Source organism: Exiguobacterium sp., from assembly GCF_020832205.1.
In the GTDB taxonomy this organism is placed as follows: Bacteria; Bacillota; Bacilli; order Exiguobacteriales; family Exiguobacteriaceae; genus Exiguobacterium.
The window spans coordinates 1-57,671 of sequence record NZ_JAFIFD010000048.1; the positions used below are offsets into that span (position 1 = coordinate 1).

Genomic DNA, 57,671 nt, shown 5'->3' on the forward strand with positions numbered 1-57,671 from the left:
GCCCGAGACGACGGGCACATTACCGGAGGCGTCATTATGCTCGATATCGATTACTTCAAACTCGTCAACGACACGTTCGGTCATCCGACGGGCGATCTCGTCCTTCGGGCCATCGCCCAGCTTCTCCGACGCAACATTCGAAAGACTGACGCGATCGGTCGCTGGGGAGGGGAAGAATTTTTAATCGTTGCCCCGCACTCGACGTTGTCAGAAGGCATCCGTCTTGCAGATAAGCTTCGTCAAAAAGTGAACGCCGAGCCGTTTGGCCCGGTGCCGCACGTGACGTGCTCGTTTGGTGTCAGTTCATTCGACGGAAGGAAGTCGGTCGAACAAGTGCTGAAAGACGCGGATGAGGCCCTGTATGTGGCAAAAAATCTTGGACGGAATCAAGTATCAAGCAAACTTTGAACTACCTCCACCTACGCTTCGCTAAGAGGTGGAGGATTCCTGGGTCATCCGGTCTAACGACCGGAACCTGGCCAGGCTACCCCCGTCGTCCCGGCGGTTGAAGAAGCGGTCATATGCCTCGGCCAGATGTTTGACGCTGTTTTGCACAGACGTGCTATCGACTTCCTTCAACCAGTCAAGCTCTTGCTTGAGTACAGAGATTTCTTTTGAACAAGAGCTGTAGGACAGTCCTTTTCCGATCGTCTTGGCGATCAGGATCTCCTGCTCCGTTGTCGGATAGATCCGGAATTTATACGCTTTATGCTTCAACATGGTATTCACCTTTTTTAGGTATTTATACCCAAAGGAGAGGTCAGTGATTCATCGCCCACTTTCACAAGGGCTTCGCCCGCCACGTTTAGAAGTGGGCGTATTCTCGCCTAATTTTGATAAAAAGCGTCACCTCCTCCATGGCTGAGGGGGTGACGCTTTTGCCTTATACGTTGAAGCGTGAGACGAGTTCTTGAAGCTCTTCTGCCATGTCGGCGAGCGCTTTTGCCGCTTGGGATACTTCCTCCATCGAGCCAAGCTGATGTTCAGTCGTCGCCGCCACTTGTTTTGAAGCGAGCGAGTTCTCGTCGGCGATGTGCGCGATTTGGGTCGCGGCAGCCGATACCTCCTCGACGTTCGCCGCAATCTCTTCGACGGTCGCCGTCACATCCTCGATGCGCGGAGTCATCTCTTGCGTGCGGACCATGATTTTATGGAACCGGGCCGCCGTGTTCTCTGTCGTCTCTAGCCCTGCTTTCGTATGCAGCGAGACTTCTCTCATTAAGTCCACCGAGTGTTGCGTCTCTTGTTTGATGTTATCGATCAAGTCAGAGATCTGTTTCGTCGACTGTTGCGACTGTTCCGCCAGCTTTCGAACTTCGCTCGCGACGACCGCGAACCCTTTCCCGTTCTCCCCTGCCCGTGCCGCTTCGATTGCGGCGTTCAAAGCGAGGAGGTTCGTTTGCGTCGCAATCCCGTTGATGACGTCGACGATGTTCCCGATCTCGTTTGAGCGCTGTGAGAGCGACGTGATGACTTCACGGAACGATTCGACAGACGTATCGATCGCTCGCATTTGCTCCACATTCTCAGTGACGGCCGACGTCCCGTCTTCCGCTTCGATGGCGGTCTGTCGAGACAACTCCGAGACGTCCGTCGAACTTTCGGCGATACGCATGATTCCTGCGGTGATGGCCTGCAAAGAAACGGCATTATCGTCAAGTTGACGTTTTGAGTCGTCCGCTCCAGCCGCCATCTGTTGGACCGCCCCGGCAATCTGTTCAGAGGAAGCTGTATTTTGAGCCGAGTTCGCCATCAACTCTTGTGATGAGGCAGCGACTTGTCCGATTGATTGATCGAGGTTTTGGATGATTGTACGGAGCGAACGCGTCATCTCATTGAAACTTGTCGCGACGCGTCCAATTTCGTCATTCGATTCGACGGCAATCTCTTCAGTCAAATCACCAGCTTGAATCCGTTCCGCGCCGATCGTCAAGCGGTTAAGCGGCCGGATAATTGAACGGATCACGAAGTATAACAAAATCGTCGAAGCGACGATCATTCCGGCAATGACGCCGATCGTCGTCCATAAAATCCCGACCGTTTCTTCTCGAATTTCACTTTCGTAAAGGGTGCCAGCGACTTTCCATCCGGTCACTTCGTTTGTCGTGAAGTCCATTTGTTTGGCCTCACCTTCGAACGTATAGGCGAAACTACTTTCATCCGACCCATAGAGCGGTTCCACCCAATCACCTGTCGCTTCTTCCCCGGCAACAAGTGTCGGATGGGTGATGAAACGTCCATTGCGGTCGAGGATGGTGACGTAGCCTTCTTTCCCGATTGGAATGCCCGCTGCGACACTGGCGATATCATCGACATCGACGTCGACCGCGATGACCCCACGCCCGTCGTTACTCGTTTGCGATAAGGTAACCATCATCTTTTGAGAAGCGGCATCCACGTAAGGATCGGTGATCACGACTTGTCCGCCGGCCGCCTCTGCCGCCTCGAACCATGGCCGAGTCCGCGGGTCGTAGTCGTCTGGTAACGTCTGCTCCGGGTAAATCGTCATCGCCCCTTCTGTCGAGGCATAATAAATGTTTGTCACGTTCGGATGCGTCGCCAAATACTCGACCAACTTTTCCTCTAACGCTGCGTTGTCACTTCCCGATTCATAGAGAGTGGCATCGATGCGCTCAGCGAAAAAATCGACATCGCCTTTAATTGGACCGATTAGATTATTGATCTCAGCGTCCATCCGCTCCACTCCCGCGTGGGCAGATTGCAAGATTTGATCTTTAATCTTTTGCTTCGCCTGACCATAGGCGACGATCCCAATCAATAAAGAAGGGATGAGTAAAACGAGTGCGGACATAATGATCAATTTTTGTTTGATACTGATCGTACGGGTTGACTTCCGGTTCATACAACAACTCCTATCTCGAGCGATATACTCGTCACGTTACTGACAATATCGGTCGAAATCCGGATTTTTTCATAACCCGCATTAAAATTCTGCCCGCTATTTAGAATGTTCATAATTGAAAACCTTTTCATTCCAGTTATGCTTATGATTTCTCGTTACAAAAAAAGACTGTCCTTCATCTCCTGAAAAGTCGTCCCGTTACACATTTCGTCAATGACGACCTGGCTGATCCAAAGTGTCTCTCTACCGTGCCGCTACGCTATCCTCCTCGTTCGTACTTTCCTACTTCTATGTGACGAAGTGCCAACCTAATGTCAGTCCTCGAGATACATTTCCAACTGCAACAGCTCATCTCGAAGTGACGAGAGATCGACAACCGAATGAACACCCATCATATAGTCATATCCGATGAAGACTTTGAATCCATATTCTTCGTCCGATTCATCCGTCTTAAGCTCTAACTGAGCGTATAGCCCATTCCTTAACATGAGCCGTAGCATGTTCGGGATATGACGCTGCGTCAGTACCTTGCCTGTCTTCATTTTTTTGCGCATATCTCTCATCCGGATCGGATAGAGCGCATCAAACGCACGTCTTGAAGAGGGACGGTACGCATAGTTATGGTAACGTCGTTCAAGATATGAGACGGTTAATGTCTTCACGCCTAAATAGTCCATAATCCGCTCAATCGCTTCAACGTAATTGGCTTCAACGCGAAGATATTCTTCAAGCGTGAAGACACTCCCATCATACGTATCACCGATGCATGACATATCGATCCATTCGTCAACTTTCCCTCTCGTTTCAGGATCGTATTTAGTCACGTTATATACGTACATGCAGTCATCTTCTCCTTCTGATTTGGAAGTCGTCAAAAAGGACGCGACAACGATGTCACGTCCATTCAAGCTCCGATGATGGCGTCATGGTTCGCCTTTGTCCACCCGTAGGCGACTTCGCGAAGAGCGAGCTCCCCGATGGTCCGCTCTTTCTCGTCAATCACTTCGCCTTGTTTTCGTTCGTAAAATGAGCGGTATGGGTTCAACTCGAGCGCCCAAATGATCATCCCTGAGCTACACATCGCCCCAACCGCCTTCTCGAGAAGTCTCGACCCGAGTCCGTTCCGTTGATGCTCCTCGAGCACATAAATCGCATACACTTCGTTCGGATGATCAGGATAACCCCCGGTCCGTTCCGCCCCGTACAAGATGAACCCGACAATCTCTTCTTCAACGACGGCGACGAATCCGTCCACTTCCCGTTTCGAGAGGGCGTCCCGAACCTTTTCGGCCCATTCGATCGCATTCGATGACAGCTTCAACAGGAAATCAGTCGGGACGATTCCTCGATACGTCGTCCGCCAGCCATTCACCCGGACGCGTGCAATCCCGTACGCATCTTTCGGCTCGGCTACCCGTATAACCATCTTGACCCCCTCCTAGCGCAAGTTTTATAAGTATTTTACCACAAATCGCCATCCTGCAATCCATTAGTGAGTCAAATCCAAAGACAATTTAGCGACAAAAAACGACCGTGGCATGCCACGGTCGTTCAGATTATGCAACGTCTTGTTTTGGTGTTGCTGTCGCAGTTGTAAGCGGTTTTTTCAAGAATGAGAGGAGCAGTGCTCCAATCAAAGCACCGGCGAGAATCGCAAGGGCGTAAAGGCCCATACTCATGACGACGTTTCCAGCTCCTTCAAGAAGTGGGAAGACGAAGATTCCGCCGTGCGGTGCAGGTAATTGGATAGCGAAGAACGCTGACAATCCACCGGCGATAGCCGAGCCGAGAATGGCTGACGGCAAGACGCGAATCGGGTCAGCCGCTGCGAACGGGATGGCTGCTTCCGTGATGAACGAGGCACCCATGACGTACGCTGTCTTTCCTGCTTCACGTTCTTGTTTCGAGAACTTCTGACGTGCAAACACAGTCGATGCGAGCGCAACGAGAAGCGGTGGTACCATCCCACCGGCCATGACGGCCGCCATGACTTCTTGGTTGCCGGCTGTGAGCGCCGCAGTACCAAAGACGTAGGCAGTCTTGTTGATCGGACCACCCATATCGACGGCCATCATCCCACCGACGATAACGCCGAGTAAGACAGCGTTCGCTCCGCTCATGCCGTTGAGCACTTCCATGAGCCACGTCATGAACGCAGCAATCGGTTCGTTGACGACGAGCAACATGATCATCCCTGAGATGAATGAACCGAGGAGCGGGAACAAGAGCACCGGCTTGATGCCTTCAAGTGACGCAGGCAAGTTCGCGAGCGCGCGCTTTAAGAACACGACGACGTAACCGGCGAGGAAACCGGCGATGAGACCACCGAGGAACCCTGCCCCGCCTTCACTTGCGAGGAAACCAGCGACGAGACCTGGTGCGAGACCCGGACGGTCGGCGATGGACATCGCGATGAAACCGGCAAGGACTGGAACGAGGAACCCGAACGCGGCGCCTCCGATCGTCATGAGCTGAGCGGCGAACTCATTGTATGACGGATCATCTGGATTGGCCGAGTTGATGCCCCAGAAGAAGCTGAGTGCAATCAAGAGACCACCTGCCACGACGAGTGGAAGCATCGCCGACACACCGCTCATCAAGTGCTTGTAAACACCTGTCCGCTGTTCTTTTTTCTCACCACCCGATTTACCGGACGCTTGATAGACCGGTGCGTCTTGCTTCACGGCGCGGTTGATCAACTCTTCCGGCTTCCGGATGCCTTGAGCGACCGGGACTTCGATGACGTGTTTGCCAGCAAAACGATCCATCTCGACCGCCTTGTCGGCAGCGACGATGATGGCTGTCGCACGTGCGATGTCCGCTGACGTCAATTCATTCTTCACGCCAGTCGACCCGTTCGTCTCGACTTTTATGTCGACTCCCATCGCTTCCGCTTTTTGCTTCAAGCTATCGGCGGCCATGTACGTATGGGCGATGCCGGTCGGGCAAGCTGTGACAGCGAGGATGTACGGCGCGTCTTGTTTCACTGGTTTCGCTTCGACCGGAGCCGCTTCCGCCGCTTCTTTCTCTTCGATCGCGCGAATGACATCATCAGCCGAAGTGGCTGCGTAGAGACGTTCTTGGAAGTTCGGGTCCATAAGGAAGACAGATAATTTCGATAACGTTTCCAAGTGTTCGTTGTTCGCATGCTCTCCTGCTGCAATCATGAAGAACAAGCGGCTGTCTTGCCCGTCAAGTGCCTCGTAGTCGATACCTTCCGAGCGTCCGAAGGCGATAGCCGGTTCTTTGACCGCTTTCGTCTTCGCGTGCGGGATGGCGATTCCTTCTCCTAGACCGGTCGTACTTTGTGCTTCACGCGCGAGAATGGCGTCGCGATAACCGTTTCGGTCAGACAGTTTGCCGGCCCGGTCGAGCACGTCGACGAGTTCTTCGATGACGTCCGCTTTCGAACGGCTGCTTAGATTCAACTGAATCGTGTCTTTTTTGAGCAGATCCGTGATGTTCATGTTGTTTCCTCCAATCGAGATAGTGGGGTGACGTCGACTTCGCTGACCAAGCGGTCCACGTCTTGTTTCGTACAGAGGCCGAACGTATAAGCAGACGCGCTGCCGGTCGTGACCGCATAGCGGAACGCCTCCGACGCGTCGTGGTCTAGAATGTTGGCGACGAAGCCGGCGACGAGTGAGTCTCCAGCCCCGACCGAGTTGACGAGCTTGCCGTTCGGTGTGTTCGCCGTATAAGCACCGTTCGCATTGACGAGCATCGCGCCGTCTCCTGCGAACGAGACGATGACGTTCTTCGCGCCACGCTCGACAAGTTGTTCGGCGTACGGCAACGCCTGTTCAAACGTCTTCACGTCTGTATCGAACAGCTCACCGAGTTCGTGGTGGTTCGGTTTGATCATGAGCGGTTCAAGTGATAATACTTCGAGCATCGCTTCTTTCGTCGTATCGACGACGAATTCGGCTCCGTTCGCCCGGATCTTCTCAGCGAGCACCCGGTACAATGAACTTGGTAAATTGCCAGGGATGCTACCCGCCAGGACGACGATGTCGCCTTCTTGAATCTGCTCGAACTGTTCAGTCAACTGTTCAAGTTCAGCATCCCGGATAACCGGGCCGCTGGCGTTTAATTCCGTTTCTTCTTTTGCTCGGATTTTGACGTTGATGCGTGTTTCTCCATCGACCTCGACAAAATCTGTTCGGACGCCTTTATCTTTGAGCGCCTTTTTAATGAATTCACCGGTCGTTCCACCGATGAATCCGAGCGCGACCGTCTCGACGTCATATTCACGTAAGACGAACGCGACGTTGATTCCTTTTCCGCCGGCCCGTTGTGATGTTTCTTGGATCCGGTTCACTTCACCTAACACGACTTCTGGTAACGTGACGTAATAATCGATCGAAGGGTTGAGCGTTAACGTATAAATCATTGGGCGTTCACCACCTTTGTAATTGATTCGACTGAACGGACGTAAGGCGCATCGGACATCGTGATGAGCGTTGCCGCCTCGAGCGGCGCCACTCGGCTGAACGATCGTTTCCCGAATTTCGAGTCGTCCGCTAAAATGAAGGCGCCGCGTGCCAGTTCAATCGCAGTCTTTTTGACGAGGGCTTCTTCTGGGTCTGGTGTCGTATAACCGGCCTCGAGATCGACGCCGTTTATACCGAGGAATGCGAGGTCGACCCGATAGTTCATCATACTCTCACGGGCGTTGTAGCCGACGAGTGCTTGCGTCGAACGTTTCAATTCACCGCCGATGACAAACGTCTTAATGTCGAGATCGAACAAGTCGTTCGCGATCGGCAAGCTGTTCGTCACGACGATGACATGCTTCCCGGTGAGGAACGGGACCATCGCTTGTGTCGTCGTCCCTGCATCGAGATATACCGACATGCCGTCTTCGATGAACGTCGCGGCCTTCCGTGCGATCGCGACTTTCTCATCGACGAATCGATCTCGTTTCTCTTCGAACGTCGGCTCTTCTTCCGGATGAACGACGAGCGTCGCTCCCCCATGAACCCGTTCTAAATATCCTTCAGCCTCAAGGTCTGTCAAATCACGACGGATGGTCGATTCCGACGCTTCGGTCAAGTCGACCAACTCTTTCAACTTGACGATTCGTTGTTCCGACAACCGTTGCAAAATCAGTTGATGTCGTTGTTTCGTTAACATCATATTCCCTCCGTAGTTATAATATAAAGCGTTTACATTAAAAAAACAATCAAAATCATTCATTATCGTTCACTTTTTTTGAATTCGTCACAATTATAACATAAAAAACGGTCACTATGTGACCGTTTTTGACTGTTCATTACTGTTTATTGACCCACTGTTCAAGACGTTGTAACAGTTCCGGGTGGAGCGGTGCCTCGATGGCCTCGCGATACTCCTTATGCAACGACAACAACGTATGCGGGGTCGTGCGTTCGACGAGAAGATGATTCATGTCGTGAATGATGAATCGCTCAACGTCCCCTTTCGTCTGAATCGTCTGGACGTGCTCAGGCGGCACTTGGACGTCACGGTCGCCGGTCATGGCGAGCAACGGGACCCGGACGTGATCAAGCCGCTCCCTCACGTCGTAAGAAGCGTGTTCACGAATCCACTTCGCGTTGACGATCTGTCCCCGATATTTGAATGAGGCGACGTTCGTCCGGAGTGACCGCTCGAGCAAATCGTCCTGACGTTGCCGTACTTTTTTCGGCACACCGGTGAGACGATAAAACAGTCCTTTCAGCCCCTTCACGCGAGCGATTTCGCGAGCAAGGGCATCTGCTTGATACAGAAACATCTGTTTTGAGGAGTCATTGAAGCCTGACAACAAGATCAACCCGTCCGCTTTCGTCTCGAGCTGAACCGCCGGCGCAATGACGGCCCCTTCACTATGGCCGAGGACGATGACGCTCGCCACTTCAGGCATCCGTTTCACATTGTTCACGACTTCGATCGCATCTTCAATCAGGTCATGCAACCCGACTTTGTTAAAGTCGCCATCGGACTCGCCGATGCCTTGTTTGTCATATCGAAAGACGTTGACGCCCATGCCATAAAGGGCGTCAGCTAATTTTTTATACGTGTTGAACTCGACCGGCCCGACGTTCCCGTTCCGGTCGCTCGGACCGCTCCCGCTCAAGATGACGATCGTCTTACGCGGCGTCTCATGAAATAATAACGTGCCAGCCAGTTCTCCATAATGCCTTGTCATATTCACATTTCGTTCCATTGTATCGCCTCCTCTTTTATCATACCGAACATCGCGACGCGTATCGAGTAAAACTGATAGGCTAACACACTAGTCATCTCAACATATTTTGATGAATCGCCTACACTAAAAGGATAATCCTTCCATTTGTCGAAAAGTAACATATCAGCTGTATTGGCTTGCCGTACATCGGGTCCATCTGATTGATACTTTGATTTGAATGAGAGGAATAAGAGGATGCTTGAGAAAATCGTAAGGCACGGTTGGAACGTCCTATCAGGTTTGTTCGTATTGGCTTGCTCACTTTGGTTGAGCGGTCCAGGCATAGCAGAGACGGATACCCCAGACTATCGATGGTACTTCATGTTGTGGTTCGTACTATGGACGGTTGGTTTCCTTTTGCAGTTCAGGCAACGACCGAAATGGATTGGTTTATTGATTACAATTATCCCAACTGTTTATTATCTGTTTCTTGTACTGCGCGCGATGGAACTTTTCTAGTACGTTCCGTCCATTCAGAAGTCATTCATCGGGCTTTAACCATTATGAAAGGACATCCGCATATCCGGATGTCCTTTCATCAGTTCAGTGGAGATAAATGGATTAGGTCAATGCTTGTAGTGCAGAGGAAATCTGAAGTAATGCATTAATCAGCTCATCGATGTGCCAAGCGATATAGCCGGCACTGATTGCGATAATCGTCAGCATCGTCAGCTTGAACATTTGAATGTTATCCTTCATCAGTCTCATCCTTTTGTCAGTTTGATTTGAAACTTAACCACTAGGAATTAGCGTACCACGTTTCCATTATTATGTAATTAATGTACAGCGAAAGCTCTGCTCAGTTGATTATACATCCCTTCATCTCGCAAGAGTATTTCGAAACATTGAAAGTCGAATGCTCTGATTTCAATCATCGATCGATTCAATTGAAACCCGAATTCGGCCTCAGTATGTGGTTCAAGTTTACGATCGATTACCAACTGTTCATCTAGGGAAGCAATGAACACCCCACTCTCGAACTGAACAACTTGTTTGACCCGCTCCGCCAACTCACCTGTATTTGAGATCTTGATGAGTCCGACGCTGTCCGATGGAAAAAGATCCAACAGCGACATGTCAGTTCCACCGTAAACATCAAATAGATACCAGGTCAGTTCAGTTGATTGCACTCGATTGATTGATTGCAAAATTCGTTCCAACTGTCTCCCCATACAAGAAACCTCTTCATCAAAACATGCCCCATTTATTGCTAAGCTAAATAACACGAATCATTCACCTCCACCCATAGGTAGTATCGTCTAGCAGTTCGAGTACTTCCAAAATAACTCGGGGTGCCATTACGCACAACTCATATAGAAAAGGTTGCCGACCATGTATCATCTGCAGTCTTTGATTCATTCATTGCGTCGTCAACCACTCGACCAACCAATCCACATGCTCGAGCATCGCTTCGTCAGAGAGCCGATCAATCGTATCGTCCTCGGTGAAGACGTCTTGGTTCGCCGTGAGGGAATCGTTCAACGAGACGACGTCGATACCGGCTTGCCGATATTCGTCTAAAATCGACACCCCTAAACTTCTCACTTCGACATCTTCAAACGATGAAGTGTCCATGAACGGGTAAGACTTCATGCCGTGCGTTTTGACGAATCGGTCCGTATCTCCCGTCCCGATCAAGTCAAGCAACATGACGGTTCTCGGCGTCATGCCGCGCTCCTCTAACATTCCAAGGTAATGTGTGCTCGCCTCATACCCTTCTCCGTACCCGTTCAAAAAAACGTAGCGAATCGTCGCATCCGTCTCAACGTCATCCATCGCTTGAATGACCTGATATAGAATCGAGGCACCGCCGAGGCCGATCAAGGCGTGGTCACCGTATCCGCTGCTATCGAGGCGTGCCATCACAATCACTTCCTCATCGGTCGTCCCCGTCTGAACGAATTCCGTATAGGGCATCTCCGTTTCATACGGTTCGATTGTTACAAGTTGGCCGTCCGTGAGCGCTTCGGCCGCATCGATCCCAATGCCAGTTCCGTCAAAACGAAGCCAGGCCGATACATAGACGAATCCGAACTCGTCCGACGCTTCTTCATGAGGAGAGATGAGGTACCCAGCCGCTCCCGCCTCTTTCAATTTCGTCAAGTAGCGATTCGCCGCCTCATCATTGAGCACCTCGCCATAATGGTCAAGGTGATACGCATCGTCCCGCGCCTCTAATGACACGTCGGTCATCGGCAAAACGACGATTTTATCTGTCACGTCAGGAATCGGTGCGTTCCACTCTACGTGGATGACGTCGCCTTGAATCGGTTCTTCCACCATCATCGACGAGTACCCGTCGAACAGCTCATCTTCTATTGTGACGTCCGTATAAAACGTTTGGAGCGGTGCATAATGAATAATGCGCTCCATGTTCAAATCGAGATCGACACCGAGCGACTCAAACAGCTCCGTGTTCTCCCAACTATCGACTTGACGGTCGTATGAGGCAAAATATTCGGCCGTCTCATACGGGGCATCGAGCGAAAAGGGGTTCACATATAAAAATGTGACGTAAAGGGCGTAAATAAAACTAAAAACGATGTTCATAGTGCGTATCTCCAATACATATAAATAATTTCGTCCAAGAATTTGTAAAGAATGGTTAACTTGGCATATATTATTATAGATACATTCAGAAAATAAATGAATTTAAATTTTAACGAAATTCAATATATTTTTTTCCGTTCGCACCCTGCTCCCTGCGCTTCACGGCTCTATTTGTGCAGGTCACTTTCTACATGCGATTCCTCACTCGATTAATTGAGAATAATTCAAAGACAGTTGGTGCCCTATGAATCCGATTTATCCGAATCAACAACGAAAGAAAAAACGCTACCTATACGCTTTCCTCCTCCTGGCTCTGCTCAATACGGTGCAACATGTATACGATATGAGTTCAGACATGACCTCCGTGTATCGATTGGTCGGCGGTCTCATTTTTTATGCGTTCCTAATTTATTTCGGCTTACGGGGAAAAAAGTGGGCCGAGATTGCCATCGCAATCGTCGTTTGGATCAACGTCATCGCTTTATCCGTTATTCTCCTGTTCATGGGACTCTCCCTGATTGCATAAAAAAGGCGGCCACTCGTTTGAGTGGTCGCCTTTCGTTCTTTATACGCCTTCGTAAGCAGCGTACATGATCTCTTTCAATTCTTCGACGAGCGGCATTTTCGGGTTCGCCGTCGTACATTGGTCTTCGAACGCGTCGACTGCCATCTTGTCGACTTTCGCGTCGAGGTCCGCTTTCTTGATGCCTTGTGCTTTGAACGAGAGCTTAATGTTCAAGCGCTGGCCGAGCTCGATGACCGCTTGGATGAGCGACTCGACACCTTCTTCCGTCGTGCTCGCTGGAAGTCCGAGGTAACGCGCGATTTCTGCGTAACGCTCGTCAGCGATGAATGACTCATATTTCGGGAACGCCGCGAGTTTCGATGGGCGTGTCGCGTTATAGCGGATGACGTGCGGCATGAGGATCGCGTTCGTCCGTCCGTGTGGGACGTGGAACTCGCCACCGATTTTGTGTGCGATCGAGTGGTTGATGCCGAGGAACGCGTTTGCGAACGCCATACCAGCCATCGTCGATGCGTTGTGAACTTTTTGACGAGCTTCGGCGTCACTGCCATTCTCATACGCTTTCGGGAGGTAGTCGAAGATCATCTTCATCGAACGGAGGGCAAGTCCGTCCGTATAGTCGTTTGCCATAACCGATACGTACGCTTCAATCGCGTGCGTCAACACGTCCATTCCTGTATCAGCCGTGATGGAAGCCGGTACTGTCATGACGAACTCAGGGTCGACGATGGCGACGTCCGGTGTGATCGCGTAGTCGGCAATCGGATACTTCACGTTTTTCTTCTTATCTGTGATGACCGTGAACGGTGTCACTTCAGAACCCGTACCTGACGTCGTCGGAATCGCGACGAACATCGATTTGTTGCCTAGCGTCGGGAACTTGTACGTCCGTTTGCGGATATCCATGAATTTTTGGCGAAGGTTTGAGAATTTCTCTTCTGGGCGTTCGTAGAAGAGCCACATTCCTTTCGCGGCATCCATCGGAGACCCACCGCCAAGCGCGATGATCATGTCCGGTTGGAATTGGCGCATCGCTTCGGCACCTGCCATGACCGTCTCAACCGATGGATCTGGTTCGACTTGGTCGAAGATGCGGTAGTCGACTCCGGCTGGCAAGTTTTTAATGACTTTATCGGCAAATCCGAGTTTGACCATCATTTCATCCGTGACGATCATCGCCCGTTTTTTCGATGTGAGCGATTGAAGGTATTGGACCGAGTTTTTCTCGAAGTAAATCTTTTCAGGGACTTTAAACCATTGCATGTTCACGCGACGTCTCGCCACCTTTTTCACGTTGAGTAGATGTTTCGCCGTCACGTTCTCAGAGACGGAGTTTTTACCGTACGACCCACAACCGAGCGTGAGTGATGGTGTCATTTCATTATAGAGGTCACCGATACCGCCGTGTGCCGTTGGCGAGTTGACGATGATGCGGCAAGCTTTCATGCGAAGACCGAACGCGAGGATCGCTTCGTCGTCTGTCGAGTGGATGGCAGCCGTATGACCGAGACCGCCGATTTCAAGCATTTTCTCAGCGATGGCAAATCCTTCTTCACGCGATTGGACTTTATACGCACCGAGCACTGGGCTGAGCTTCTCGTGTGAGAGAAGTTCTGTCGCGCCGACCGTCTCGAGTTCAGCGATCAAGATCTTCGTGTCGGCCGGGACTGTGAGTCCAGCTTTCTCAGCGATCCATGCTGCCGGTTTCCCGACGATTTCAGGGTTGACCGCACACGTGTCCGTTTTAATGACGAGTGTCTCGAGTTTCGCTTTTTCTTCTGGTGAACAGAAGTAACAACCGAGGGCTGTCATTTCCGCTTTCACTTCTTCGTATACTTCTTGGTCGACGATGATCGCTTGTTCTGACGCACAGATCATGCCGTTATCGAATGTTTTCGACAAGATGACGTCCGAGATGGCACGTTTCACTTTTGCTGTCTTGTCGATGTAGGCTGGAACGTTACCAGGACCGACGCCGAGGGCTGGTTTCCCAGTCGAGTACGCCGATTTGACCATCGCCGCTCCACCTGTCGCGAGTACCATGGCAACACCTGGGTGGTTCATGAGCGCTTTCGTTGCGTCGAGTGACGGTTTTTCGACCCATTGGATCAAGTGTTCCGGCGCACCGGCTTCGATGGCTGCGTCACGAAGGATGCGAGCCGCTTCACTTGAACATTGCTGTGCCGAAGGGTGGAAACCAAAGATGATTGGGTTACGTGTTTTAATGGCGATGATCGCTTTGAACATCGTCGTTGACGTCGGGTTTGTGACCGGTGTGACCCCGGCGACGACACCGACCGGCTCCGCGATGTATGTGATGCCGTTTTGCTCGTCGTCTTCGATGACGCCGACCGTCTTCTCGCCACGGAGTGAGTTGTAAATATATTCTGTCGCGAAGATGTTTTTGATCATTTTGTCTTCAAATACACCGCGACCTGTTTCTTCATATGCATGCTTTGCGAGTGCGACGTGTTGTTCGAGCCCGGCTAACGCCATTGCTTGAACGATGCTGTCGATTTTTTCTTGGTCGAACGTCATTAACGTGTCGAGCGCTTTGTGCGCTTGCGTGACGAGCGTGTCGACCATCTGTTCTGCTGATGTTTCTACTACTGCTTTCTCTTTAACTGCCATGTTGGTTTCCTCCTCATGAATGAGAGCTTGAACTTTTGACTTGATGGAGAGCACGGATTCACATGTTGCTTAAAGAGTTTGTGCTTTCCTTCACATTCATAGAATACACCGTTTTCGAAAGTTTGTGCGTGACAACATTGTGAACTCTTTCACAATATTTTTCAGCAGAATGAGGATAGGTCTTGCATTTTCACCCGTACCTTCGTAAAATCGAATGCGTTTTCATGAAAATATTGCCTAATCGAAATGTAAACGCTTACATCATTTATGGCACACTGATGACGGAATGAGTGTGTATTTCCTCACAACGCATGGATTGGTCGTCCAAGCCCCCTCCACTCGTGTATAATGTAAGATAGAACCTAATTAGGAAGTGAATAGACTTATGCCTAGACAAGATGCAGCCGATCAGTTCGTCAAACTGATCCCATTGATTCGTAGAAAATTGCTACGTCGATCTGACCTCCCGCAAATCCCGAACTTAAACTTCTCCCACTTTCATCTATTGATGTTAATCGAGGACGAAGGCGCAGTGACGAACGGGCACATTAGCGAGACGTTGTCGATCGCTCCGCCGAACGTGACGCCGCTCATCACGAAACTCGTCGATGAAGGGTACATCACACGTGTGCCGGATGAACGCGACCGCCGTGTCATCTGGAATCAATTGACCGAGAAAGGAGAACAGGTACTCCGGGAACGACGCGATTCGTTCCGCCGCCTGTTCGAAGATCGCCTCGCCTTTTTAGACGAGGATGAGACCGAACGATTGATTGACAGCTTGAAGACACTGACGGAGATCGTCGAGAAGATGGACAAGAGCGAAGGATGATTTTTGCTCGTCAACGTTCCTTTCTTCTTATATAATCGACAGTGAATCTACCGAACTATGGAAAGAGAGATGACATGGAATGGGTCGTAAATGGAACAACATCAAAGAAAAGAAGGCGTCAAAAGACGCCAACACGAGTCGCGTTTATGCGAAGTTCGGACGCGAGATCTACATCGTCGCCCGTCAAGGGGAGCCGGATCCCGAACTGAACCAAGCGCTCAAATTCGTCGTCGAACGGGCGAAGACGTATAACGTACCAAAGGCGATCATCGACCGGGCCATCGACAAGGCGAAAGGCGGCGACGAAGAAAACTTTGACGAGTTACGTTATGAAGGGTTCGGACCGAGCGGATCGATGCTGATCGTCGACACGCTCACGAACAACGTCAACCGCACCGCATCTGAAGTTCGTGCCGCATTCGGTAAAAATGGCGGCAACATGGGTGTGAGCGGCTCTGTCGCTTACATGTTCGATGCGACGGCCGTCATCGGTGTCGCCGGGATGAGTGCGGACGAAGTGCTCGAGCTCATGATGGAGCACGACCTCGACGTCCGTGACGTCCTCGAAGAAGATGAGACGGTCATCGTCTATGCGGAGCCGGAGGAGTTCCATGCCGTCCAGACCGCATTCAAATCAGCCGGGATCGAATCGTTCGAAGTGGCCGAGTTGACGATGTTGCCACAAAATGAAGTCGCGCTCGACGATGAGTCGAAAGAGCAGTTCGAGAAATTGCTCGACGTCCTCGAAGACTTAGAAGACGTGCGCCAGGTATACCATAACGTCGAACTATGACGAAAAGGCGATAACAAATCTGTTATCGCCTTTTTCATTTGACAAGCTCAAAAACGTATGTTAAATTTCAAAAGTCTTTATCATATTAAAGTGATAACAAGAGAAAGAGTTTTGAAGAAAGGTGTTGGATTATTATGAACGCTGTCTTACTAGCCGTTATTGTCTTATTCGCTCTCGCCATCAGTCGAGTGCATATCGTCTTGTCGCTCATCCTCGCCGCCATCGTCGGAGGACTCGTCGGTGGACTCGGGTTTAACGACACGCTCGCCGCATTCAGCGACGGCCTCGGCGGAGGTGCTTCGATCGCCCTCAGCTACGCGCTCCTCGGCGCGTTTGCTGTCGGTTTGTCGAAAACGGGACTCCCGGACGTCCTCGCTGAAAAGTTGATTAGCATGTCAGGTCGTGACGTAACCGGGAAAAACGTCCGATTCGTCAAAGCGATGCTGTTGTCATTATTGCTCCTACTCGCAATCAGCTCGCAAAACGCATTGCCGATTCACATCGCCTTCATCCCGATCGTCGTACCGCCGCTCCTCGTTTTGTTCAACGAGTTAAAGCTTGATCGACGTCTCGTGGCGACGATCCTCACGTTCGGTCTCGTCACCCCGTACATGCTCCTCCCGGTCGGGTTCGGCGGCATCTACTTGAACGAGATTTTACTTCCGAACGTCGAGACAAACGGCATGGCCGTCGGCGATGTGAATATCGTCAGCATCATGGCCATTCCTGCTCTCGGGATGCTCGTCGGGCTCATCGCCGCGTTCATCCACTATCGGAAACCGCGGACGTATGAGACGATCGCCCTCGGCCCTAAAGACTACGAACTTCGTCAGTTGAGCCCGTTGAAGATCGGCTTGACGCTTGCTGTCGTCATCGTCGTCCTCATCGTTCAGTTGCAGACCGATTCGATGATCGCCTCGGCTGTCACCGGATTGATTTTATTGACCGTGCTTCGACTCATCCCATGGTCGGAAGCGGACGACATTTTCACGAGCGGGATGCGCATGATGGCGTTCATCGGTTTCGTTATGATCGCGGCGAGCGGGTTTGCTGCCGTCATTCGGGAAACCGGAGCGATCGAACCGCTTGTGAACGGTGCGAGCGGCCTCATGGGCGACTCGAAATTCCTCGCGGCGCTCGTCATGCTGCTCGTCGGTCTCGTCATCACGCTCGGGATCGGATCGAGTTTCTCGACGATTCCAATCATCGCGGCCATTTTCGTTCCACTCTGCATCCAGTATGGATTCTCAGTCGAGGCGACGATCGCAATCATCGGTACGGCCGGAGCACTCGGTGACGCCGGTAGCCCGGCAAGTGACTCGACACTCGGTCCGACGAGCGGATTGAACGCCGACGGTCAGCACGATCACTTGCGGGAGACGGTGTGGCCGACGTTCCTTCACTACAACATCCCCCTCATCGTATTCGGTTTGATTGCCGCGATGGTCTTGTGATTACTTTCGATCACGACGCGCGTAGATCGTCCCGAGCAAGACGAGGACGAGAATGAACCAAATTCCTGTATACATGAGGATCTCAGTAATCATCATTTTCCTCCTGTGACAAAAAGATAAGGAGCGACGCTTGGCGTCGCTCCTTTTTATGATGAAGTTTTTAACTCGTTTTGACAAGCGATGAAGTACGCGTCGACTTTTTCTGCGACTTCGCGTCCTTCACGGATCGCCCAAACAATCAAACTTTGGCCTCGTCGTGCGTCACCGGCGACAAACACTCCATCGATATTTGTCACATAGTCTCGTTTCGACTCGACCCCAAGTTTTCTCAGTTCGGGTTCCGGTCGTTCAAAACCGATGGCGACGAGCACGAGGTCTGCCGCGTACGTCTCTTTCGAACCTTCGACGACGAAGAACGTGGCTTGACCGTCGGGTTTCACGACTTTCTCCATCCGTTCCGTTTCGACTCCGACCACGCGGTCTCCTTGTTTCACGATTCGGTTCGAACGGATCAAATACGTGCGCGGGTCCTTATCCAAATGTTCGATTGCTTCCGCGTACGCGTAGTCCGTCGACAACGTGTCCGGTTGAAGCGGCCACGGTCGATCCGGTGCCCGGAACAACCCTTTCTCCGGATGTTTCCCGAATTGCGTCACCGATTTGGCACCTTGACGAATCGCTGTCGCGACACAATCGGCACCAGTGTCCCCTCCACCGATCACGATGACGTCTTTACCGGCCGCTTCAAAGCGAGGCTCGACGGCCATCCCGCCGAGTTCTCGTGTCGAAGCGGTCAAGTAGTCCATCGCCGCCTCGACTCCCGTCGCGTCGTCCCCTTCGATGCCGAGCGTCCGTTGCTTTTGGGCGCCAGTCGCTAAGATGACAGCGTCGTGGGTGGCCCGGAGCGATTCGACCGTCACGTCGGTCCCGACGTTCACACCGGTCTTGAACTGAATGCCTTCTGCCTCGAGCAGCCGCACGCGCCGACGGACGACTTCTTTGTCGAGTTTCATGTTAGGAATCCCATAATATAGCAGACCCCCTATCTCGTCTGCCTTTTCAAACACGGTAACCGTGTGGCCGGCTTGATTCAACTGGTCGGCCGCGGCAAGGCCTGCCGGACCGCTGCCGATAATGGCGACGCGGTAGCCGGTGCGCACGCGGACATGCCTCGGTTCGACCCACCCTTGTTCGAAGGCACGATCGATGATCGTTCGCTCGATCGATTTGATTGCAACCGGGTCTTCGCTAATGCCGAGCGTACACGACCCTTCACAAGGGGCCGGACAGACCCGTCCGGTAAACTCCGGGAAGTTATTCGTTTCCATCAACCGCTCGTAAGCACGTCTGAAATCTTGTTCACTGACGAGTTTGTTCCATTCCGGAATCAAGTTATGGATCGGACAGCCGATCGTCTCTTGTCCAATCATGTCCCCGACATGGCAAAACGGTGTCCCACAGTCCATGCAACGCTCGGCCTGCTTGACGATCGGGCCGTCTTCCATTCGTGATGCATACTCTTTATAATCGTGGATCCGCTCGAGTACCGTCCGCTCTGGGAGCGTCTCACGCGGAATGCTTAAAAATTTGTGTCTCATACTCCCCCTCCTTCTGTCACAACCCGGAACAGTTCGAGTGCCCGGTCGGCCTCACTCAACTCGGGCCGAGATGCCTCGAGCTGACGCATGACGTCAAGCACGTTCGCGTAATCACGCGGCACGACTTTGACGAAACGATGGCGTTCTTCTTCAAATGAATCTAGGATGAGCCTTGCTTTCACACTATCCGTGTGGAACTGATGCAACTCGAGGAGCGCGTAGATTTGTTCCGCATCCTCATCGTCCAACCCATCGACAGCGACGAGCTCGTTGTTGACGAGTTCGCTGTAATCCTGGTCCCCGTACAAGTAGGCGACTCCCCCTGACATTCCGGCCCCAAAGTTGCGGCCGATCTCGCCAAGCACGACGACCGTACCTCCAGTCATATATTCACACCCGTGATCGCCGACCCCTTCTGTGACGGCGACAGCGCCTGAGTTACGCACGGCGAACCGTTCCCCGACGTGGCCGTTGAAAAATGCCATGCCGTCTGTCGCTCCGTACAGGCAGACGTTACCGGCGATGACTTGTTGTGACTCATCGAACGGGGCATGTTTTTCGGCGATGACGGAGACTTTCCCTCCACCCAATCCTTTTCCGACGTAATCGTTCGCGTCGCCGATCACCGACAACGTGATACCTTTCGGCAAAAATGCCCCGAGACTTTGACCTGCAGAACCGCTGAGTCGAATCGAAATCGTGTCTTCGGCGAGCCCGACTTTCCCGTGCACTTTCGTCAATTCGTAACCGAGCATCGTCCCGACGGCCCGATCGGTATTGCGAATCCGCCCGACGAAGAACGTCGGCTGCAATGATTTGATCGAACGGGAGACGGCCGGCATGAGTTTCCGATGGTCATATGATTTGAACGCTGGATGTGGCAGCTCTTCTTTTGCCGGCAAAGGTGTCGGCATGCCGAGCATCGGATGCAAGTCGAGCGTTTTCGCTTTCACGTGTTGCTGTTTCCAGGCACTCTCCTCTAACAGGTCGGTCCGTCCAATCACTTCCTCGAGCGACCTCGCACCGAGTGACGCCAAAATCTCACGCACTTCTTCGGCGAGGAACGTCATCAAATTGACGACGTGCTCTGGTTTCCCCATGAATTTTTCCCGGAGTGCCGGGTCTTGAGTCGCGACACCGACTGGACACGTATCGAGGTGACAGGCCCGCATCATGATGCAGCCGAGGACGACGAGCGGCGCCGTCGCGAACGCATACTCTTCCGCTCCGAAAATCGCAGCCATGACGATGTCCCGGCCCGTCATGAGCTTTCCGTCCGTCTCAAGCGTGACGCGTCCACGGAGACCGTTCAAGGCGAGCGTCTGATGAGTTTCGAGGAGACCGAGTTCCCATGGGAGCCCGGTATGCTTGATCGATGTCCGAGGTGACGCGCCGGTCCCTCCGTCGTAACCAGAGATGACGATCGTGTCTGCGTTCGCTTTGGCGACACCAGCCGCAATCGTCCCGACACCTGATTTTGAGACGAGCTTAACGCTGATTTTCGCTTTCGGGTTCACATGCTTCAAGTCGAAGATGAGCTGAGCCAAGTCTTCGATTGAATAAATGTCGTGGTGCGGCGGCGGGGAAATGAGTCCGACACCCGGTACCGAGCCCCGGACCTCGGCTACCCAAGGGTAAACCTTGTTGCCGGGGAGCTGACCGCCTTCACCCGGTTTTGCCCCTTGTGCCATCTTGATTTGAATCTCGTCGGCGTGATACAAGTATTCAGCCGTTACGCCGAAACGTCCGCTCGCCACTTGTTTAATGCGGCTGATGCGTTCCGAACCGTCTTCGTCTGGCACGAACCGGTTGCGGTCTTCGCCGCCTTCGCCCGAATTGCTCTTCCCACCGATTTGGTTCATAGCGATGGCGAGCGTCTCATGGGCTTCTTTCGATAACGAACCGAACGACATCGCACCCGTCTTGAAACGGCTGACGATCGATGCGACCGATTCGACCTCCTCGAGCGCGACCGATTCTCGTTCTTTGAAGCTGAACAGCTGTCGTAAAAACTGGCCCGAAGATTCATGTAGATGAACGTAAGCGTCGTAATAACGGCGCTCATTCTCGCGGCACGCCCGTTGCAACAGATGAATCGTCTTCGGGTTAAACGCGTGCTCTTCCCCATCGGCGCGCCACTGGAAGTCGGCACCTGCCTCGAGCGGTCGGTCACGGTCGTAAGCCGAAACGTGCTGGGCACGGCTCTCGGCCTCAAGTTCCGTGAAGCCAATACCAGAAAGTTGTGACGTCGTCCCCCGGAAATGTGTCTCGACGAGGCCGCGGTCTAAACCGACCGCCTCAAAGATTTGCGCGCCACGGTAGCTTTGCACGGTCGAGATCCCCATCTTCGACATGACTTTGACGATGCCGTCGACCGTTGCCGCTTGATAGCGTTTGACCGCCTCATCGAGCGAGTAGGACAGTTGATTCGTCTCGATCGCTTCCCGAATCGTGGCGTATGCCAAATAAGGGTATACCGCGTCGGCCCCATAGCCGATCAATGCCGCGGCTTGATGAACTTCTCGCAACTCACCGCTCTCGCTGATGAGGCTGCATGATGCGCGCAAATCTGAACGAATGAGCCGTTGATGGACGGCGCTCATGACGAGGAGCGCCGGCATGGCGATTCGTTCTGCGCTCATGTCTCGATCGGACAAGACGATGACTTCCGCACCTTCTTTCACGGCTGATTCGACGCGCATGAACAACGTCTCAAGCGAGTCCTCTAAGTTCTGGACGTACGTCGCATCGATGCGTTCGACGCGCAACTTGGACTCGATCCCGCGGAGCGTTACCGCATCGATGATTGGATGTTCGAGCCATACGCGGCTGGCGTGACCGCGCCCGGTATGGACCGGGTTCGATTGCGGTCCGATCCACGTGAACGTCGCCGTGACGATTTTTTCACGGAGCGCATCGATCGGAGGGTTCGTCACTTGGGCGAAATGTTGTTTAAAGTAATGGAACAAAGATCGCGGCCGCTCTGAAAGGACGGCGACAGGCTGGTCATGCCCCATCGAACCGATCGGATCTTTCTTCTCACGGATGAGCGGGACGATATATTGTTCGATGTCTTCTTTCGTGTATCCGAACGCGCGTTGCTTTTGAAGGATTTCTGAGATGACCGGTTCATCGACGGGACCGTTCTCGAGCGTCTTCATTTGCTTTAACCATTTGCCGTACGGTTCGGCACGTGAAATCGTCTGTTTGACTTCCGTATCTGGGATGAGTCGCTTTGACTCTAAATCGATGAGCAGAAGCTGACCGGGGCGGAGCCGTTCCTTTTTCATGACTTTCTCGGCTTGGACCGGGATGACGCCGCTCTCTGACGACAAGATGAGTTCACCGTCAGTTGTTTCGATATAGCGCATCGGTCGCAGTCCATTTCTGTCTAGAATGGCTCCGATTTGGCGTCCATCTGTGAAGACGACACCCGTCGGCCCGTCCCACGGTTCCATGATGGACGAGTGATACTGATAGAAATCTCGTTTTTGTTTATCGATCTTTCCTTCGATGAACGGTTCTGGAATGAGCATCATCGCCGTATGGGCGATCGAGCGTCCTGTCCGGGTGAAGAACTCGAACGCGTTGTCAAGCATCGACGAGTCGCTTCCTTCTTCTTGAAGCACCGGGAACAGCCGCTCGACATCCTCGTACAAGTCAGTCTCAATCACGCCTTCACGGGCTCGCATCGCGTCGATGTTTCCTCGCAGCGTATTGATCTCACCGTTATGGACGATCATTCGATTCGGATGGGCCCGTTCCCATGATGGAAACGTGTTCGTCGAGAAGCGTGAATGCACGATGCCGAACGTGCTCTTATAAAACGGCGACTGCAAGTCAATGTAAAATCGTTCAATCTGTTCCGGTGTGAGCATTCCTTTATAAACGATCGTCTTCGTCGAGAAACTAGGCATGTACAGGTTGAGTTCTTCGACTTTTTCAATCGTACGGCGCAACTCATAGAGTGAGCGCTCGTTCGCGTCATAATCCAAATATGGACAAGCGACGAACCACTGATAAATCGTCGGTTGCGTGACGCGTGCGTGCTCCCCGATGGCAGAAACGTCAACAGGAACTTCACGCCAAGCGATTGTCGCCAAGTCGATCTCGTCGGCGAGACGCTCCATCAGCTGTTGCTTGTCACGAAGCGCCGTCTCTTCAGGCTGAAAGAATACCATTCCGACCGCATAGTTGCCTGGTGCCGGCAGATTCATCGTCTGAAGAAACAATTCGTGCGGAATCTCGGTCATGATGCCAGCGCCGTCTCCCGCGTCGATGACGCCTTGGCCCCCTCGGTGCTCGAGTTTGCAGAGCATGGATAGTGAACGGCTGACAATGTCGTGTTTTTTCTCTCCGTTAAGGTTGACGTATAGGCCGATGCCGCAAGCGTCTTTTTCGAATCGTGAATCGTACAAACTCGTCCGTTTCATCGAATCAACCCCTCTCTTTCGTACTTGTTTCGTAAGTTTCATTTTGTTCTAAATATTCTGAAAAATCAAGCGTAATGTATATTTTTATGCATAACAGAAGCTGGTTGTATTAATATTGAAAGCGCAATCACTAGCTTCATCAAGCCTTTTTTAAAAACAACTTATAATCAATAAAGAATAATTATCCATGAAACATATTAATATTTAAGTTCATAAGAACATAAAAAATAACCGCCATCTAGTGACGGTTATTTTGCGTTATTGGACAGTTTTGCGCGAATGATGGAGAAAGCCGCGAGGGCGTTTCCAAATGATGAGCCCGACGTATCCGAGCGCGAGCAAAATCAACGCACTGACGAGAACGACGTATAGCGTCGCGTTATCGATTCGGGCGAAAATGGCGATATATGCCCAAACGAATACGAGCGGATAAATGAAGTCACGGTGCCACCACATGAAGACGAGAGCGAGGACGACCCCGACCATGAGCATGAGTGATGTCCAAGCGAGTTCATCGAGACCGAGCACGGTCGTGATGCGTTCTGTCTTCATGACGACGAACACGTTGACAATCGTCGCGACCGACACCCACCCGATATAGACCGAGAAGGGAAAACGATCGAGCCAGCTCGTCGACGTCCGGAACGCCACGTGATACAGCCACGCGAGCGTCGCCAAAAAGAGCACCATCACGATGAGCGAGGCGATGAACCATTCATTCGTGAAGGCGAGGAGCCACAAACCGTTCAAAATACAGGAGACGAGAAACCCTGCCTTCATCCGGTTCGCCTGTCGATTCGCGACCGATCCTTTTTTCAATTGCAAGACGAGCCAGACGGCGAGCGCCACATAAATCAGCCCCCAAATCGAGAACGCGTAGCCGGCCGGTTTGAAGTATATGTCGATCCGGTCCGAGACGGCCGCATTATCCCCGCTCGCAAAATAGTTGATGACGACGGTCGCCAAAAACGCCAACCAATTAATCAATGGCCATTTTGATAAGTCCATACGTAGGATCTTCCGAAGAAGACCTGACACCTCCTTTATTAACATAGTTTTCTATACCCATGAGACTCCACTCATACACAAGCGAAACAAAAAAAGAGACCCTCTGTCGGGTCTCGATGTGTCAAAATTCAATTTTGTCCGGGTCTGGACCGATCCGTTCGTGTGTCGCGACCGCGTCGAGCCGCGCCATGTCATCCGCATCGAGTGCAAAGTCGAATACATCGAAATTCTCTTTGATGCGGTGTGGGGTGACCGATTTCGGGAGCGCGACGTTCCCCGTCTCAAGGTGCCAGCGCAGGACGACTTGCGCAGGCGTCTTCCCGTGCTTCTCGGCAATCTCCGCGAATACCGGGATGTCGAGGAACTTCCCTTGCATGAGCGGGCTCCACGCCTCGATTTGAATCCCTTCGTCTTGGCAATACTCGACGAGGTCCGGCTGCGGGAGTTGTGGGTGTAACTCGACTTGGTTGATGAGCGGCGTCATGAGTCCCGCCTCTTTTAACGCTTCAAGGTGATGCTCTTTAAAGTTTGAGACGCCGATCGCCTTGATTTTCCCCGCCTCATACAACTCGACGAGGTCTTTCCAAGCATCGACAAAGCCGTCGACCGGCCAGTGCAAAAGGCATAAGTCCAAGTGATCGGTCTCAAGACGCGCGAGCGACTCAGCGAACGCTTCCTTCGTCCGTCCTTGACGGATGTCCTCGTTCCAAATCTTCGAAGTCAAAAAGATGTCGGCACGATTGACGCCTGAAGCCGCGATCCCCTTGGCCACGCCCTCTTCGTTTTTATAGACGGCTGCCGTATCGATGTGACGGTAACCGACTTTCAACGCCTCAGCGACCGCTTCGGGTGCCTCGGTCTCGTTATCGACTTGCCAGACGCCGAATCCAATCATCGGGATTTGGACGCCATTTCGTAACGTTGCGAATTGCATATCATCATTCCCCTTTCAACTGTTCGAGCTGATTGTATCATACCCGACATCTTATTCCGAAAAACTAAATCGTCAAATCTTTCCGGGTGAAGCGGGTGTAGCAAGCTGACGCAGCAACGAGGAGCAATCCACTTAACAAAAGTAGCGACAGGACGGGCACGTCCCCTTGAACTTGGGCGTTGGCATCAAACAGCGAGAACAGTGACAAGCGCTCGAGCCACTCGAGCCGCTCACTGAAACCAGAGAAGATATTCGCGATCAAGAAGAGGGCGAACAACCCGCCAGTCACCATGTAAGAACGATTGCTGTCGTCGAACAGACTCGCGAGCATATAGGCGAGAGCACCGAGAACGAGTAAAATGAGACCCGCGTTCAATTGTAGCGTCCACAGGACACCGTAATCGATTGCCAAGTCAAACAACACGTCAGCGAGTGTCAGGCTCAATCCGTTCAACCCGACGAACAGAACCGTGGCGATGAGCAAGACGACGAGGCTCGCCGAAACGTAAGCACGTCTTGAGATCGGTGCCGCCATGAACAACATGACCTCTCCCGAATCGACCGGTTTGCCCATGAGCCGTGAGGCAAACGTGAGCGCGAACAGAATCGCCAGGACGTAAAAGATGAGGCCGTAGTAGTTGCCCCCAAGCAAGTTGATGACGTTGTCCATCGCGAGAGTCGGATCGATTTTAAACACGTCGAGCAACTCGGGTGGCAACGATTCGAGCTTCCCTTCGATCAACCCAGTCTCTTTGATGGACGGAAAGACGGACGCCAAGAAGAACAAATACAGGCTCGTCCCGATCGAGTAACCTAAAATCCAGCTCCGGTTTTGTTTAAGCAGCGATGCGATCAATACCATTTACGTCGCCTCCCCATAATATTGCATGAACATTTGCTCGAGTTCGTCGGCTCCGCTCGTGAGCGACTCCACTTCAAATTGTGTCAACGTAGCGAGAAATACGTTCAGTTCTTCCGGACTTGAGATCGAGACGTCAACGTTTCGACCATCGCGTGTCCCAATGCGTGCCGCCAGCAAGCCCGCGTCGGTCTCACTTTTCAATCCAACCTGATACGTCTTCACACTTCTGCGCTTCAGTTCGTTCATCTCGGATTCAATGATGATCCGTCCGTCTCGGATGAGTGCGGCCCGGTCACACGTCTTCTCCATCTCCGGGAAGTGGTGGGAGCTCATCAAGATGGCTTTCCCGGCCGCCTTCTCGGCGAGCACCCATTCGACGAGCCGCTCTTGCATGAGCGGATCGAGCCCGCTCGTCGGCTCGTCCAATAAATAAACGGGAGCATCTTTCATGAAACACGTGACGATTGCTAGCTTTTGCTTCATCCCTTTTGACATTTTTCGGACTTTTAACGTCGTATCGAACGCAAAAATTTGGCGCAGGTGTGTCTCGCGCTCAAGACTCGTTTCATGCAGACGACTAGTTAGCCGAATGATTTCTTCCCCCGTCATGTCTTGCGGGTAGTTGATCTCGCCGGGCAAGTAACCGACGTGCGCCTTGACCGTCTCGCTCTCGCGCCAACAATCGTAGCCCATAATCGTCGCTTTACCAGAATCGGCATGAAGCAGTCCCATCAAGTGACGAATCGCCGTCGATTTTCCTGCTCCGTTCGGACCAATAAATCCAAAGACGGTGCCTCGTTCGACTGTCAACGAGACGTCAAAGATCCCGTGCGAGGCGTCGAACCGCTTCGTCAATCGCTCGATGTGAATCATGTGTATCCCCCCTACTTTTGAAATATATGAACTTTATGATTACAAAACTAGTATATCACGTTATTTTTTGAAATGGAAATGGTATATTGATTACAAAATAACAGAAGTGAGGGTTGCTGATGGACGGTTTCACGAAACGGACCGAGGAGAAACGCCGGGCCATTCTCGAGGCTGCTCGCACGTTGATGAAACAAGAACAGTCGCGCTTCACGATTCACGAGCTCGCGCGTGCCGCCTCTGTCTCCCCTGTCTCGATTTACAATTACTTCGGCTCAAAAGAGCAAGTCATCCTGCACGTCCTCACTCGCCTGACCGAAAAAGAAATGAGTTGGATTGAGCAACGGATCGAGGCGCAAGTGCCGTTTGAAGAGTTATTGATCGACATCTTAAGACGGAAAATCGAATCGGCCGGATTGTTCGACGATACGGTGTTGGCAATCGTCACGACCGACCCGTCGTGGCAACAACTTGCAGCCCGCGGGTACGCCGCGTTTCGAAACTTGATCGAGTACGGCAAGATGACCGGAGCGGTCGACCCGGACATCTCGACCGACGCCTATTTACGCTACGTTCAATTGATGCAACAAGCTATCTTGTCAGACCCTAAGCTGTCGACGGCACAGATGACCGACACGATGCACGAATATTTTCATTTTTTCCTCCACGGCATCATGCGTAAAAACAACTAAAAAGTCGCCTTCTCCTTCTGATCCGTTCAAGAAGTGATAGGCGACTTTTTTATATGCCGATATCGTATGGAAATGATTCTACTCTTGAAGTTCAGGGGGGATGTACGAATCAACATCCAATTCATCTCCGCAGGCGATGATCAGTTCCGAACTTTCAGGTGTCATAAAGACACCCATGCGTTGACAAACTAAGCCTTCCATCATCGGTTCAATATGCTCGTGTCTCCCGACTTGGAAGCGGTGTGCCATCCGAACCAACTCTGTGCCGAGACCAATCATGGCATTTCGGCTCAATGAGATCATCACCTTGCTTTGCGGGCTGACGTTTACCCACGACTCATCAAATACCATGACCGTGCCTACATTATCCGCCAACTGCTCGAATTCATCATTTTCATCGTCAATCAAATCAAATTCGTACCGCACTCGTTCACTTCCTTTCGTCAATCAGCTGTCTTCCGTTTTAAACACCGAGTCCGCAATCGGATAGAGCGACATGTCGAGCTCACAGTCCCCTGTCAAGACGAGGTCGGCGAGTACTTTCCCGATGTACGGACCGACCGTCAAGCCGGACGACCCTAGACCATTTGCAACGAGCAACTGATTCGCTCCCGGCACGCGGCCGAGAATCGGAATCGAGTTCGGGGTGACCGGACGGAAGCCGACCCGCGTCTCAATCAGTTCGGCCTCGGCAAGTCCTGGTGCCGATTCGAGCCCTTTCGAGAGCACTTCATGAATCCCGACCGCTGTCGGCCGTGCGTCAAACGCCTTGCCCCGCTCGTGCGTCGATCCGATGACGATGCGCCCGTCTTCAAATCCGAGCAAATAGCGGCGCCGCGGCGGCATGACGACCGGCCAATCGGACGCATCCGTCTGCGGTAGCTGCACGTGCACGATTTGTGCCTTCTCGCCGGAGACACGGGCCGTGTAACCAATCGGCTCCATCAACTCGGGCAACCACGCCCCACAGGCGAGCACGATCTCGTCCGCCTCATAGCGGACACCGTCACATTCCACATGATATCCGTCCGTTTCAACGAGAACGGCAGAACCGTCAATCAAGGTGACACCTCGTTTCACGGCCACCCGCTCCAGGGCCGCTCTCAACTTCTCTCCATCGACGCGAGCCCCGCCTTCAACGAGGAGGGCGTCGTACTCATCAGACAACGGGGGGAATCGTGTTTTCGCTTCTTCAGCCGTCATCCGGGTCAAGTCACCGATTTCCGGTGCTTCTTCCCGGCGCAGCGCCGTCCGTTCGAGCATCTCGTTCAACTTCTTATCTTCATGTAAAGCGAGCGTGCCGACACGTTTGTAGCCGGTCTCTGTCTCGCCTTCTCGCTTCAAGTCGTCGACGATGGTCGCATAGTAGCGGGCACCGCCTTTAGCGAGCGCATACCACGCCTTGTTGCGGCGCTGGGCGATCCACGGGCAGACGATGCCTGCCGCGGCGTCGGTCGCCCGTCCGACTTCTTTTCTGTCAATGACGGTGACATCGGCTTTGCCCGCCAAATGATATGCGGCCGAGATACCGACGATCCCGGAACCGATGATGACTACTTTCTTCATACGTTTCGCCCTCAAAAAATGAAGGCATTCACATCCTTTCCTATCTTCCTGAAAAAATCACCGGCCTTGTGGCCGATGATTTTTAGTCGCGCATGGCGAGTCGATACAATAAGTCGAGCAACTCGATATAGAGCCAGATGAGCGTCACGATCAAACCGAACGCGGCCACCCACTCGAGGTGCTTCGGTGCCCGGTCTTCGACTTGGCGTGCGATGTAATCGAAGTCGAGGACGAGCGCGAGCGACGCGATGATGACGATCACGAACTGGACTCCGATTGCGAGCGGTGATGAACCCGTCATGAACGGTAGCCCTGCTCCGAAGAAACTCATCCCGATTTGGAAGAGATAAAGGAGCATGACCGTAAAGATGGCGGCCATGATCCCAGCGCGGAACTTTTGCGTCACTTTGACGAGTCCCGTCGAGTAGACGAACCACATCGCGAAAGCGACGACGAACGTCGTCAATACGGCACGACCGACGATGCCTGGCACCATCGCTTCAAAGAAGTACGAAATCGTCCCGACGAATACGCCTTCGACGATCCCGTAGAGCGGGGCGACGACAGGTGCCGTGTGCGGTTTGAACATGATGACGAGCGCGAGCAATAGCCCGAGGATGAGCGACCCGATCATGAGCGGGAAGAGAAGTCCTTCTCCGATGGTCGGAACGAGCGACCATGTCGCTCCTGCCGTCGCTGTGACGAGCATGAGCAACATGAAGATTTTAGACCACGTACCGGCTTTCGTCATCGGTGCGGTCGCATAAGAAGACGTCTCCATCGATTTACGGAGAATTGGATTTGATTTAAGGTTCAACGTTCGTAAGCTCCTTTATGAGTTGTTCAGCGCTTCGCCATCACATCGATGAAGGCGCGCATATAATCTGGTAAATCAGGTGGACGACGACTCGAGACGATATGGCCATCGACGACGACCGGCTCGTCATGCCAGATCGCGCCTGCGTTTTCCATGTCGTCTTTAATGCCTGGCGTGCTTGTTACGTTGACACCTTTAAGAATGTCAGCGGAAATGAGCACCCAGCCGGCATGGCAGATTTGACCGATCGGACGTTTTTGTTCATGCATATAACGGACGAACCCTTTCACCGAGTCAAACCGGCGCAATAAGTCCGGTGACCAGCCTCCTGGGACGAGCAACGCATCAAATGACGTGATGTCCACGTCTTCGAACGCGACGTCAGACTTTGCAGGCACGCCATATTTACCCGTGTAGACGTGCGCACCTTTTTCCCCGGCAAGGATGACGTTCGCGCCTTCCTCACGTAAGCGGTGAATCGGATACCACAGTTCTAAATCTTCAAAATCGTCACTGACGATTTGCAGGATATTCATACCTTGTAATTTCATCGAACCCCTCCCTTTCATTGTCTTTCACAAGTATACCCTATAAGCAACGTGGCGAAAACAAAGACTATCGACGAAACGCACGCCTATAAGCTTTACTTTTATCTGTCCAATCAATCCGTTCGCGTCACTGTCACGATGACGTTTCCGACTTTCCCGCCCGCATCAACGTAGCGATGGGCCGAGGCGATGTCCTCGAGCGGATATATCGAGTCAATGACGGCTCTCACATGTCCCGATTCGAACAGTTCGTTCAGGAAAGTCAGGTCCTCTTTCCGTTCACTAGAGACACCTTGACCAGCTACGGAACTAAACTTTCCGTGGTCACTCATATGCTTACGGGCCATCCGTTTATCGATTTTACCGGCCGCATCAAACACGGCGTCATACATAGTCAAGTCGTTATCGTATCCTGCTTTTGTATGATCGACCACAACGTCTGCCCCCAAACTTCTCACGAGTTCGAAATTCCGCTCCCTACAGACAGCCGTCACGTGGGCCCCGTAATATTTCGCGATTTGAACGGCCATTGAACCGACTGCACCGGAAGCCCCGTAAATCAATACGGTCTTCGCTTGTTCGATGCTCACTTTACGCAAAAAATGAAGGGCTGTCGTCCCGCCGAACGGTAGGTATGCCGCTTCGACATAGCTAGCGTTTTGAGGCATGAGCTCAACACACTTACTCTCTTTGACACACGCGTATTCGGCGTATCCTCCGAATCGCATCCCGGTCAACGCATAGACGCGGTCTCCGACCTTGAAGTGCTCGACGCGTCTGCCCGTCTCAACGACTTCCCCTGCCAAGACGACACCTAAGATCGGCTGTCGCGGCGCCTTGAAACCTATGACGACCCGCATCGGAAGCTTACCGACTGCCGGCACATCGAGTGCTCGTAGGCGGCGGTCCCCTGAATGGACGGCCGTGGTATGGACTTTAATCAACAAATCAAAGTCTTTTGGCACAGGCTTGTCCACCACTTGAAGCTGTAGCACATCCGGCGGCCCATATGCGGTACAAATCACTGCTCTCATTGTAACCCTCCTTTTCGTGCCTGAAGTTGTTACTAATGAATTCACCGTTTCAACAAAAGATAATCAAATGAAAAAGTCACCTCGTTCACAGGATGTCATTACTTATGAAACGAGCTGAGGAATATGAACGATTGCTGAAAGAAAAGCTGTTGATTCGAAGGGCCGCCCCTATTCCTCTCGATAAAGAGTATTCATATTACTTTTGGAAAAGATTCCAACTTAATCGGGTACAATAAGATTGATGCCTCAATCAACTATTGAAGGAGACTTAATATGACTACGTACTACTATCTAGGCTGGTTCAACAATTTCTTCCCAAAAGATTTGGCACATGCATTATCTCGAGATACGACGACTCGTCATTCGCTCGTGATGATCAGCTCGAATCCTGCCTCCAGTTCGGTAAATGGCTTCACCGAACTGTCTTGGTTAGAGGATGCGGGAATTTTTTTTGACGAGTACCATCTAATCAATTATGAAGTGGAGCAGGAAGAGGCTAAACGCCGGATTAGTGATGCTTCGGCGATTTTCTTATTAGGTGGGGACACTGTAAAACAAAACTCGTTTTTATATGAGTACGATTTATTAGAGTTGATTCAATCTAATGGTGGTATTGTCATCGGAGCCAGTGCAGGCGCTATCAATATGTCTTCGAAATGGGTTTGCTCCCCAAACTTAGGTCATTTGACTTCCGCAACAACGATTTACAACGGCCTGGCATTTCATAACTTTTCCGTTCTCTCCCACTTCGATCTGGAACACAATATGGATGTAGTCAAACAAGAACTCGCCCTTTTATCCGATGAGTTGCCGGTTTTTGTGTCCAACAAAGACTGTGCGATTCGGGTTCAAGAAAATAGAATTGAGATTTTTGGAGATGTGTATCTATACTCTCAACAAAACATGACGAAGCTAACTGAGCGCGTCCATTCCGTCACGGACTTCCCATCCCCGCTCTAAAATACGTTTGCTCAAGAAAGCGACGTACTTCCAGACAATAAATCTGTATATAGAAATCGTAACGTTTTGTCATCAATATATTGTGTTATAATGAGTGCGACTTTTTGTTAACTTTTAACGAGAAAGGGGACTTCCCACATGAAACAATATCACGATTTATGCACCCACATCCTCGAGCACGGTGTCGTCAAAGAGGACCGGACCGGTACCGGCACGACGAGCGTATTCGGCTATCAAATGCGTTTCAACCTTCAGGACGGGTTTCCCCTCATCACGACGAAAAAACTACATACCCGTTCGATTATCCATGAACTGCTTTGGTTCATTTCAGGCGACACGAACGTCCGTTACCTGCAAGACAATGGAGTCCGCATTTGGAACGAGTGGGCCGATGAGGACGGCAACCTCGGTCCCGTCTACGGTGCCCAGTGGCGATCGTTCCCGAAACCCGACGGCTCGAGCGTCGATCAGCTCGCGGAAGTGATTGAACAGATCAAGACGAACCCCGATTCACGTCGCCTCGTCGTATCGGCTTGGAACCCAGGTCAACTGAAAGATATGGCGCTCCCGCCGTGCCATTTGTTGTTCCAATTTTATGTCGCGGACGGGAAGTTATCGTGCCAGCTGTATCAACGAAGCGCTGACACGTTCCTCGGTGTCCCGTTCAATATCGCGTCTTACGCCTTGTTGACGCATATGGTCGCGCACGTCACGAACCTTGAAGTCGGCGATTTCGTCCATACGCTCGGCGATGCGCACATCTATCATAACCACCTCGAGCAAGTGAAACTCCAGTTGACACGTGAGCCGCGTCCGCTCCCGAAACTTAACATTTTACGGGACGTCTCATCGATCGAAGACTTCCGTTTTGAAGACTTCGAGATCGTCGATTATGACCCGCATCCCCACATAAAAGGAGCCGTCAGCGTATGATCATCCACGTCGTCGCCTACGGATCAAATCGGGAGATCGGAAAAGATAACGGCTTGTTATGGAACCTTCCTGACGACTTGAAACAGTTTAAAGCGATCACGACCGGCCAGACGATCGTGATGGGCCGAAAGACGTACGAATCAATCGGCCGGCCCTTGCCGAACCGACGCAACATCGTCGTCACCTCGGATGAAACGTTCCGAGCTGACGGCGTCGAAGTATGGCACGACCTCGATCGGCTCCGCAATGAAGCCACGTCTGAAGATTTCTATATCATCGGCGGAGCGACGCTGTATGAACAGACGATGCCGATCACAGACCGCTTTTATGTGACAGAAGTCGACGGGGCGTTCGAGGCGGATACGTTTTATCCGGAACTCCCTGACGTCGTGGTCACGCGCTTTCAGGCTCACCCTGCCGACGACCGCCACGCGTACAGCTTCACCTTTTATCAATACGACAAAAAAGACATCGATTGAGTTCGATGTCTTTTTTAGTCCGGCAACTTTTCGAGCCACTGTTCAATTTTTTCGGTGATGACGTCTTCTCCGTCCGATTCGGACACATCATCGTAAAGCCCGAGTTCCGCGGCGGTGCGGGCCGTCACCGCAAGGATATGACTGTACTTCCCGCGTTGCTCTTTCACGGCGGACAATGTCCGCGCCTCATTCGAACCGGATTCGTCCAAAATGAACATCTCGACATGATCGTTACAGACGTAAGCCCCGTATGGCCGATACACGACCTCGTAACGACGGTGCTGTTTAGGCAACTGGTCAGCCAAAAGCGCATATTTTTTTGAACTCATCGTGACATAAGCAAGGCGTTTCTCATCCCGGACTGCCGTCGAGTAGCGGATGATGCGGTTGCGACCGTCCCGTTTCGCCTTGTAGAGCGCTTCGTCCGCATACGCACACCATTCTCCTAGCGTCATCCCGAGTTGACAGACACGGGTATACCCGATTGACACCGTCACATGATGCTCGTACGGGAACGTCATTTGTTCGATCCGAGTCCGTACCCGTTCAAGGACCGCATCGACGACGGCCCGGTCCGAGACGTTCAAGATGATGAGAAACTCCTCACCTCCGTAACGAATCAACTCGTCGCTCGATCGGATCGCAAGCCGAATCTCTTCGGCGACACGGTGGAGCACTTCGTCCCCGTAAGCGTGACCGAACGTATCGTTCAATTGCTTGAAGTGATCAATGTCCAATAAAGCGAGCGTAAAACTTTCTCCAGAGCGTTCGAGCCGGGACATGAAACGACCGAACGTCGCTTTCAAATATTTGCGGTTGAAGGCGCCGGTCAACTCATCGACGAGCAGCGCGTTCGAGACGAGTCGTGCTTTTTCGATGTGCAATCCGAGACGGACGAGCCGCTCTTCCATCGGGATCCACGATTCCCAATAATCATCGAAGCCATATGAGTAAGCGGCAAGACGATAATGTTCGTTCGTCCCGATGACGATGAGCGGGACGTAAAGTTTCTTCATTTTGCTGACAAACGATTGGATGTCGCGTTCGAGGAAATTCGGCCATAGCTCCACATCCATGATGATCGCTTTCGGCACGTCTTCATAGTCGTATTCGACGGCTTCTTCCAACGTTTGTAGAAACACCGGTCTTGCCCCGAGCTTCTCGACGCGCGGTTTATATCGGCTGAACGTCGACAAGCTCGCCGCCAACACGAGAACGAGATCCTCATCTTCTTGATCGATTCCGAGAATCGTATGTATGTAACGCTTAACCGGTGCAAGCAACGCGTTCGCTTCCGCCTGGGATAAGACGGGCGGTAAATCACGGACTTCCGACTCGACCCGGCTAAAAATCTCAAGCAAGTGCATCAGCCGCCGCTTCCGGACTTCCGCCTTCACCCAAGCCAACAGAAACTCGATATCCTGTGTCGGAATCTGTCGTGCCTCCGTCAGTTTCGTTAATATATCGTGTACGCGATCTGTAGGTTGATGCTCCATTCCCGACCCCCCAGTTTCGTTCTTCCCGAAATTCGCTTCTGTCTTCGATTATGCGACTTCCTCCACGAAAATACAACTATTTCCTCATTTCCTTCCTATTGTTTGACATATAGTTAGTACTTACGTCCTAAAATAACGAAAGAGAAAGGCGACTCTTCGGCCGCCCTTCTCTTATTTTTCCACTTTTAAGTTCGGAGACGTCATCTCTTCCGGACGAATCCACTTGTCAAATTGTTCCTCGGTCAAGAGGCCAGTTTCAAGCGCGGCTTCTTTAAGTGATGTCCCTTGGCGATGGGCCAATTTAGCAATTTTCGCTGCATTCTCATAACCGATGTGCGGATTGAGCGCCGTGACGAGCATGAGTGAGCGGTCCACGTTATGGGCGATCACATCCAAATCAGGCTCGATACCGACCGCACAATGCTCATCGAACGAATGAAGACTATCCGTCAACAAACGGCACGTTTGCAAAAAGTTGTACATGATGACCGGTTTGAACACGTTCAACTCAAAATTCCCTTGGCTCGCGCCGAACCCGATCGTCGCATCGTTTCCGAGCACTTGAGCCGCGACCATCGTCAACGCCTCGCTCTGCGTCGGGTTCACTTTACCCGGCATGATCGAGCTGCCCGGTTCATTTTCAGGAATCGTGATTTCGCCGATACCGGCACGCGGGCCAGAAGCGAGCCAACGGACGTCGTTGGCGATCTTCATCGCATCCATGGCGAGTGCTTTCAACGCCCCATGGGTGAATACGAGTTGGTCGTGGCTCGTGAGCGCATGGAACTTGTTCACTGCGGTCACGAATTGTTTTCCGGTCTCCTCAGAAATTTTAGCCGCGACGACTTCCCCGAACTTCGGATGGGCGTTGATGCCTGTCCCGACCGCTGTTCCCCCGAGAGCGAGTTCCGTCAACGGGTCGAGCGTCCGTTCGATCATCTGTTTCGATAGCTCGAGCATCCGGACCCAACCGCTGATCTCTTGGCCGAGCGTGACCGGTGTCGCGTCTTGCAAATGGGTACGACCAATTTTGACGACGTCCATGTACGCCTCCGCTTTTTTGTCGAGCGTCGCATGGAGCGCCTCAATCGCCGGCAGCACTTTGTCTTCGACCGCGAGGATGGCCGCGATGTGCATCGCTGTCGGATACGTGTCGTTTGAACTCTGCGATTTATTGACGTCGTCGTTCGGGTGGATCGTGATTGATTGGCCGCGTGCTTTCAACTTGTCGTTCGCCAAGTGGGCGATGACTTCGTTGACGTTCATGTTCGATTGCGTGCCTGAGCCTGTCTGCCAGACGACGAGCGGAAACTCGGCGTCGTGTTCGCCCGCTACGATCTCGTCAGCGACTTCGGCGATGACGTCTGCCTTATCCTGCTCGAGAACACCTAGTTCAGCGTTGGCCAAAGCCGCGCCTTTTTTCAAGATCGCGAACGCGTGGACGACCTCAAGCGGCATTTTTTCTGTCCCGATTTTAAAGTTTTGTAAGCTTCGTTGTGTTTGCGCGCCCCATTTCGCTGAAGCTGGAACGTTGATTTCCCCCATCGTGTCCCTTTCGATCCGATATTCCATGAAAATTCCCCCTCTTTTTTTGACTACGCTTTCATTCTAGCGAAACTTATGTGAAAAAGAAACGGGCGTATCGTCAAATGTAAAAAAAGTCGAGACCATGTCCCGACTTTTCCAATCAATCACTTGATAGCGCCTGTTTGGCGATGCGATCCGCCTTGTTTTCACTACGTGGCACCCATTTGATGAACGTGACGGGCAAGTCATCATAGGCGATGAGCGCCTTAAGAAAAAGTGGTTTGACCGAATGATCTTTCAAAAACCGTTGTTCCAGTGCTCGGACGATCGTCTCGGCGTCCGAATGGAGCATGAACGTCGTCTCCCCCTCAAGGCGATGCGCGTGTTCGAGGGCGAAACCGAGCGCGGCGAGTTCAGCTTGTGCACTCGTCAGCCCTGAAGTCTTTCGGGTATGGGTGCTGACCATACCGTCCGACGTCTTCACCCAGACACCGAGGCCGATCGCACCCGTCTGTTGATTCGTCGCCGCATCAAAATAGATGTGAACCAAACCGGTACGCCTCCCAGTCTGTCTCGATCGGCGCATGCACGTCGATCAAGGACAGTCGCTTTGACAACAACGCGACTTGTTCTTGTCCGTCGAGTTTCTTCGAATACTTCCTATGCGCGTCGAGCAATTGCTCGTTCTTCAGACGTTCATACAAGAGCTCGACAGTGTCGTACGTTTGGACGAGCAACGTAGCCGTCTTCGGCCCGATGCCGCGCACGCCCGGAATATTGTCTGACGCATCGCCTTGAAGCGCCTTCACATCCACGAACTGGAGCGGTTTGACACCATACGTTGACTCGAACAGCTCCCGGTTCATGAGCAGTTCTTCTCCTTTTTTCGGAACGATTTGGTAAACGTTCGCTGACAGCAACTGGTGTAAATCCCGGTCCGATGAATAGAGGAATGACTCCCCTGGGAATGCTGTCGCCACTGCGCCCATCAAATCGTCCGCCTCATAGCCAGCAAGCTCGGATTGGAATATGCCGCGCTCCGTTAAAGCGGCCCGCAGCTTCACGTAGTCATCGAACAACGGTTCAGGTAATCCGGTCCGCGTCGCTTTATAGTCCGGGAACATGGCGAAGCGATGGGTCGATTCACGAGGCCCGTCCCAGAAGAAGGCGATGTGAGTGAAGTCGTTCGTCCACCCGTCGACTTTCCGAATCAATCCTTTTACGGTCACGTCGGGGTCCTGCGCACGACGACGTTCCGTCGCGAAATAATAACGCGACAGCAAGTTAAAGCCATCCACTAGCATAAGTTTCACGTTTGATTCACCTCACATGCTTTTAATCCTCGCTCGAGCGCGTCTCGGTCGAGTTCTTTCCCAATCCAGACGAACACCGAACGGGAGTCTTCGCTCGATTCGTTCGCGAACGTCGCACCCATCAACTGATTGGTGGCCTGGACGATATATTTTGATGCTTCCCCATCAAGTCGCACGATCGCCTTCAACCGATAAAGTTGATCCTCATAGTGCATGAGCACTTCTCGGACGTAACGCGTGACGCGTTCTCGCGAAAGCGGAACATCTGTCGTCAGTGTGACGGCACGGAGCGTAGCGACCGATCCGTATCCTTCCGTCAACGCCGACAGCTGTCTCTCGTCGACACGTGACAATTGGAACGTGTTCTCGAGTAAATCATAATCACCCTCGGTCGCAACGGTCTCGACGACACGAACGGTCGGATTGATCGTCCGTATCCGTTCATGTGCTTGACTGAGCACCGCTTCGTCCACGAGATCGGTCTTGTTCAATAAGATCATGTCCGCGTAAGCGATTTGATGAATCCCTTCTATAAACAGTTCACGGTCCATTTGGCTCGCGTCGACGACCGTCAAAATCGCGGTCAATTTGAAATGGGACCGTAAATAATCATCGTAATAAATCGTCTGGATAATCGGGGCCGGGTCGGCGACTCCTGTCGTCTCAATGACGACGCGGTCGAACGACTTGTCACGAGCCGCGAGTCGATAAAACGTCTTACTTAAATCGTTTTGAATCGAGCAGCAAATACATCCGTTAGACAGTTCTATTTGTTCTTGGTCCATTTGAACGATCAATTGTTCGTCGAGGTTGACCGAACCGAGCTCGTTGACGATGAGCAAAATCCGCTCATTCGTCGCCGCGAGCAATCGATTCATGTAGGTTGTTTTACCGGCACCTAAAAAGCCGGTCACTAATTGCACGGGAATCATCACGCATACCTCACTTCATAGATTGTCATGGACTCGTGCCCACTTTTCGTAACGGGCGTCGAGCAAGTCGATCAAGTGCAGGAGCCAGCCTTCCGTCGTCGCCGGGAGCACGCTCGATCCCCATTCTCGCTTCCCGTGGTGCGATAAGATCATGTGCCAGATCCGGTGATGGACGTCGAGCGGCAACACGACGCCCGCGCTGCGTTGACTCTTCTCGAACAAGAGCCCGCCATACGGCATATGGCCAATCAAACTTCCCATCGGATTGATCGAGATTCCTGTCGTCTCACTCGTCCCACTGACGGCGAACAACTCTTCGAATCGCCGTGGCGACGACAGCAAATGACTATACTCATACAACTTGCCGATATCATGGAACAAAATGCCGAGGGCAAGCTCGTCCCAACGCAACGGCTCTTTTAACTCAGCGATCGCCTCACACGCCGCGTAGAGCGACTCGAACGTCCCGCGGAACGCTTGCTCGACTTTTACACCGTTCATCGTATTCCATACGTCTACTTTGTGCAACTGCTCGGCTTCTTTCAACACACGGAAAACCGTCGCCAAGTAATCGTCCTGCTCTTGGATCCGATAACCGAGCCGGAGCATACATGTCGTATGCTTCAGCAGGCCGCCTGCGTAATTATGATGATGGTATAAGGCAGCCGGGGCCAATACGAAATCGTCCCACACATCATCGAGAAGGGCGTGAGCGATTTTCTGAGCGTCAGGAGACAGAGTGGAAAGGAGCGCGAATAGCTCTTCTGCGAACGCTTCAATCGTCTCCTCACCCGGCAATCCCGGCAGCAACGACACCGCCTCGTCACGCGAGATCGGTTGCACTTTGTCGATCGTGATCGACTTGGCTCCGTCCGGCTTCGGATAGACATCGATTTTCCCTGACAGTTCGACGACCCCCGATTCGTAAATCGGGAGAAGTTGATCTTCGTTTCCGCGCAACCAATGCTTGGCTCGAATCAATCCGCTCGCCGTCGTCACGCTCAGTTGGAGCCACTTCGCCCCGGATTTCCCTTCACGAACCTCGACCGTACTGACGAGCGCCTTCGTTTGAACAGGTGTCCCGTCGGTAAGATCCGTCAAACGTTCATCGGACTTCTCCATTGTCGGGATTCGATACGTCTGTCGGTCGAACGTGCCTCCTAAGACTGGATCGATTTGTTGATAATAATTCATGTTAGCCCCTCCTTCACATCTGTGCCCATTGTACCGTTTTTTACACGAGCAGGCGAACATACTTTCGTTACAGGTAGGAAAATCTGTTTGAAATATTGAAAGCGCTTACTTTTATTGGTACGATAGAGATAGTTCGAAAAAGGGGGAATCGACATGATTTCATTAATTGATACGTATGAACGTCTCATCGCGACAGGGGAAGCGACACGTTATGCGAACGACCATCCGACGATTCAACATATTTTAGATGCGGCCGCCTGCCCGGTGCCTGAAGCCGAGCTTGAGCAAGCCGTCACCGGTCATGCCGGTAATCCATATACGCATGACTCAGTGCTTGATTCAGTGATCGAGCACGAGTTGAAAGGGGCGATGGCAGCGCTCATCGTCACGGGTTACCCGATTCAAACGCCGCTCGCGAAAGCGGTCGTGTTATCGGCGTTCGCCCGGACGAACCGGATGAACATCGAGAAGTTCAAAGAGCTCGGCCATGCCGACTTGCTCGTCCGGATTCAAGCAGCGGAACGCGCTTGGAAGCGGACGTTCGCCCATCTGTACCGCTCGGCACCAGCACAACTGTGCGACCAACTCGAGTCGATTCTCGGCGGTTGCGCGATCCATCGTGTCCTCGAGGCAATCGATCACGACCCGAACGTAAAAACGGCATAAGAAAAGAGCGGTCCCCGGGCCGCTCTTTTCTTATGCTTTCATCAACCTTCTGTCACTTCGACCGCATCCGGCTCATACAGTGTGACGTTACGCGCCGGCGAGAACGTCGAGATCGCATGCTTGTAAATCAACTGTTGCCGTCCCTCTGACTCGACGATGACGGTGAAGTTGTCAAACGACTTGATGACTCCCCGAATTTGAAACCCGCTTACTAAAAACACGGTCGTCGGCACCATTTCTTTGCGTAACTGGTTTAAAAAGTGGTCTTGGATGTTATAGCTTGCCTTCATGTTGCATTCCCCCTAGTCTATGTCTCTTTCAAATAATCGGAATTTTCGAAAAAACCCCTCAACCTCATCATAAATATTTTTATACGATAGTTCAAATGATTTTCTTCCCATATCTACCCAAATCCCATCAAATTGATGGCGGAACCACGTCAATTGTCGTTTGGCGAACTGGCGCGTGTGTTGTTTCAGCGTTTCGCGCATTCGTTCTTCGGACATACGCCCTTCGACGAAAGGCACGACTTCCTTATAACCGATCGCTCGCATCGCCTGGGTGTCCCCGTAACCTGAGTCGAGAAGCCGAGTCACTTCTTCAACGAGCCCAGAGGCGAGCATCATATCGACCCGTTCGTTGATCCGTTCGTATAACACGTCACGATCGGCGTGTAAGACGAACAGCTTGTATGCGTAGTGTTCGGATGGTGCGCTGTCCATCGCTTGAACATCTCCTTTTAGTGCCACTTCTAGCGCTCGGATGACGCGGCGGACGTTATTCGGATGGATGAGTTCGGCTCGTCTCGGGTCGAGGGCGCGCAACCGGTCATGTAACGCTGCAGCGCCATGTTGTTCCGCCTCTTGCTCGAGCTCCGCACGCAACGCCTCGTCGACCGGACGTTCCGTGAACTCATAGTCGTAAAGAATCGCCCGGATGTATAAACCAGTGCCACCAACTAAAATCGGCAGCTTGCCGCGCGCATAAATATCGTCAATCGCCGCACGGGCGAGCTGTTGAAACTTGGCGACACTCATCGGCTCATCCGGATCACAGATGTCAATCAAGTGGTGCGGGATGCCCTCCGCTTCCTCGACCGTCACTTTGGCCGAACCGATGTCCATCCCCCGATACACTTGAACCGAATCTCCTGAGACGATCTCACCGTTGAACGCTTTCGCCAGCTCGATTCCGGTCTTCGTTTTACCGACCGCCGTCGGTCCGACGATCACGATGACTGGTGTTTTTTCCATCTTGCTCACTCCTCAAACGAAAGACCGTTTCTGTAAGGAAACGGTCTGTCAAATTCTTCGTTTAATTGTATCATCAAATACGACGGCAAACAGCATCCATCCACATAATAGTAGCCCGAGCAACAAAATTAATCCATCACTCATGTATGTCCGCCTCCTTTTCTTTCTCATTCCCGATTTTCACACTTTAGACACAAATTAACACGCACAAAAAAAGACGCTCACGAGGAGCGCCTATCATGAAGTCGCTTCGACGAGACGACGTTGCCGCCAAATCGTCAAGCTGAAGTACAGCACAGCCGTGCCACTCGCTGCCCACCAGATGACCGTGTAGAGCGGAGTCATCAATCCGGCGAGACCGACCATCGCAGGTACGATCAACGTGAGCCAGGCGAGGACGAGCGCGACGCGAGCAGTCAACGCATCGACAGGACGACCGAGTCCCATGCCGAGGAAGAAGAGTGCCCACAGGAACGCCCAAAACGTCCACATCGCCCCGTCCACAAAGTCGGCACGTCCAAAGCCGATTCCTGCGTAAAACAGTGCTGCGATTGCGACGAAGAGTGAGAACCAACCGACGCCTCGCCCGTCCATGTTAAACAAGAACGTCACGCCGACATACAAGTACGTGAAGGCGAACAAATAAATGCCAGCATAACCGAATACTTCTGCCGGTGCGGCGTTGACGACGAGCCACGTCGCGATGAATGACTGCAAGACACCGGTGAATAGGCTGAACACACCCGCACTCTTCACATCAACTTTTCCTAACATGACGAGGCTGTTTAAAAACAACGCTACGCCCCCAAACAACAAACTGATATTCCCCACGCTCATTACTCCTTTGTACAGATGTCTGACGTCTTTCGATATATCCACTGTACTGTGAATTCGTTTTCAACGCAAGAGGGGAAATTGTTGTTCACGAGGACGTCAAACTTCATTCGTCTTGAGGGTATGGATGGCCTCATCGATCTTTTCTTACTCTTCTTCCGTGAACGTCGGAAATTGCGGGTCGATGCGCTCCAATACATCAATCATGACTGACGATACGATTTAGCGGGCATACCATTCGTCATCGGCCGGCAGCACGTACCACGGCGCATGCTCGGTCGCTGTCTGCGACAGCATGTCAGCAAAGATGGCTTGATAGTCGTCCCAGTACTGTCTCTCCTCGACGTCACTGAAGGAGAACTCCCAATTTTTCTTCGGGTCTTTCAACCGCTCCAACAGTCTGTCCCGTTGAACATCCTTTGAGACGTTGAAGAAGAACTTGATGATTTCGAATCCATTCTCGTTTGAATAGCGCTCGAAATCATTGACCACACAAAAAACCATCGACTCCTTTCGAAGTCGATGGTGATCCATTCAGTGTTTGTCTATCAGTTGATGCCGACCGCGTCGAACGACTTCGCCGCAGCAATCGCTTCTGGGCTCGTCGCGCCGTATAGGTCTTTCGCCGACTGGACGACCGCTTGACGGAGGCTCGAGAAGTTCGATGTTGGCGTCAAGTATACCGTGAGGGCACGGTAGTAGATGTCGCCCATCTTCATGACACCGACACCTTGGACCGAGACGCCGTAGTGCGTGCCACCGTTACCGAGCAGGTAGGCCGCTTTGTTGACGATGCCCGAGTTGATGTGGACGCCGCCATTATCTTGCGTGCCTGTGTAACGTTTCGAGTAGTGGTCTGGGTCCCCGTAAGCAGCCGGGTCCGCCATCGAGCGAAGACCGTCACCGGCGACGCCTGGCGTGTAGATGTCTTCCCCGATCAACCAATCAAAGTTCGAGCCGACGCTATACTCGGCGACCGTTCCGAAAATATCCGAGACCGCTTCGTTGATGGCCCCTGACTCGTTTTGATAGATGAGTCCTGCCGTGTATTCCGTGACGGCGTGTGACAGCTCGTGCGCGACGACGTCAAGTGCCCCCGAGAGGTACGTGAACGTTTGCCCGTCCCCGTCGCCGTAAACCATCTTGCTGCCGTCCCAGAACGCGTTGTTGTAACTGCGGCTGTAGTGAACGGTCGAGTTGAGCGCGGCCCCGTTGTTGTCGTAACTATTCCGGCCGTATGTGTTCTTGAAGAAGTCATACGTTTTCGTCGCGTTGACGTGTGCGCTGACCGCGGCCCGGTCGTACGTCGTGTTCAAGACGTTATCGACATCGGCCCAAAGTGAACCTGGCAACCGCGTCCGGTTTCCGGCGTCGTACGTATAAATGCCTTTACCTCGTGTAGAATCTTGAAGATAGTAGTACGACCCGCTCTTCGTCGTCTTGAACGTCTGGCTTTGTCCAAGTACATCGATCCCGGTTCCAGTGTACGTCGTTCCGGTGACACCGTTCGTCGGTTTCGCGTGCGCCAGCTGGTTATATTTATTCAACACGTCTCCGCTCGCTGCATCGATGAAGTACGTCCAACGTGACGGCTCGTCCGCATCGAGAATCGTCCCCGTCACTTCATACGCATAGACGGCGGTTTCTCCGTTCGGATAGACGACGAGTTCTGCTTGCGGCTCAAGCTCATACGCACCTTCATGGCCGACAAGTTGTTTGTAACGTGCGACCGCTTTTTTCTCATTCAACTTGATCGACTTATGTAACCCTTTCACTTCTTTCGCGTCATCGACGACCGTCTTCAATTGGCCCGCCTCATCGACGATCCCGACGACGATGCCTCCGAATACCGGAACGCCGTCGACCGTCTGTTGCAACTTGACGACTTGACCGACTTTGTCTCGTTTTGACTCGATCGTCTTGAATTGACCTTTCGCTTTCGCATACTCTTTGACGATGGTCGTCGGCGCTTCGCTCGACGGTTTCGTCAACGTGCCCGATTTGAGTTCGCTTGCACCGACGAGTTGCGGGACGAGTAGGACGCCCGCGATGAGTGATGTGGACAATACTTTTTTCATAATTGTTTCCCTCCTTATGTGGTGACTCCTACTTTACATAGTTTCCCACAATTAATGAATCCAACTTTCTAATTATTTTGACAATTTAAAATATTAAGTCAATAGGACTAGTTTGTTCCTGTCGGCTAGCCCTTTCAACCGCACAAAAAAACGTCGCCCGTGAAGGCGACGCCGATCAATATACATCTTTTTGAGTGAAATGATAAAACGCGAAGCCAAGCGCGGCAAGCGCCCAGGCGGTAATGATGACGAGCGAGAACGGTAACGTCATGCCGTCGATCGGTGGCGCCTGTCCTTCCAAATAGGTATGAAGACCGAAGTTGACGTTCACTAAATATTTCGAGCTGTCCCAATTCGAGCCGAGCGACGTGAGGAGCGGTCCCGAAATGAGCACGGCCATCATGATTCCGATCCCGGTTGCCGTATTCTTGACGACGACGGACACCATGAGGGCGATCGTCCCGACTGCAGCGACGACGAACCAAGCGAGCCCGACGGACATGAGTAAATATTGCCACATCGGGAGCGTATGCACGAAGTCGGTCGAGAACGTTCCGGTCGGAGAGGCTTGGAAACCTGTCAATATCGGGGCGGTCCACCCGTCCCAACCGAGCACGATCCCGGAAATCGCGTAACTGACGAACGCCGTGATAAAAATGAGGAGCGACGTATACAGCAACGTCGTCATCCATTTGGCGAGCAGAATCTTAAAGCGCCGGACCGGCCTCGACAACAAGGTCTTGATTGTCCCGTCGTTATGTTCCCCGCTGACGATATCGGCCATGAGGACGATAATGAACAGCGGCAAGACGAGGGTCGTCCCTTGCGAGAAGAAGATGCGCATGAACGTTGGAGCACCCGGATAGCTCGGATTAATGTCATTATCTAAGTAATATTGGTTCTGTTGGACACGAAATTCAAGGATTTGCCGGAACTCGTCCTGCACATTCGCCGAGGCGAGCCGGTTCTGCGTATCGATGATTTCTTGCTGAAGATCGACACGCCAGTCAATCGTCCCTTGCTCTTCCCGCTGTTTCTCGATTTGACGATAGTTCGCATACGTGAACATCGACACGAGGACGACGAGAATCGTCGACACGACAAGCAGACGTCGCTTCCGATGAATCTTTAATACTTCGTTCCGAATTAAACCTATTAATGAAGGATTAGACAATATGGTCACCTCCGGTCAATGTGATAAACAGTTCTTCAAGCGTTTGCACACGCCGTTCTAAACCGGAGACAGCCACATCGCGTTCAAGCAAATAACGGTTCAATCGGGCCGTGTCTTCTAAGTTCATCGAGACACGGATTGTCCGCTCATCGACGACGTCCGCTTGCGTGACCGACTCAAAGCCACGCACGACCGGCAACGCTTCGAAACTGTCCGGGACATGGATGTCGACCGTCGATGCAAGTTCGTTAATCAAGTCTTGCACCGTCCCGACTTTCACGATTTTTCCGCGCGACATGATGGCGACACGATCAGCGAGGAGCTCGATTTCCGCCAAAATGTGGCTCGAAACGAGCACGCTCAAACCGGTCTCTTCAACGAGTCGCCGAATGAAGAGGCGGAGGTCGCGGATCCCCATCGGATCAAGCCCGTTCGTCGGCTCATCTAAGATGAGGACGCGCGGGTTGTTGAGGAGCGCCTGCGCAATTCCTAACCGTTGCCGCATCCCGAGCGAGTACGTCTTCACTTTATCATCGATGCGCGCCGTCAAATCGACGAGGTCGATGACTTCTTGGATTCTCGCCTCGGTCACATCCGGCAACATACGGGCGAACACTTCCAAATTTTCACGCCCGCTCAAAAACTTATACAGCTCTGGGTTTTCGACGATCGCCCCGATTTGGGTCATCGCTTGCACGAATTCACGTTCGACGTTGTGGCCACAAATCGAAACGGTCCCTTTCGTCGGTTTGATCAAACCGACGATCATCCGTATCGTCGTCGTCTTCCCGGCCCCGTTCGGTCCTAGGAAACCGAACACTTCACCTGGGAACACATCGAACGAAATGTTGTCGATGATCGTCTTCTTTCCAATCACTTTGCTCAATTGATTAATCTTCAATGTTGGTTGCATCGTCTCACCTCTTTTCCATTCTAGCGGACACAGACATGATCTGTCCTATTCGAACATTCACATAGGGCAGGTTCGGGAATATTTGATATGATAGTGGCAACGAAAGCGAGGTCATCAGATGAAAAATCGAAAATGGTATGCGTTTTTGATCGGTACGCTGTTTCTCACGGGGACAGCTCTATATGGACTATGGATCGGGTATCAAGATATCGTTCATCCTCCGGAACGGACACTTTCCGTGAATGAAGACGCCCGTCCGGAACCGGAAGGCGAAGTGTTCGTCGCACTCGGCGATTCACTGACGCGAGGGGTCGGATCGACGTCTGGCGCCGGATACGTCCAGCCGGTCAGCCGAGTACTGCAGGAAGACGGGATTCGTTCGCAAAACTTGGCCGTCTCCGGTGCTAGAACCGAAGACTTGCTCGCCCAACTTGAGCAACCTGAAGTCAGACGGACAATCGCGAATGCCCGGTACATCACATTGACCATCGGGGGCAACGACTTGTTCAACCGCGGCGAGAACGTCGATAATTTCGAATCAGTCGATATTGAGCAAGTCGTGACCGACGCAAAAGCGAATTTGAATGACATCTTCGCTCAATTGCGCGATTTAAACGACAGCGCCCAAATCGTCTACATCGCCCTCTATAACCCGTTCCAAGACAACGAGAACGGTCAGGCGTTCAACCAACTCATCCTCGATTGGAACGCTTCGGCCGCAAGTTTCGGCAATGCGCACCGCATCGACGTCATCGACCCGTTCGCCTACGTGTCTGACGTCTCCCGAGATCTCGCGACCGACCAGTTCCATCCGAGCGACCGGACGTATGAAAAGTTTGCGGATGACGTTTTGTTCGTCCTCGATTAATAAACAGGCCTGATCACATTGATCAGGCCTGTTCGCGTTCATAACGGACGTACCAGTTGTCGCCATCTTGACGCATCCCCGTGCCGTACCAACCGTCTTCTAACCGTTCTGCCTGCAACGACGTGTCCGCCATGTCAATCCATTCCGGCTCTCCGCCCGGTTGCCAACCGGTATGGAGCTCTTTCATGAAAATATAGCGAAGCTTGCCGCCGTATTTCAGCTTCAACGCACCAATCCGTAAGCCGAGGGCGAACTTGTCTTTTAGACTCGGGATATTGAACGGAGCGACGGTTGCGCAGACGAGGTCGAACCGGCTATCTTGACTCAACTCCTCCATCAACAGACGGCCAAGGTGTTGCTGGAGACGATACCCACGAAAAGAGGGGTGCACGTTCGTCACTTCTTGATAAATAATCCGGTCGAGTCCATGCTCGGGATAACCGATGTCCCGTCCGAGATGCTCCTCGTCAAGCGGCGGGATGAGGAGCGCCCGAAACGCGATCAACGTCTCGTCATGGAACGCTCCAAGCATCGTCTTGTCCGCCAACAGTTTCCGGAACTCTTCGGTCGAAAGCGACTCATACTGGCTCGCGAACGCCAACTCGGCCACGACCGCGTCTTGAACCGCTTCGATTTGCGAGAGATCATCGGCCGACAAATAGCGGACGCTTAGCGTGATTCCGTTCCATACCCCGTTCCATACCTCGTCTCGCATCAGTCGATCACCTCGTAACGTGCCGTCGTCAATCGTTCGAGCACTGCTTCATCGACATCGATCCCGAGCCCAGGTTGATCGTTCAATCGAATGTGCGGCAAGTCGTACGATAAGTTGCCGATGTCTTCAGAGAAACGGAGCGGTCCCGTCAATTCGACCGAATGAACGATTTTGCTTGAAAAGGCGACGTGGAAACCGGCACTCGAAGCGACGGACGATTCGACCATCGATCCGATTTGACACTCGATCCCTGACATCTCTGCGACATGGAGAAGTTTTTTTGCCGGATAAATGCCGCCACACTTCATGAGCTTGATGTTCACTTTGTGGGCGGCCTGCATCATCGTCAATCGACGCATCTCACTCATGCCCCGGACGCCTTCATCGATCATGAGCGGCACATTGATCTTCGATTTCACTTCGACCATGCCTTCGAAATCATCAGCACGGACCGGCTGCTCGACCCAATCGAGGTCATATCCGTCGAGTTGTTTCATCGCCTGCAGTGTTTTGCCGGCATTGACCCAGCCTTGATTCACGTCGATTCGAATCGGCACGCCCGGCCCTACCGCTTGACGTACCGCTGCGACGCGCTCGACGTCTGAGGCGACGTCGACCCCGACTTTCATTTTGACCGACGTGTAGCCCGCCTCGATTTGTTGCTTCGCCTCATGCGCCATCGCTTCCGGTTCCCCTATGCTTAAAACGTGCGTCACCGGGAAAGCGTCATGGTAACGTCCACCGATCCATTCATACACCGGAAGCCCAAGTTTTTTTCCGACGAGGTCGTGACAAGCGATATCGAGTGCCGCCTTAGCAGCCGGCACGTCACGGATGGCCCGGTCCATCACGTCATGGATTTGCTCGAGGTGCATCGGGTTTTTACCGAGCAACATCGGTCCGAGCAAGTGACGGATGACGCTGATCGTGCTTTCGAGAGACTCGCCGGTGACGTGTTCGTCAGCTACGGCTTCCCCGTACCCGACATGACCACAGGCGCTCGTCATCTTGACAATGACCGACGGCATGTCGTCGTAGCGATGATAACTGACGATAAACGGTACTTTTAGCGGTAACCGAATCGCGAATAATTCAATCTTCTCAATTTTCATGTTCATTGCTCCTTTACTTCTAACGTGTCGTTAGTTATATTGTCGTTAAATAGTCGCTATATTGCAAGGAGGAGTTTTCATGTCCATCCAAATCGCCATCGTCGGTTCGTCAGCGTTCGTCGCGACCGTCTCGCACGCCGCACCGAAATTCGACGATGTCCGTTTCGCCTACTTCACGTATACTCACCCTCGCGAAACGGCCCAGATCGCGGCACAGCTCGGATCTTACGACGGCGTCTTTTTTTCCGGGTCGTTCCCTTATGCCTATGCGACGCCTTATTTGAACGAGACGATCGCCCATCACGTCGTACAAGATGAGACCGTCCTATTGACGACCATTTTATATGCGACGCTCGCCCAAAAGCTCGCTCTCGATGAATTGACGATCGATGTGAACGAACCGGAGCGGCTAAACGACATCTTCACGGCGTTTACCGACTTGACGCAACCCGCTGTGATGAAAATCGATCCGGATGTCGACTTCTCGGACGTGTTTCGCTTTCACGTTTCGCATCAACAACGTGACTCCAAGTTGGCCGTAACGAGCATCGAGCGGGTTCATCGCCAACTGCTCGAAGAAGGATTTAACAGCCAGCTCATGATCGAACCGGTCAGCACGGTCATCCATCATCTTGAAAACCTCATCGGCCAAGTCCGAAAGCATCTTGCCGACTTGTCTCAGTTCGCCATCGTCCTTTACGCCACGACGAGCATTGCGCTGCGCGAGCATTTACACACGATGCGGCATCAAGGCCACGTCTAAACCCAAGACGATACGCCTTTACTTCTCACGACAAAATGTGAGATTGCGCATGCCCTCGAGACAGCGACGTTGTCCCCTCGTGACGACGATTCCGTGATCGGCATCGGGTACGGTTCCGACTACCAGACGGCACTCGAGCATGCCCGCATCGCCTTGTCCGCCTCAACCGAACAGCAGATGCGAATCGTCGATGCGACGAAACGGTTGTCGTTCCCGGAAAGTGGCGAATCTGTCCAGTATCGGGTGACCGACGAGAATGCTTTTGACATAATTAAACGAATCGGGATCAGCCCGGTGAACATCGGAAAGATTCTTGCGTTTTCCAAACGTAAACATGAGTTCACCGCTAAAGAATTGACTGACTATCTCGGGGTATCTCGACGGACGACGGAACGGCTCATCAAAAAACTTCATGATGCCGGATTCGTCGATGTGATCGGCGAAGAGATGAGTTATGCCCAAGGACGTCCCCGCGCCGTCTATATATTTAAGTTACCGTCCTGAAAACAGGCGCATCGCACATGAGCGACGCGCCTGTTTTTATTGGGCTTCCTGTTCAATCGGCGGTTCTGCCTTCAACACGTGAAGCTTTGCAATCGTGAAGCCAGTGAACGCGTAAATGATGGAGATGACCGGTACGATAAAGTTCAAGATGGCATATGGCGCATACTCGAACGCCCCGACGCCGAGCGTACCGAGAATGAACACCCCGCACGTGTTCCACGGAATGAACACCGATGTGAGCGTCCCGCCGTCCTCGAGTGCGCGGGATAGATTTTTTGATTGGAGTCCCATCTTCTCATAAGCACCGGCAAACATGCGCGCCGGGACGACGATTGATATGTACTGTTCAGAACACGTCGCGTTCGTAGCAAAACCGGCCAAAATCGTCGACGCGATCAGCGATCCGGCTGACTTCGCGAGTTTCACGATCTGATTCATGATCGATTGGAGCATCCCCGAATATTCCAATATCCCCCCGAACGTCATCGCAACAATCGTCATCGAGACGGTGTACATCATCGCGTCTAACCCGCCCCGACTGAACAAGTTGTCGACGAGTTCGTTCCCCGTATCGATGACGTACCCGCTCTGGAGCGCTCCGACGCTGTCAGCGAGCGAACCGCCTTGGACGAAGACTTGTGCGAGGAAACCGAGCGCGATCCCGACGACGAGCGCCGGGATGGCCGGCACTTTTTTTGCGACGAGCACGATGACGGCAAGCGGAATCAGCAGCAGCCACGGCGAGATGAGAAAACTGTCTTTTAAAATCCCAAGCGTCTGTGTGATCTCCGATGAATCCGTCGACGTCTCTCTGAATCGTCTGCCGATCCAGAAATAGACGCCGAGCGCAATCAACAACCCCGGGATCGTCGTATACAGCATGTGACGAATGTGTTCAAACAAGTTCGTGTGCGTCAATCCGGCTGCAAGGTTCGTCGTGTCCGACAGCGGCGACATCTTGTCCCCGAAGTACGCTCCTGAGATGACCGCCCCCGCGACCATCGCTGCCGGAATCCCCATACTGAGCCCAATCCCCATCCCGGCGACACCAATCGTCCCCATCGTCGACCAAGAACTGCCGATTGAGAGGGCGACGACGGCACAAATCAAGCAAATCGTGACGAGGAAATAAGCCGGTGAGATGATCGTCAATCCGTAGTAAATCATCGTCGCGACAATCCCTCCCCCGATCCAGGCACCGATCGTCAACCCGACGAGAATGATGATGACGACGGCCGGCAATGCGAGCCGAATCCCTTTGTACATCATCTCCTCGATCTCTTTCCACTTGAAACCGTGCTTGTAGGCGACGATCGATGCGACTGCCGTCCCGATGATGAGCGGGATGTGCGGTCCTTGCTCGAGCAAGACGATCGCCACCAGCATGACCCCGATCATGACAAGTAGCGGCAGAATCGCCCACCCGAGCTTCATTTCTAATTTGTTCCCCTGTTCCATACGTTTTCCTCCCCGTTAGCGAAAAATTCAGAATTGTCGTTATATTGTCGCTAATAGAATTATGATAACGCTTACATCGTTTCTTGGCAATAGAAAAAAGACGAAAGCATTATGCTCCCGTCTCTATCCCTACTACCGCTCGCCGCAACGTATCGGCGAGCAAAAGCGCCCCTTCTTGTAACACGGACCGGTCAAACGTCATCTCTGGGTGATGGAGGCCCGGCGTCAAGTTCGCGCCGATCCCGATCATCGTCGCATCGAGCGTCGGTTGTTTGACCGTATAAAAATGAAAGTCATCGCTCCCCGACGTGACGACGCGCTCGACGAGTGCCGAAGGACCGTAACGCTCCACGATTGCCTCGCTCGCATGACGGCTCGACATTGGACCGACGACGGCGCCCGGCGTGAAATCTTCCCAAGCCCAGTCAATCGTCACCCCGTGGAGACTAGCGATTTGAGACAACATCGTCTCGACGCGGTCACGTAAAGCGAGCAGCTCATCGTTCGCTTGTGCGCGCACATCAATCGAAAACGTGGCGTTGCCCGGGATGATGTTCAAGTTATCACTTCCTGCCTGGACGCCTGTCAACTTGATCGAGTGTGGCTCGAACGGGGACAAATAAATATTTTTCAACTGTTGCTGAATCGTGAACACGACATCGAGCGCATTTTGCCCTTGGTGCGGGCGCGCACCGTGCGCATCGTCCCCGAGGATACGGCCTTTCATAAAAATGGCGGCCCCGTGTTGAATCGTCGCCGCAAATTGACCGAGTGCCAGCTCCTCGGCAGGACGCAAGTGAATGCCATACAGCTCGGTCACGTCGGCGAGTGCCCCTTTTGAAATCATCGCGAGCGAACCGTTCCCTTGTTCTTCGGCCGGTTGAAAGATGAACCGGATTCGTTTCGACAACTCCTCATGTCTCAAGATGTCGAGCGCGCCGAGCACCATGCTGATGTTGGCGTCGTGCCCGCACGAATGGTTTGCTTTGAACGTTCCGTCAACTTGTTGCCATAAGGCGTCAATATCGGCGCGGACGGCGATGACTTCCTCCCCAGCACCGATTTCGGCGATGACACCCGTGACGTCGTCGTACGTCTCGTGACGAACTCCCCATGACGCCAGGATGGCCGCAATCGTCGATGTCGTTTCAACTTCTTTCCAACTCACTTCAGGATGAGCGTGAAAGTGTTCGAACCATGTCAGTACGTTTGTACTCATGTTGCATCCCTCCGTATGTACATTATATTTTCTTTACTCCTTTGATGAGCACCCACTGCAGCGGCAGACGAGCCCATGTCACCCAGTTCGGAATCGGTCTCCTTCCAAGACGTGACGGCTTGAGCGCCATATTGATGTTTGCCGGGAAGACGGCGAGCAAGAAGGCCGGCAACGTCTTTTTGACGAAACCCGTCCCGCGGTTCATGAGCAACAACGCGCCGTAGACGATTTCGATCACGCCGCTTGCCTGAACCATGAATCGCTTGAACGGCCACGACTTCGGGATGATGGACATAAAGGCACGCTCTTGGACGAAATGCATGATTCCTGCTCCTAAAAATAATATGCCATATAACGTACGAATCATTATAACCCCTCCTTTTTTACAGCATACCAAAAAAGGCGGGCAACATGCCCACCTTTACAGTGCCGAACCATTCACGTTTTGAATCTCGACGTCGACCGTCTCCGTCTGGCCGTTTCGAATGTATTCAATCGAAACCGTTCCGTCCGTATCGCGAATCAATTCGCTTCGGAGGTCAATGAAAGAAGAAACGTCTTGGTCATTGATCTTGACGATGACATCTCGCGCCTGCAACCCGGCCCGTGCGGCTGAACTATTCGATTGGACGTCGATGATGATCGTGCCGTTCGTCACCGTTTCCGGTAAATTGATTTGTTCTGTCAAGTATCCGGGTGGAAACTCGGACACATCCCGGAGTGACACGCCGAGGGATGGGTGGTTCACTTCACCGGTCTGCTCGATTTGGTTGATGAGCGGCAAGGCGATATCGATTGGAATCGAGAAGCCGACGCCTTCCACCGTATCGGTCGCAATTTTCATCGAGTTGATTCCGATCAATCGGCCCGATTCATTGATGAGCGCACCACCTGAGTTACCCGGGTTGATCGCGGCGTCGGTCTGAATGACCTCGGCGTTGAAATCGGCCTGTCCGTTCTCGTCCGTATCGACCGGGACGAGTCGTGACGTTGACGAGACGACGCCGCGCGTGACCGAATTCTCGAACTGTCCGAGCGGGTTACCGATCGCGATGACCGTCTGTCCTGGTTTCAACTCACCCGATTTTCCAATCGTGATGACGGCCGGGACGTCGTCCGCGTCGACTTTGAGCACCGCCAGGTCATACGTCGCGTCACTCCCCATCAATGTCGCATCTGCCGTCTTCCCGTCATTGAACGTGACCGTCAGACGGTCAGCCCCGTTCACGACGTGGTGGTTGGTGACAATGTATGCGGCGTCTCCTTCTTTTTTGTAGATGACACCAGACCCGACACCCGCCTCGACCGCTTCACTCGAGAAACCAGTCGCAGCAAAGTTGTTCACCGTCACGACAGCCGGTTGCGCCGCCGCAACGGCATCGGTCACGGACGTATCCCCGACGCCGGAAGACGTCTGAACCGGCGTCCCTTCAGATGTGACTGCCGTATCGTTCACGTTGCTCGGTGCTTGATCCAAAAACGGTAACGCGACCGCCCCCGTCACGAGCGCCCCGATGACCCCGCCCACAAACCCGGGAAACATGCGTCCCATAAAAGACGGTTTGGCCGATTGGTCCGCACGAGGCGGTGCCGGTTGCCGGGTCGACGAACCGAGTTCGGTGTCGAGCCAGTCTTCACGTCGATTGTCTTCATGATGGTCGTTTCGTTCCATGTTCATTCATCTCCTCAATGATGTTTCCTCTAATCTCTACCTTGATTATAATCGGAACAGATTGACCCATCGAGAATTGACGGAGCGTTTACAAAATTCTTCACAATTTGCGTCAATGTCGATTTAGACGATGACGTTCCGTAGCGTCCCGAGCCCAGTGATCGATACTTCGACGGTATCGCCCGTCTGCAAGTAGACAGGAGGTTTCATCCCGTGTCCGACCCCGGCCGGTGTTCCCGTCGCGATGATGTCGCCCGCTTCAAGCGTCATCCCTGTCGACAACGTTCGAATCAGTTCTTCAATCGGGCGGATCATCTCGTCTGTCGTCCCAGACTGACGATTTTGTCCGTTCACTTTCGTCTCAATCGTCAACGGGAACGATAGCTCATCCGGCGTAACGATGTAAGGACCGATCGGACAGAACGTATCAAACGACTTGCCGCGGAAAAATTGGACGTGCTGCTTTTGGACGTCACGCGCGGTGATATCGTTCAAGATGGTGTACCCGAAAATATGGTCCGCGACGTGTTCGATGTCTCGACCGGACTTGCCGATGATGACGGCGAGCTCGCCTTCATAGTCGAGCTGATCGGTCAGCTCAGGATGCCGTTCGACGACCGCCTCAGGCCCGACGACCGACGTCGGTGCTTTCGTGAAAATGACCAATTTGCCGGCCCCTGCCGTATCCATCTCTTTCACGTGTTCTTCATAGTTCTTGCCGATACAAATCACGTTTTTGAGCGGCCGGTACGGGGCGAGCAATGTGACCGCGTCGATTGGATAGACCGGGGCGACATCGAGGTCGATGTCCGGCTCAAATTCGCGGGCGATCACTTCTAACAACGAGTTCGTATGTAATTGATTGCTGACGTCATAGACGTTCATCCCATCGACGATACCGATCGCCGTCTCTCCGTCACGTTCGTATGTACACCATTTCATGTAAATTCCCCCTTTTGTATCAGTATACAAAAAATCGGGACGCTGTCGCCCCGATTACACTTTATTCAAAAAGATGATGCGCTGATTGCTAGAACCTCTAAAGCGTAGTGACCGGTCGAGTAACGTTTCCACAAACTTGCCGTCGACGAGTACGTCAGCATGATCGAGAACGTCATTGACCTGTTCATCTTCGAGTTGCTCGAGCGCCTCGAGCGTATACCCGGTATACACCCAGACGTTTTTCCCGAGCGCCTTGCAGCCGCGGACGAGCCGAGACAGCTCGCGCGGCTGCAAAAACGGTTCTCCTCCCGACACCGTGACGCCGTCCCAACCGGACGCTTCGACCCGTTCGAGCAACGACTCGACCGTCACCTCGTCCCCGCCTTTCGGATTCCACGATTCAGGGTTATGGCAGCCGCGGCATCGGTGCGGACAGCCGGCTGTAAA

At 52.6% G+C, this 57,671-nt stretch carries 58 protein-coding genes (1 of these 58 running past the window's edge); 14 read left to right on the plus strand and 44 right to left on the minus strand.

Annotated features, from left to right (window positions below; genetic code table 11):
* A partial coding sequence (locus JJU47_RS12650; protein ID WP_228620059.1) for a GGDEF domain-containing protein occupies positions 1-408 on the plus strand: 408 nt, incomplete at its 5' end.
* 21 nt (positions 409-429) lie between these two features.
* On the opposite strand, the gene JJU47_RS12655 is transcribed toward JJU47_RS12650, so the two are convergent.
* The 11 genes from JJU47_RS12655 to JJU47_RS12705 form a co-directional block, all read right to left on the minus strand.
* Positions 430-720, minus strand: a complete 291-nt coding sequence (locus JJU47_RS12655; protein ID WP_409632146.1) for a helix-turn-helix domain-containing protein — start codon at positions 718-720, stop codon at positions 430-432.
* Positions 721-883: 163 nt separating this feature from the next.
* Positions 884-2,863: a methyl-accepting chemotaxis protein gene (locus tag JJU47_RS12660; RefSeq protein ID WP_228620061.1), complete on the minus strand. Its 1,980-nt coding sequence runs from the start codon at positions 2,861-2,863 to the stop codon at positions 884-886.
* 314 nt (positions 2,864-3,177) lie between these two features.
* Positions 3,178-3,702 (minus strand): hypothetical protein, encoded by a 525-nt coding sequence (locus JJU47_RS12665; protein WP_228620064.1) that lies wholly within the window; start codon positions 3,700-3,702, stop codon positions 3,178-3,180.
* A 65-nt stretch (positions 3,703-3,767) separates the two neighbouring features.
* Positions 3,768-4,289, minus strand: a complete 522-nt coding sequence (locus tag JJU47_RS12670) for a GNAT family N-acetyltransferase (protein ID WP_228620067.1) — start codon at positions 4,287-4,289, stop codon at positions 3,768-3,770.
* A gap of 130 nt (positions 4,290-4,419) precedes the next feature.
* Positions 4,420-6,330: a PTS fructose transporter subunit IIABC gene (locus JJU47_RS12675; protein WP_228620069.1), complete on the minus strand. Its 1,911-nt coding sequence runs from the start codon at positions 6,328-6,330 to the stop codon at positions 4,420-4,422.
* Positions 6,327-7,256: a 1-phosphofructokinase gene (gene pfkB, locus JJU47_RS12680; RefSeq protein ID WP_228620071.1), complete on the minus strand. Its 930-nt coding sequence runs from the start codon at positions 7,254-7,256 to the stop codon at positions 6,327-6,329. The genes JJU47_RS12675 and pfkB overlap by 4 nt, the downstream gene beginning before the upstream one ends.
* A complete protein-coding gene (locus JJU47_RS12685; protein ID WP_228620074.1) occupies positions 7,253-7,999 on the minus strand; it encodes a DeoR/GlpR family DNA-binding transcription regulator in 747 nt (248 codons plus the stop codon). The genes pfkB and JJU47_RS12685 overlap by 4 nt, the downstream gene beginning before the upstream one ends.
* A 139-nt stretch (positions 8,000-8,138) precedes the next feature.
* Positions 8,139-9,050, minus strand: coding sequence for an alpha/beta hydrolase (locus tag JJU47_RS12690; protein WP_228620076.1), 912 nt, complete (start codon positions 9,048-9,050; stop codon positions 8,139-8,141).
* A gap of 582 nt (positions 9,051-9,632) precedes the next feature.
* Positions 9,633-9,770: a hypothetical protein gene (locus JJU47_RS12695; protein ID WP_228620078.1), complete on the minus strand. Its 138-nt coding sequence runs from the start codon at positions 9,768-9,770 to the stop codon at positions 9,633-9,635.
* A gap of 77 nt (positions 9,771-9,847) precedes the next feature.
* The gene (locus tag JJU47_RS12700) at positions 9,848-10,243 is read right to left on the minus strand and encodes a hypothetical protein (RefSeq protein WP_228620081.1); all 396 of its coding nucleotides are present in this window, start codon (positions 10,241-10,243) and stop codon (positions 9,848-9,850) included.
* 187 nt (positions 10,244-10,430) lie between these two features.
* A complete protein-coding gene (locus tag JJU47_RS12705; RefSeq protein ID WP_228620084.1) occupies positions 10,431-11,621 on the minus strand; it encodes a zinc-binding metallopeptidase family protein in 1,191 nt (396 codons plus the stop codon).
* A gap of 244 nt (positions 11,622-11,865) precedes the next feature.
* Here JJU47_RS12705 and JJU47_RS12710 point away from each other — a divergent pair, with 244 nt between their 5' ends.
* Positions 11,866-12,147 (plus strand): hypothetical protein, encoded by a 282-nt coding sequence (locus JJU47_RS12710; RefSeq protein ID WP_228620086.1) that lies wholly within the window; start codon positions 11,866-11,868, stop codon positions 12,145-12,147.
* Positions 12,148-12,186: 39 nt separating this feature from the next.
* Here JJU47_RS12710 and adhE read toward each other — a convergent pair whose 3' ends face one another.
* Positions 12,187-14,778, minus strand: coding sequence for a bifunctional acetaldehyde-CoA/alcohol dehydrogenase (gene adhE, locus JJU47_RS12715; protein WP_228620090.1), 2,592 nt, complete (start codon positions 14,776-14,778; stop codon positions 12,187-12,189).
* Between the two features lie 385 nt (positions 14,779-15,163).
* Here adhE and JJU47_RS12720 point away from each other — a divergent pair, with 385 nt between their 5' ends.
* The 3 genes from JJU47_RS12720 (at position 15,164) to JJU47_RS12730 (ending at position 17,857) form a co-directional block, all read left to right on the plus strand.
* Entirely contained in the window at positions 15,164-15,610 is a 447-nt protein-coding gene (locus JJU47_RS12720; protein WP_228620091.1) for a MarR family winged helix-turn-helix transcriptional regulator, read from the plus strand.
* 79 nt (positions 15,611-15,689) lie between these two features.
* Entirely contained in the window at positions 15,690-16,403 is a 714-nt protein-coding gene (locus tag JJU47_RS12725; RefSeq protein ID WP_228620094.1) for a YebC/PmpR family DNA-binding transcriptional regulator, read from the plus strand.
* A gap of 134 nt (positions 16,404-16,537) precedes the next feature.
* Positions 16,538-17,857: a Na+/H+ antiporter family protein gene (locus tag JJU47_RS12730; RefSeq protein WP_228620096.1), complete on the plus strand. Its 1,320-nt coding sequence runs from the start codon at positions 16,538-16,540 to the stop codon at positions 17,855-17,857.
* A 146-nt stretch (positions 17,858-18,003) separates the two neighbouring features.
* Here the strand turns inward: JJU47_RS12730 and JJU47_RS12735 are convergent, their stop codons facing one another.
* From JJU47_RS12735 to JJU47_RS12760, 6 genes are all read right to left on the minus strand, one after another.
* Positions 18,004-19,455 carry a glutamate synthase subunit beta gene (locus tag JJU47_RS12735; protein ID WP_228620098.1) on the minus strand — a complete coding sequence of 484 codons (1,452 nt, stop codon included), beginning with the start codon at positions 19,453-19,455 and terminating at the stop codon, positions 18,004-18,006.
* Positions 19,452-23,888: a glutamate synthase large subunit gene (gene gltB / locus JJU47_RS12740; protein WP_228620101.1), complete on the minus strand. Its 4,437-nt coding sequence runs from the start codon at positions 23,886-23,888 to the stop codon at positions 19,452-19,454. Before gltB ends, JJU47_RS12735 begins: the two co-directional genes overlap by 4 nt.
* 258 nt (positions 23,889-24,146) lie before the next feature.
* Positions 24,147-24,896 carry a tryptophan-rich sensory protein gene (locus tag JJU47_RS12745; protein WP_228620103.1) on the minus strand — a complete coding sequence of 250 codons (750 nt, stop codon included), beginning with the start codon at positions 24,894-24,896 and terminating at the stop codon, positions 24,147-24,149.
* A 121-nt stretch (positions 24,897-25,017) separates the two neighbouring features.
* Positions 25,018-25,830 (minus strand): aldo/keto reductase, encoded by an 813-nt coding sequence (locus tag JJU47_RS12750; protein ID WP_228620106.1) that lies wholly within the window; start codon positions 25,828-25,830, stop codon positions 25,018-25,020.
* A gap of 64 nt (positions 25,831-25,894) precedes the next feature.
* Positions 25,895-26,692: an ABC transporter permease subunit gene (locus JJU47_RS12755; protein ID WP_228620108.1), complete on the minus strand. Its 798-nt coding sequence runs from the start codon at positions 26,690-26,692 to the stop codon at positions 25,895-25,897.
* Positions 26,693-27,565, minus strand: coding sequence for an ABC transporter ATP-binding protein (locus JJU47_RS12760; RefSeq protein WP_228620110.1), 873 nt, complete (start codon positions 27,563-27,565; stop codon positions 26,693-26,695).
* Between the two features lie 119 nt (positions 27,566-27,684).
* Between JJU47_RS12760 and JJU47_RS12765 the strand changes: the two genes are divergently transcribed.
* A complete protein-coding gene (locus JJU47_RS12765; RefSeq protein WP_228620113.1) occupies positions 27,685-28,254 on the plus strand; it encodes a TetR/AcrR family transcriptional regulator in 570 nt (189 codons plus the stop codon).
* A gap of 78 nt (positions 28,255-28,332) precedes the next feature.
* On the opposite strand, the gene JJU47_RS12770 is transcribed toward JJU47_RS12765, so the two are convergent.
* The 5 genes from JJU47_RS12770 to JJU47_RS12790 all read right to left on the minus strand — a co-directional run bounded on the left by JJU47_RS12770 (position 28,333) and on the right by JJU47_RS12790 (position 32,219).
* On the minus strand, positions 28,333-28,680 hold the full coding sequence (locus JJU47_RS12770; protein WP_228620115.1) for a hypothetical protein: 348 nt from the start codon (positions 28,678-28,680) through the stop codon (positions 28,333-28,335).
* Positions 28,681-28,701: 21 nt separating this feature from the next.
* Positions 28,702-29,820: an NAD(P)/FAD-dependent oxidoreductase gene (locus JJU47_RS12775; protein ID WP_228620117.1), complete on the minus strand. Its 1,119-nt coding sequence runs from the start codon at positions 29,818-29,820 to the stop codon at positions 28,702-28,704.
* Positions 29,821-29,902: 82 nt separating this feature from the next.
* The gene (locus JJU47_RS12780; protein WP_228620120.1) at positions 29,903-30,637 is read right to left on the minus strand and encodes a Bax inhibitor-1/YccA family protein; all 735 of its coding nucleotides are present in this window, start codon (positions 30,635-30,637) and stop codon (positions 29,903-29,905) included.
* A 26-nt stretch (positions 30,638-30,663) separates the two neighbouring features.
* The gene (locus tag JJU47_RS12785; RefSeq protein ID WP_228620123.1) at positions 30,664-31,188 is read right to left on the minus strand and encodes a type 1 glutamine amidotransferase domain-containing protein; all 525 of its coding nucleotides are present in this window, start codon (positions 31,186-31,188) and stop codon (positions 30,664-30,666) included.
* A gap of 110 nt (positions 31,189-31,298) precedes the next feature.
* Positions 31,299-32,219, minus strand: a complete 921-nt coding sequence (locus JJU47_RS12790; protein ID WP_228620125.1) for an NAD(P)-dependent alcohol dehydrogenase — start codon at positions 32,217-32,219, stop codon at positions 31,299-31,301.
* A gap of 273 nt (positions 32,220-32,492) precedes the next feature.
* Between JJU47_RS12790 and JJU47_RS12795 the strand changes: the two genes are divergently transcribed.
* From JJU47_RS12795 to JJU47_RS12805, 3 genes are all read left to right on the plus strand, one after another.
* Positions 32,493-33,179, plus strand: a complete 687-nt coding sequence (locus JJU47_RS12795) for a Type 1 glutamine amidotransferase-like domain-containing protein (RefSeq protein ID WP_228620128.1) — start codon at positions 32,493-32,495, stop codon at positions 33,177-33,179.
* A 138-nt stretch (positions 33,180-33,317) separates the two neighbouring features.
* On the plus strand, positions 33,318-34,112 hold the full coding sequence (locus JJU47_RS12800; protein ID WP_228620130.1) for a thymidylate synthase: 795 nt from the start codon (positions 33,318-33,320) through the stop codon (positions 34,110-34,112).
* A complete protein-coding gene (locus tag JJU47_RS12805; protein ID WP_228620133.1) occupies positions 34,109-34,591 on the plus strand; it encodes a dihydrofolate reductase in 483 nt (160 codons plus the stop codon). Before JJU47_RS12800 ends, JJU47_RS12805 begins: the two co-directional genes overlap by 4 nt.
* A 14-nt stretch (positions 34,592-34,605) precedes the next feature.
* On the opposite strand, the gene JJU47_RS12810 is transcribed toward JJU47_RS12805, so the two are convergent.
* From JJU47_RS12810 to JJU47_RS12835, 6 genes are all read right to left on the minus strand, one after another.
* On the minus strand, positions 34,606-36,087 hold the full coding sequence (locus JJU47_RS12810; protein ID WP_228620135.1) for a GGDEF domain-containing protein: 1,482 nt from the start codon (positions 36,085-36,087) through the stop codon (positions 34,606-34,608).
* 171 nt (positions 36,088-36,258) lie between these two features.
* Positions 36,259-37,659, minus strand: a complete 1,401-nt coding sequence (fumC, locus tag JJU47_RS12815; RefSeq protein WP_228620138.1) for a class II fumarate hydratase — start codon at positions 37,657-37,659, stop codon at positions 36,259-36,261.
* Positions 37,660-37,774: 115 nt separating this feature from the next.
* Positions 37,775-38,164: a reverse transcriptase-like protein gene (locus tag JJU47_RS12820; RefSeq protein WP_228620141.1), complete on the minus strand. Its 390-nt coding sequence runs from the start codon at positions 38,162-38,164 to the stop codon at positions 37,775-37,777.
* Positions 38,145-38,918: a 5'-3' exonuclease gene (locus JJU47_RS12825; protein WP_228620231.1), complete on the minus strand. Its 774-nt coding sequence runs from the start codon at positions 38,916-38,918 to the stop codon at positions 38,145-38,147. Before JJU47_RS12825 ends, JJU47_RS12820 begins: the two co-directional genes overlap by 20 nt.
* Before the next feature lie 5 nt (positions 38,919-38,923).
* Positions 38,924-39,859, minus strand: coding sequence for a CobW family GTP-binding protein (locus JJU47_RS12830; RefSeq protein ID WP_228620143.1), 936 nt, complete (start codon positions 39,857-39,859; stop codon positions 38,924-38,926).
* Positions 39,860-39,874: 15 nt separating this feature from the next.
* A complete protein-coding gene (locus JJU47_RS12835; protein ID WP_228620146.1) occupies positions 39,875-41,053 on the minus strand; it encodes a DNA-binding protein in 1,179 nt (392 codons plus the stop codon).
* Between the two features lie 153 nt (positions 41,054-41,206).
* Here JJU47_RS12835 and JJU47_RS12840 point away from each other — a divergent pair, with 153 nt between their 5' ends.
* Entirely contained in the window at positions 41,207-41,719 is a 513-nt protein-coding gene (locus JJU47_RS12840; RefSeq protein WP_228620149.1) for a hypothetical protein, read from the plus strand.
* A 41-nt stretch (positions 41,720-41,760) separates the two neighbouring features.
* On the opposite strand, the gene hfq is transcribed toward JJU47_RS12840, so the two are convergent.
* The 3 genes from hfq to JJU47_RS12855 all read right to left on the minus strand — a co-directional run bounded on the left by hfq (position 41,761) and on the right by JJU47_RS12855 (position 43,803).
* Complete coding sequence (gene hfq / locus JJU47_RS12845; RefSeq protein ID WP_012726185.1) at positions 41,761-42,009, minus strand: RNA chaperone Hfq; 249 nt, start codon at positions 42,007-42,009, stop codon at positions 41,761-41,763.
* Between the two features lie 12 nt (positions 42,010-42,021).
* Positions 42,022-42,972: a tRNA (adenosine(37)-N6)-dimethylallyltransferase MiaA gene (gene miaA, locus JJU47_RS12850; protein WP_228620151.1), complete on the minus strand. Its 951-nt coding sequence runs from the start codon at positions 42,970-42,972 to the stop codon at positions 42,022-42,024.
* A gap of 237 nt (positions 42,973-43,209) precedes the next feature.
* The gene (locus tag JJU47_RS12855) at positions 43,210-43,803 is read right to left on the minus strand and encodes an AmiS/UreI family transporter (protein WP_483298129.1); all 594 of its coding nucleotides are present in this window, start codon (positions 43,801-43,803) and stop codon (positions 43,210-43,212) included.
* An 87-nt stretch (positions 43,804-43,890) separates the two neighbouring features.
* Between JJU47_RS12855 and JJU47_RS14645 the strand changes: the two genes are divergently transcribed.
* On the plus strand, positions 43,891-44,019 hold the full coding sequence (locus JJU47_RS14645) for a hypothetical protein (RefSeq protein WP_300997927.1): 129 nt from the start codon (positions 43,891-43,893) through the stop codon (positions 44,017-44,019).
* Between the two features lie 9 nt (positions 44,020-44,028).
* On the opposite strand, the gene JJU47_RS12860 is transcribed toward JJU47_RS14645, so the two are convergent.
* From JJU47_RS12860 to JJU47_RS12875, 4 genes are all read right to left on the minus strand, one after another.
* On the minus strand, positions 44,029-44,310 hold the full coding sequence (locus JJU47_RS12860) for a polyphosphate kinase 2 family protein (RefSeq protein WP_228620155.1): 282 nt from the start codon (positions 44,308-44,310) through the stop codon (positions 44,029-44,031).
* Positions 44,311-44,354: 44 nt separating this feature from the next.
* Entirely contained in the window at positions 44,355-45,884 is a 1,530-nt protein-coding gene (locus JJU47_RS12865) for a M4 family metallopeptidase (protein ID WP_228620157.1), read from the minus strand.
* Positions 45,885-46,059: 175 nt separating this feature from the next.
* The gene (locus JJU47_RS12870; protein ID WP_228620159.1) at positions 46,060-47,058 is read right to left on the minus strand and encodes an ABC transporter permease; all 999 of its coding nucleotides are present in this window, start codon (positions 47,056-47,058) and stop codon (positions 46,060-46,062) included.
* A complete protein-coding gene (locus tag JJU47_RS12875; protein WP_228620161.1) occupies positions 47,051-47,971 on the minus strand; it encodes an ABC transporter ATP-binding protein in 921 nt (306 codons plus the stop codon). Before JJU47_RS12875 ends, JJU47_RS12870 begins: the two co-directional genes overlap by 8 nt.
* Positions 47,972-48,089: 118 nt before the next feature.
* Between JJU47_RS12875 and JJU47_RS12880 the strand changes: the two genes are divergently transcribed.
* On the plus strand, positions 48,090-48,839 hold the full coding sequence (locus tag JJU47_RS12880; protein WP_228620164.1) for a GDSL-type esterase/lipase family protein: 750 nt from the start codon (positions 48,090-48,092) through the stop codon (positions 48,837-48,839).
* A 22-nt stretch (positions 48,840-48,861) separates the two neighbouring features.
* Here the strand turns inward: JJU47_RS12880 and JJU47_RS12885 are convergent, their stop codons facing one another.
* Together JJU47_RS12885 and JJU47_RS12890 are read right to left on the minus strand one after the other, a co-directional pair.
* Positions 48,862-49,554 (minus strand): GNAT family N-acetyltransferase, encoded by a 693-nt coding sequence (locus tag JJU47_RS12885; protein ID WP_228620166.1) that lies wholly within the window; start codon positions 49,552-49,554, stop codon positions 48,862-48,864.
* Positions 49,554-50,666: a mandelate racemase/muconate lactonizing enzyme family protein gene (locus JJU47_RS12890; protein ID WP_228620168.1), complete on the minus strand. Its 1,113-nt coding sequence runs from the start codon at positions 50,664-50,666 to the stop codon at positions 49,554-49,556. The genes JJU47_RS12885 and JJU47_RS12890 overlap by 1 nt, the downstream gene beginning before the upstream one ends.
* A gap of 79 nt (positions 50,667-50,745) precedes the next feature.
* Between JJU47_RS12890 and JJU47_RS12895 the strand changes: the two genes are divergently transcribed.
* Both JJU47_RS12895 and JJU47_RS12900 read left to right on the plus strand, forming a co-directional pair.
* Positions 50,746-51,429, plus strand: coding sequence for a hypothetical protein (locus JJU47_RS12895; protein ID WP_228620170.1), 684 nt, complete (start codon positions 50,746-50,748; stop codon positions 51,427-51,429).
* Positions 51,430-51,522: 93 nt separating this feature from the next.
* Positions 51,523-51,933, plus strand: coding sequence for an HTH domain-containing protein (locus tag JJU47_RS12900; protein ID WP_228620172.1), 411 nt, complete (start codon positions 51,523-51,525; stop codon positions 51,931-51,933).
* 36 nt (positions 51,934-51,969) lie between these two features.
* Here JJU47_RS12900 and nhaC read toward each other — a convergent pair whose 3' ends face one another.
* From nhaC to nrdG, 6 genes are all read right to left on the minus strand, one after another.
* Positions 51,970-53,391, minus strand: a complete 1,422-nt coding sequence (gene nhaC, locus JJU47_RS12905) for a Na+/H+ antiporter NhaC (protein WP_228620174.1) — start codon at positions 53,389-53,391, stop codon at positions 51,970-51,972.
* Positions 53,392-53,500: 109 nt separating this feature from the next.
* Positions 53,501-54,610 carry an amidohydrolase gene (locus JJU47_RS12910; protein ID WP_228620176.1) on the minus strand — a complete coding sequence of 370 codons (1,110 nt, stop codon included), beginning with the start codon at positions 54,608-54,610 and terminating at the stop codon, positions 53,501-53,503.
* Between the two features lie 22 nt (positions 54,611-54,632).
* On the minus strand, positions 54,633-54,977 hold the full coding sequence (locus JJU47_RS12915) for a DoxX family protein (protein WP_228620178.1): 345 nt from the start codon (positions 54,975-54,977) through the stop codon (positions 54,633-54,635).
* Positions 54,978-55,031: 54 nt separating this feature from the next.
* Positions 55,032-56,282: a S1C family serine protease gene (locus tag JJU47_RS12920; RefSeq protein ID WP_228620180.1), complete on the minus strand. Its 1,251-nt coding sequence runs from the start codon at positions 56,280-56,282 to the stop codon at positions 55,032-55,034.
* 123 nt (positions 56,283-56,405) lie between these two features.
* Positions 56,406-57,224, minus strand: coding sequence for a fumarylacetoacetate hydrolase family protein (locus JJU47_RS12925; RefSeq protein WP_228620183.1), 819 nt, complete (start codon positions 57,222-57,224; stop codon positions 56,406-56,408).
* 54 nt (positions 57,225-57,278) lie between these two features.
* Positions 57,279-57,671: the 3' portion of an anaerobic ribonucleoside-triphosphate reductase activating protein gene (gene nrdG, locus JJU47_RS12930; RefSeq protein WP_228620233.1), read on the minus strand. Its footprint extends 63 nt past the window's final position; 393 of the gene's 456 nt are visible here — the last part of the coding sequence; the start codon falls outside the window, past its right edge; it ends in the stop codon at positions 57,279-57,281.

Coding starts and splice junctions, on each gene's coding strand:
- JJU47_RS12655 (WP_409632146.1), bottom strand. CDS start 720: ATGTTGAAGCATAAAGCGTATAAATTCCGGATCTATCCGACAACGGAG.
- JJU47_RS12660 (WP_228620061.1), bottom strand. CDS start 2,863: ATGAACCGGAAGTCAACCCGTACGATCAGTATCAAACAAAAATTGATC.
- JJU47_RS12665 (WP_228620064.1), bottom strand. CDS start 3,702: ATGTACGTATATAACGTGACTAAATACGATCCTGAAACGAGAGGGAAA.
- JJU47_RS12670 (WP_228620067.1), bottom strand. CDS start 4,289: ATGGTTATACGGGTAGCCGAGCCGAAAGATGCGTACGGGATTGCACGC.
- JJU47_RS12675 (WP_228620069.1), bottom strand. CDS start 6,330: ATGAACATCACGGATCTGCTCAAAAAAGACACGATTCAGTTGAATCTA.
- pfkB (WP_228620071.1), bottom strand. CDS start 7,256: ATGATTTATACGTTAACGCTCAACCCTTCGATCGATTATTACGTCACG.
- JJU47_RS12685 (WP_228620074.1), bottom strand. CDS start 7,999: ATGTTAACGAAACAACGACATCAACTGATTTTGCAACGGTTGTCGGAA.
- JJU47_RS12690 (WP_228620076.1), bottom strand. CDS start 9,050: ATGGAACGAAATGTGAATATGACAAGGCATTATGGAGAACTGGCTGGC.
- JJU47_RS12695 (WP_228620078.1), bottom strand. CDS start 9,770: ATGAAGGATAACATTCAAATGTTCAAGCTGACGATGCTGACGATTATC.
- JJU47_RS12700 (WP_228620081.1), bottom strand. CDS start 10,243: ATGGGGAGACAGTTGGAACGAATTTTGCAATCAATCAATCGAGTGCAA.
- JJU47_RS12705 (WP_228620084.1), bottom strand. CDS start 11,621: ATGAACATCGTTTTTAGTTTTATTTACGCCCTTTACGTCACATTTTTA.
- JJU47_RS12710 (WP_228620086.1), top strand. CDS start 11,866: ATGAATCCGATTTATCCGAATCAACAACGAAAGAAAAAACGCTACCTA.
- adhE (WP_228620090.1), bottom strand. CDS start 14,778: ATGGCAGTTAAAGAGAAAGCAGTAGTAGAAACATCAGCAGAACAGATG.
- JJU47_RS12720 (WP_228620091.1), top strand. CDS start 15,164: ATGCCTAGACAAGATGCAGCCGATCAGTTCGTCAAACTGATCCCATTG.
- JJU47_RS12725 (WP_228620094.1), top strand. CDS start 15,690: ATGGGTCGTAAATGGAACAACATCAAAGAAAAGAAGGCGTCAAAAGAC.
- JJU47_RS12730 (WP_228620096.1), top strand. CDS start 16,538: ATGAACGCTGTCTTACTAGCCGTTATTGTCTTATTCGCTCTCGCCATC.
- JJU47_RS12735 (WP_228620098.1), bottom strand. CDS start 19,455: ATGAGACACAAATTTTTAAGCATTCCGCGTGAGACGCTCCCAGAGCGG.
- gltB (WP_228620101.1), bottom strand. CDS start 23,888: ATGAAACGGACGAGTTTGTACGATTCACGATTCGAAAAAGACGCTTGC.
- JJU47_RS12745 (WP_228620103.1), bottom strand. CDS start 24,896: ATGGACTTATCAAAATGGCCATTGATTAATTGGTTGGCGTTTTTGGCG.
- JJU47_RS12750 (WP_228620106.1), bottom strand. CDS start 25,830: ATGCAATTCGCAACGTTACGAAATGGCGTCCAAATCCCGATGATTGGA.
- JJU47_RS12755 (WP_228620108.1), bottom strand. CDS start 26,692: ATGGTATTGATCGCATCGCTGCTTAAACAAAACCGGAGCTGGATTTTA.
- JJU47_RS12760 (WP_228620110.1), bottom strand. CDS start 27,565: ATGATTCACATCGAGCGATTGACGAAGCGGTTCGACGCCTCGCACGGG.
- JJU47_RS12765 (WP_228620113.1), top strand. CDS start 27,685: ATGGACGGTTTCACGAAACGGACCGAGGAGAAACGCCGGGCCATTCTC.
- JJU47_RS12775 (WP_228620117.1), bottom strand. CDS start 29,820: ATGAAGAAAGTAGTCATCATCGGTTCCGGGATCGTCGGTATCTCGGCC.
- JJU47_RS12785 (WP_228620123.1), bottom strand. CDS start 31,188: ATGAAATTACAAGGTATGAATATCCTGCAAATCGTCAGTGACGATTTT.
- JJU47_RS12790 (WP_228620125.1), bottom strand. CDS start 32,219: ATGAGAGCAGTGATTTGTACCGCATATGGGCCGCCGGATGTGCTACAG.
- JJU47_RS12795 (WP_228620128.1), top strand. CDS start 32,493: ATGACTACGTACTACTATCTAGGCTGGTTCAACAATTTCTTCCCAAAA.
- JJU47_RS12800 (WP_228620130.1), top strand. CDS start 33,318: ATGAAACAATATCACGATTTATGCACCCACATCCTCGAGCACGGTGTC.
- JJU47_RS12805 (WP_228620133.1), top strand. CDS start 34,109: ATGATCATCCACGTCGTCGCCTACGGATCAAATCGGGAGATCGGAAAA.
- JJU47_RS12810 (WP_228620135.1), bottom strand. CDS start 36,087: ATGGAGCATCAACCTACAGATCGCGTACACGATATATTAACGAAACTG.
- fumC (WP_228620138.1), bottom strand. CDS start 37,659: ATGGAATATCGGATCGAAAGGGACACGATGGGGGAAATCAACGTTCCA.
- JJU47_RS12825 (WP_228620231.1), bottom strand. CDS start 38,918: ATGCTAGTGGATGGCTTTAACTTGCTGTCGCGTTATTATTTCGCGACG.
- JJU47_RS12830 (WP_228620143.1), bottom strand. CDS start 39,859: ATGATTCCCGTGCAATTAGTGACCGGCTTTTTAGGTGCCGGTAAAACA.
- JJU47_RS12835 (WP_228620146.1), bottom strand. CDS start 41,053: ATGAATTATTATCAACAAATCGATCCAGTCTTAGGAGGCACGTTCGAC.
- JJU47_RS12840 (WP_228620149.1), top strand. CDS start 41,207: ATGATTTCATTAATTGATACGTATGAACGTCTCATCGCGACAGGGGAA.
- hfq (WP_012726185.1), bottom strand. CDS start 42,009: ATGAAGGCAAGCTATAACATCCAAGACCACTTTTTAAACCAGTTACGC.
- miaA (WP_228620151.1), bottom strand. CDS start 42,972: ATGGAAAAAACACCAGTCATCGTGATCGTCGGACCGACGGCGGTCGGT.
- JJU47_RS12860 (WP_228620155.1), bottom strand. CDS start 44,310: ATGGTTTTTTGTGTGGTCAATGATTTCGAGCGCTATTCAAACGAGAAT.
- JJU47_RS12865 (WP_228620157.1), bottom strand. CDS start 45,884: ATGAAAAAAGTATTGTCCACATCACTCATCGCGGGCGTCCTACTCGTC.
- JJU47_RS12875 (WP_228620161.1), bottom strand. CDS start 47,971: ATGCAACCAACATTGAAGATTAATCAATTGAGCAAAGTGATTGGAAAG.
- JJU47_RS12880 (WP_228620164.1), top strand. CDS start 48,090: ATGAAAAATCGAAAATGGTATGCGTTTTTGATCGGTACGCTGTTTCTC.
- JJU47_RS12885 (WP_228620166.1), bottom strand. CDS start 49,554: ATGCGAGACGAGGTATGGAACGGGGTATGGAACGGAATCACGCTAAGC.
- JJU47_RS12890 (WP_228620168.1), bottom strand. CDS start 50,666: ATGAAAATTGAGAAGATTGAATTATTCGCGATTCGGTTACCGCTAAAA.
- JJU47_RS12895 (WP_228620170.1), top strand. CDS start 50,746: ATGTCCATCCAAATCGCCATCGTCGGTTCGTCAGCGTTCGTCGCGACC.
- nhaC (WP_228620174.1), bottom strand. CDS start 53,391: ATGGAACAGGGGAACAAATTAGAAATGAAGCTCGGGTGGGCGATTCTG.
- JJU47_RS12910 (WP_228620176.1), bottom strand. CDS start 54,610: ATGAGTACAAACGTACTGACATGGTTCGAACACTTTCACGCTCATCCT.
- JJU47_RS12915 (WP_228620178.1), bottom strand. CDS start 54,977: ATGATTCGTACGTTATATGGCATATTATTTTTAGGAGCAGGAATCATG.
- JJU47_RS12920 (WP_228620180.1), bottom strand. CDS start 56,282: ATGGAACGAAACGACCATCATGAAGACAATCGACGTGAAGACTGGCTC.
- JJU47_RS12925 (WP_228620183.1), bottom strand. CDS start 57,224: ATGAAATGGTGTACATACGAACGTGACGGAGAGACGGCGATCGGTATC.